Annotated in this window: 59 protein-coding genes, 1 tRNA gene and 1 riboswitch (1 of these 61 only partly in view); of the genes, 14 read left to right on the forward strand and 46 right to left on the reverse strand. The window is 58.6% G+C overall.

The annotated features are described in order from the left end of the window. Positions 1-325: 325 nt before the first annotated feature. The 9 genes from F3G95_RS12390 to F3G95_RS12430 form a co-directional block, all read right to left on the reverse strand. On the reverse strand, positions 326-1,513 hold the full coding sequence (locus tag F3G95_RS12390) for a DEAD/DEAH box helicase (RefSeq protein ID WP_015564688.1): 1,188 nt from the start codon (positions 1,511-1,513) through the stop codon (positions 326-328). 161 nt (positions 1,514-1,674) lie between these two features. Then, positions 1,675-1,983 carry an HU family DNA-binding protein gene (locus tag F3G95_RS12395; RefSeq protein WP_015564687.1) on the reverse strand — a complete coding sequence of 103 codons (309 nt, stop codon included), beginning with the start codon at positions 1,981-1,983 and terminating at the stop codon, positions 1,675-1,677. 139 nt (positions 1,984-2,122) lie between these two features. Then, on the reverse strand, positions 2,123-5,374 hold the full coding sequence (gene carB / locus F3G95_RS12400) for a carbamoyl-phosphate synthase large subunit (protein ID WP_149795201.1): 3,252 nt from the start codon (positions 5,372-5,374) through the stop codon (positions 2,123-2,125). Position 5,375: 1 nt separating this feature from the next. Beyond that, a complete protein-coding gene (locus F3G95_RS12405) occupies positions 5,376-6,485 on the reverse strand; it encodes a carbamoyl phosphate synthase small subunit (protein WP_149795202.1) in 1,110 nt (369 codons plus the stop codon). A gap of 32 nt (positions 6,486-6,517) precedes the next feature. Further along, positions 6,518-7,111 (reverse strand): orotate phosphoribosyltransferase, encoded by a 594-nt coding sequence (pyrE, locus tag F3G95_RS12410; protein ID WP_149795203.1) that lies wholly within the window; start codon positions 7,109-7,111, stop codon positions 6,518-6,520. 143 nt (positions 7,112-7,254) lie between these two features. Further along, positions 7,255-8,172, reverse strand: coding sequence for a dihydroorotate dehydrogenase (locus tag F3G95_RS12415; RefSeq protein ID WP_149795204.1), 918 nt, complete (start codon positions 8,170-8,172; stop codon positions 7,255-7,257). Next, a complete protein-coding gene (locus F3G95_RS12420; RefSeq protein ID WP_149795205.1) occupies positions 8,172-8,942 on the reverse strand; it encodes a dihydroorotate dehydrogenase electron transfer subunit in 771 nt (256 codons plus the stop codon). The genes F3G95_RS12415 and F3G95_RS12420 overlap by 1 nt, the downstream gene beginning before the upstream one ends. Beyond that, the gene (pyrF, locus tag F3G95_RS12425; protein WP_015564681.1) at positions 8,923-9,789 is read right to left on the reverse strand and encodes an orotidine-5'-phosphate decarboxylase; all 867 of its coding nucleotides are present in this window, start codon (positions 9,787-9,789) and stop codon (positions 8,923-8,925) included. The genes F3G95_RS12420 and pyrF overlap by 20 nt, the downstream gene beginning before the upstream one ends. A 48-nt stretch (positions 9,790-9,837) precedes the next feature. After that, positions 9,838-11,028: a dihydroorotase gene (locus F3G95_RS12430; protein WP_015564680.1), complete on the reverse strand. Its 1,191-nt coding sequence runs from the start codon at positions 11,026-11,028 to the stop codon at positions 9,838-9,840. A gap of 486 nt (positions 11,029-11,514) precedes the next feature. On the opposite strand from F3G95_RS12430, the gene epsC reads away from it, so the two are divergent. Next, on the forward strand, positions 11,515-12,189 hold the full coding sequence (epsC, locus tag F3G95_RS12435; RefSeq protein WP_149795206.1) for a serine O-acetyltransferase EpsC: 675 nt from the start codon (positions 11,515-11,517) through the stop codon (positions 12,187-12,189). Positions 12,190-12,229: 40 nt separating this feature from the next. Here the strand turns inward: epsC and F3G95_RS12440 are convergent, their stop codons facing one another. The 7 genes from F3G95_RS12440 to F3G95_RS12470 form a co-directional block, all read right to left on the reverse strand. Further along, the gene (locus F3G95_RS12440) at positions 12,230-12,637 is read right to left on the reverse strand and encodes a DUF3842 family protein (RefSeq protein WP_149795237.1); all 408 of its coding nucleotides are present in this window, start codon (positions 12,635-12,637) and stop codon (positions 12,230-12,232) included. Positions 12,638-12,642: 5 nt separating this feature from the next. Beyond that, complete coding sequence (locus tag F3G95_RS12445) at positions 12,643-14,031, reverse strand: Sapep family Mn(2+)-dependent dipeptidase (protein WP_149795207.1); 1,389 nt, start codon at positions 14,029-14,031, stop codon at positions 12,643-12,645. Between the two features lie 200 nt (positions 14,032-14,231). Further along, positions 14,232-14,714 (reverse strand): small multi-drug export protein, encoded by a 483-nt coding sequence (locus tag F3G95_RS12450; protein WP_149795208.1) that lies wholly within the window; start codon positions 14,712-14,714, stop codon positions 14,232-14,234. 10 nt (positions 14,715-14,724) lie between these two features. After that, positions 14,725-15,477, reverse strand: coding sequence for an exodeoxyribonuclease III (locus F3G95_RS12455; protein ID WP_149795209.1), 753 nt, complete (start codon positions 15,475-15,477; stop codon positions 14,725-14,727). A gap of 19 nt (positions 15,478-15,496) precedes the next feature. Next, positions 15,497-16,873, reverse strand: coding sequence for an MATE family efflux transporter (locus F3G95_RS12460; RefSeq protein ID WP_149795210.1), 1,377 nt, complete (start codon positions 16,871-16,873; stop codon positions 15,497-15,499). A 473-nt stretch (positions 16,874-17,346) separates the two neighbouring features. Continuing rightward, positions 17,347-18,621, reverse strand: coding sequence for a folylpolyglutamate synthase/dihydrofolate synthase family protein (locus F3G95_RS12465; protein WP_149795211.1), 1,275 nt, complete (start codon positions 18,619-18,621; stop codon positions 17,347-17,349). A 622-nt stretch (positions 18,622-19,243) separates the two neighbouring features. After that, positions 19,244-19,759, reverse strand: coding sequence for a folate family ECF transporter S component (locus tag F3G95_RS12470; RefSeq protein WP_149795212.1), 516 nt, complete (start codon positions 19,757-19,759; stop codon positions 19,244-19,246). 151 nt (positions 19,760-19,910) lie between these two features. Next, a riboswitch (THF riboswitch) is annotated at positions 19,911-20,006 on the reverse strand. Between the two features lie 178 nt (positions 20,007-20,184). On the opposite strand from F3G95_RS12470, the gene F3G95_RS12475 reads away from it, so the two are divergent. The 11 genes from F3G95_RS12475 (at position 20,185) to F3G95_RS12525 (ending at position 29,428) form a co-directional block, all read left to right on the forward strand. Then, complete coding sequence (locus F3G95_RS12475) at positions 20,185-21,876, forward strand: M3 family oligoendopeptidase (protein ID WP_149795213.1); 1,692 nt, start codon at positions 20,185-20,187, stop codon at positions 21,874-21,876. Positions 21,877-22,141: 265 nt separating this feature from the next. After that, a tRNA-Val gene (locus F3G95_RS12480) sits at positions 22,142-22,217 on the forward strand. A gap of 259 nt (positions 22,218-22,476) precedes the next feature. Beyond that, entirely contained in the window at positions 22,477-23,004 is a 528-nt protein-coding gene (locus tag F3G95_RS12485; RefSeq protein WP_128118605.1) for a GNAT family N-acetyltransferase, read from the forward strand. A gap of 161 nt (positions 23,005-23,165) precedes the next feature. After that, the gene (locus F3G95_RS12490; protein ID WP_149795214.1) at positions 23,166-23,411 is read left to right on the forward strand and encodes a hypothetical protein; all 246 of its coding nucleotides are present in this window, start codon (positions 23,166-23,168) and stop codon (positions 23,409-23,411) included. A 560-nt stretch (positions 23,412-23,971) separates the two neighbouring features. Beyond that, positions 23,972-24,589: a Type 1 glutamine amidotransferase-like domain-containing protein gene (locus F3G95_RS12495; RefSeq protein WP_149795215.1), complete on the forward strand. Its 618-nt coding sequence runs from the start codon at positions 23,972-23,974 to the stop codon at positions 24,587-24,589. Positions 24,590-24,852: 263 nt separating this feature from the next. Next, a complete protein-coding gene (locus tag F3G95_RS12500) occupies positions 24,853-26,340 on the forward strand; it encodes a recombinase family protein (RefSeq protein ID WP_149795216.1) in 1,488 nt (495 codons plus the stop codon). Between the two features lie 389 nt (positions 26,341-26,729). Next, on the forward strand, positions 26,730-27,266 hold the full coding sequence (locus F3G95_RS12505) for a histidine phosphatase family protein (RefSeq protein WP_149795217.1): 537 nt from the start codon (positions 26,730-26,732) through the stop codon (positions 27,264-27,266). 225 nt (positions 27,267-27,491) lie between these two features. Continuing rightward, positions 27,492-27,773 (forward strand): type II toxin-antitoxin system prevent-host-death family antitoxin, encoded by a 282-nt coding sequence (locus F3G95_RS12510; protein ID WP_005935267.1) that lies wholly within the window; start codon positions 27,492-27,494, stop codon positions 27,771-27,773. Beyond that, the gene (locus F3G95_RS12515) at positions 27,763-28,059 is read left to right on the forward strand and encodes a type II toxin-antitoxin system RelE/ParE family toxin (protein WP_149795218.1); all 297 of its coding nucleotides are present in this window, start codon (positions 27,763-27,765) and stop codon (positions 28,057-28,059) included. Before F3G95_RS12510 ends, F3G95_RS12515 begins: the two co-directional genes overlap by 11 nt. A 342-nt stretch (positions 28,060-28,401) precedes the next feature. Beyond that, on the forward strand, positions 28,402-28,728 hold the full coding sequence (locus F3G95_RS12520; protein WP_242981466.1) for a CidA/LrgA family protein: 327 nt from the start codon (positions 28,402-28,404) through the stop codon (positions 28,726-28,728). After that, complete coding sequence (locus F3G95_RS12525; protein WP_149795219.1) at positions 28,721-29,428, forward strand: LrgB family protein; 708 nt, start codon at positions 28,721-28,723, stop codon at positions 29,426-29,428. The genes F3G95_RS12520 and F3G95_RS12525 overlap by 8 nt, the downstream gene beginning before the upstream one ends. Here F3G95_RS12525 and F3G95_RS12530 read toward each other — a convergent pair. Then, a complete protein-coding gene (locus F3G95_RS12530; RefSeq protein WP_149795239.1) occupies positions 29,418-29,726 on the reverse strand; it encodes a diguanylate cyclase in 309 nt (102 codons plus the stop codon). The genes F3G95_RS12525 and F3G95_RS12530 overlap by 11 nt on opposite strands. Positions 29,727-29,988: 262 nt before the next feature. Next, a complete protein-coding gene (cysS, locus tag F3G95_RS12535) occupies positions 29,989-31,386 on the reverse strand; it encodes a cysteine--tRNA ligase (protein WP_149795220.1) in 1,398 nt (465 codons plus the stop codon). A 487-nt stretch (positions 31,387-31,873) separates the two neighbouring features. Here cysS and F3G95_RS12540 point away from each other — a divergent pair, with 487 nt between their 5' ends. Further along, positions 31,874-32,338 carry a GNAT family N-acetyltransferase gene (locus tag F3G95_RS12540; RefSeq protein WP_149795221.1) on the forward strand — a complete coding sequence of 155 codons (465 nt, stop codon included), beginning with the start codon at positions 31,874-31,876 and terminating at the stop codon, positions 32,336-32,338. A gap of 226 nt (positions 32,339-32,564) precedes the next feature. Then, on the forward strand, positions 32,565-33,578 hold the full coding sequence (asnA, locus tag F3G95_RS12545) for an aspartate--ammonia ligase (protein ID WP_149795222.1): 1,014 nt from the start codon (positions 32,565-32,567) through the stop codon (positions 33,576-33,578). A gap of 45 nt (positions 33,579-33,623) precedes the next feature. Here asnA and F3G95_RS12550 read toward each other — a convergent pair whose 3' ends face one another. The 28 genes from F3G95_RS12550 to rplE form a co-directional block, all read right to left on the reverse strand. After that, the gene (locus F3G95_RS12550; protein ID WP_149795223.1) at positions 33,624-34,298 is read right to left on the reverse strand and encodes a hypothetical protein; all 675 of its coding nucleotides are present in this window, start codon (positions 34,296-34,298) and stop codon (positions 33,624-33,626) included. 89 nt (positions 34,299-34,387) lie between these two features. After that, positions 34,388-34,969 carry a CDP-diacylglycerol--glycerol-3-phosphate 3-phosphatidyltransferase gene (gene pgsA, locus F3G95_RS12555; protein WP_015564657.1) on the reverse strand — a complete coding sequence of 194 codons (582 nt, stop codon included), beginning with the start codon at positions 34,967-34,969 and terminating at the stop codon, positions 34,388-34,390. Between the two features lie 21 nt (positions 34,970-34,990). Next, on the reverse strand, positions 34,991-36,316 hold the full coding sequence (rimO, locus tag F3G95_RS12560) for a 30S ribosomal protein S12 methylthiotransferase RimO (RefSeq protein WP_149795224.1): 1,326 nt from the start codon (positions 36,314-36,316) through the stop codon (positions 34,991-34,993). Positions 36,317-36,623: 307 nt separating this feature from the next. Beyond that, entirely contained in the window at positions 36,624-37,136 is a 513-nt protein-coding gene (locus tag F3G95_RS12565; RefSeq protein WP_149795225.1) for a RecX family transcriptional regulator, read from the reverse strand. Beyond that, positions 37,137-38,324, reverse strand: coding sequence for a recombinase RecA (recA, locus tag F3G95_RS12570; RefSeq protein ID WP_149795226.1), 1,188 nt, complete (start codon positions 38,322-38,324; stop codon positions 37,137-37,139). It abuts the gene before it with no gap. 130 nt (positions 38,325-38,454) lie between these two features. Continuing rightward, positions 38,455-39,390, reverse strand: a complete 936-nt coding sequence (locus F3G95_RS12575) for a HemK/PrmC family methyltransferase (protein WP_149795227.1) — start codon at positions 39,388-39,390, stop codon at positions 38,455-38,457. Then, positions 39,384-40,334, reverse strand: a complete 951-nt coding sequence (locus tag F3G95_RS12580) for a DUF1385 domain-containing protein (RefSeq protein ID WP_149795228.1) — start codon at positions 40,332-40,334, stop codon at positions 39,384-39,386. The genes F3G95_RS12575 and F3G95_RS12580 overlap by 7 nt, the downstream gene beginning before the upstream one ends. 61 nt (positions 40,335-40,395) lie before the next feature. After that, positions 40,396-41,817: a HAMP domain-containing sensor histidine kinase gene (locus F3G95_RS12585; protein WP_149795229.1), complete on the reverse strand. Its 1,422-nt coding sequence runs from the start codon at positions 41,815-41,817 to the stop codon at positions 40,396-40,398. Position 41,818: 1 nt separating this feature from the next. Further along, positions 41,819-42,520, reverse strand: coding sequence for a response regulator transcription factor (locus F3G95_RS12590; RefSeq protein ID WP_149795230.1), 702 nt, complete (start codon positions 42,518-42,520; stop codon positions 41,819-41,821). A 265-nt stretch (positions 42,521-42,785) separates the two neighbouring features. Next, on the reverse strand, positions 42,786-44,102 hold the full coding sequence (locus F3G95_RS12595; protein ID WP_243130388.1) for a hypothetical protein: 1,317 nt from the start codon (positions 44,100-44,102) through the stop codon (positions 42,786-42,788). A gap of 145 nt (positions 44,103-44,247) precedes the next feature. Beyond that, positions 44,248-44,589 carry a 50S ribosomal protein L17 gene (gene rplQ / locus F3G95_RS12600; protein WP_005934891.1) on the reverse strand — a complete coding sequence of 114 codons (342 nt, stop codon included), beginning with the start codon at positions 44,587-44,589 and terminating at the stop codon, positions 44,248-44,250. Between the two features lie 25 nt (positions 44,590-44,614). Beyond that, on the reverse strand, positions 44,615-45,571 hold the full coding sequence (locus F3G95_RS12605; RefSeq protein WP_015564649.1) for a DNA-directed RNA polymerase subunit alpha: 957 nt from the start codon (positions 45,569-45,571) through the stop codon (positions 44,615-44,617). 113 nt (positions 45,572-45,684) lie between these two features. After that, positions 45,685-46,287 (reverse strand): 30S ribosomal protein S4, encoded by a 603-nt coding sequence (rpsD, locus tag F3G95_RS12610; RefSeq protein WP_015564648.1) that lies wholly within the window; start codon positions 46,285-46,287, stop codon positions 45,685-45,687. A gap of 20 nt (positions 46,288-46,307) precedes the next feature. Then, entirely contained in the window at positions 46,308-46,718 is a 411-nt protein-coding gene (rpsK, locus tag F3G95_RS12615; protein ID WP_005934894.1) for a 30S ribosomal protein S11, read from the reverse strand. Between the two features lie 14 nt (positions 46,719-46,732). Beyond that, positions 46,733-47,104 (reverse strand): 30S ribosomal protein S13, encoded by a 372-nt coding sequence (rpsM, locus tag F3G95_RS12620; RefSeq protein ID WP_015564647.1) that lies wholly within the window; start codon positions 47,102-47,104, stop codon positions 46,733-46,735. An 83-nt stretch (positions 47,105-47,187) separates the two neighbouring features. Next, positions 47,188-47,301: a 50S ribosomal protein L36 gene (gene rpmJ, locus F3G95_RS12625; protein ID WP_005921832.1), complete on the reverse strand. Its 114-nt coding sequence runs from the start codon at positions 47,299-47,301 to the stop codon at positions 47,188-47,190. Positions 47,302-47,336: 35 nt separating this feature from the next. Beyond that, complete coding sequence (infA, locus tag F3G95_RS12630; protein WP_005937979.1) at positions 47,337-47,588, reverse strand: translation initiation factor IF-1; 252 nt, start codon at positions 47,586-47,588, stop codon at positions 47,337-47,339. 372 nt (positions 47,589-47,960) lie between these two features. Continuing rightward, entirely contained in the window at positions 47,961-48,752 is a 792-nt protein-coding gene (map, locus tag F3G95_RS12635) for a type I methionyl aminopeptidase (protein WP_149795231.1), read from the reverse strand. 2 nt (positions 48,753-48,754) lie between these two features. Further along, positions 48,755-49,387: an adenylate kinase gene (locus tag F3G95_RS12640; RefSeq protein WP_149795232.1), complete on the reverse strand. Its 633-nt coding sequence runs from the start codon at positions 49,385-49,387 to the stop codon at positions 48,755-48,757. A gap of 154 nt (positions 49,388-49,541) precedes the next feature. Continuing rightward, a complete protein-coding gene (secY, locus tag F3G95_RS12645; protein WP_149795233.1) occupies positions 49,542-50,837 on the reverse strand; it encodes a preprotein translocase subunit SecY in 1,296 nt (431 codons plus the stop codon). Position 50,838: 1 nt separating this feature from the next. After that, a complete protein-coding gene (gene rplO, locus F3G95_RS12650; protein ID WP_149795234.1) occupies positions 50,839-51,279 on the reverse strand; it encodes a 50S ribosomal protein L15 in 441 nt (146 codons plus the stop codon). Between the two features lie 18 nt (positions 51,280-51,297). Further along, the gene (gene rpmD / locus F3G95_RS12655; RefSeq protein WP_005921851.1) at positions 51,298-51,483 is read right to left on the reverse strand and encodes a 50S ribosomal protein L30; all 186 of its coding nucleotides are present in this window, start codon (positions 51,481-51,483) and stop codon (positions 51,298-51,300) included. 14 nt (positions 51,484-51,497) lie between these two features. Beyond that, a complete protein-coding gene (gene rpsE, locus F3G95_RS12660; protein WP_149795235.1) occupies positions 51,498-51,998 on the reverse strand; it encodes a 30S ribosomal protein S5 in 501 nt (166 codons plus the stop codon). Between the two features lie 19 nt (positions 51,999-52,017). Beyond that, complete coding sequence (gene rplR / locus F3G95_RS12665) at positions 52,018-52,377, reverse strand: 50S ribosomal protein L18 (protein WP_015564643.1); 360 nt, start codon at positions 52,375-52,377, stop codon at positions 52,018-52,020. An 18-nt stretch (positions 52,378-52,395) separates the two neighbouring features. Then, the gene (gene rplF / locus F3G95_RS12670) at positions 52,396-52,947 is read right to left on the reverse strand and encodes a 50S ribosomal protein L6 (protein WP_015564642.1); all 552 of its coding nucleotides are present in this window, start codon (positions 52,945-52,947) and stop codon (positions 52,396-52,398) included. A gap of 17 nt (positions 52,948-52,964) precedes the next feature. Further along, positions 52,965-53,363 (reverse strand): 30S ribosomal protein S8, encoded by a 399-nt coding sequence (gene rpsH, locus F3G95_RS12675; protein WP_005934908.1) that lies wholly within the window; start codon positions 53,361-53,363, stop codon positions 52,965-52,967. Positions 53,364-53,471: 108 nt separating this feature from the next. Beyond that, positions 53,472-53,657, reverse strand: coding sequence for a type Z 30S ribosomal protein S14 (locus F3G95_RS12680; RefSeq protein ID WP_005921866.1), 186 nt, complete (start codon positions 53,655-53,657; stop codon positions 53,472-53,474). Between the two features lie 13 nt (positions 53,658-53,670). Beyond that, positions 53,671-54,135, reverse strand: the 3' portion of a protein-coding gene (gene rplE / locus F3G95_RS12685) for a 50S ribosomal protein L5 (protein WP_015564641.1). The gene runs 81 nt beyond the window's last position; 465 of the gene's 546 nt are visible here — the last part of the coding sequence; its start codon lies off the right edge, out of view; the stop codon is at positions 53,671-53,673.

Below are 54,135 nucleotides of genomic sequence, written 5' to 3' on the forward strand. Positions count from 1 at the left end.
GCATTCTCAGTTTCTCGGCGCTGACCGGAACTTTCGGACGTCTATTGGTTCTTTTCGCTTTACTTCCAGCTGGGACTCAGAAGTCATTCTTTTGTCTCAGCGCTTGGCGCTCAAGTATAATACCATATGCCGGGCTACTTTGCAAGCCTTTTTTGCAAGTTTTTTACTCTTTTTTCGCTTTTGGACTTTTTCTCCAGTTTTTCTCCCCGTTTTATCCTGTTTTTTGCTCTCTATCTTTCTTATTATAATATAGAAGCAGAGCGGGTGCTTTTAAGGCATTTCTACCCTCAAAAGCACCCGCTCTTATTCTTATCTTATCATCTCATCAGAAGTAGCACTTGATTTGAAACCGGTCGGCACTGTCCTGCTTTTTCTCCACCACGATATGCTCATGGTTGAAATCGAAATGCACCGGCGTACACAGATCGGTGTTACGGGTCAGGCGCAGCAGCTCCTGTACCCGCTTCTTCTCCTCCGGCACATAGAACAGATAGCTCACACCCTCCTTCTTTGCGCGGCCTGTGCGGCCGATGCGGTGAGTGTAGTGCTCATTATCGCCGGGGACGTCGTAGTTGATGACAGCATCCACATCCGAGACGTCGATGCCGCGGGCCGCCACATCGGTGGCTACCAGCACATTCAGCTTTCCGTCACGGAAGTTCTGCATGATGCGGTTGCGCTCGTTCTGGGAGAGGTCGCCGTGGAGGCAGTCCACAGAGAAGCCCAGACGGGCCAGCTGGTTCGCCAGAGCCGCCGTATTGAATTTGGTATCGCAGAAGACCATGACCCGCTTGTAGCCCTCCCCAATGATGATCTGGGCCAGATCGGACAGTTTGTTGCGTCCGGAGGTCTCCAGCATATACTGGGTGATCTTGGGCTGGCTCTCCTCCTTGGGCTGGACAGTGATCTCCTCGGCGTCCTTCTGATACATCCAGCCGATGTCCATCACCTCGCGGCTGATGGTGGCCGAGAACATCGAGAGGGACTTGCGGGCCTTCATCAGGCCGATGATATGCTTCACGTCCTTATAGAAGCCCATGTTCAGCATCTCGTCAGCCTCGTCGAGGACCACCTGCGTCACATGGTCGAGGTCAATGTTGTGGTGCTTGTAGTGGTCCATGAGGCGGCCCGGGGTCGCCACCACGATCTGACAGCCCTCGGCGAGGCGCTTGGCCTGCTTTTCCATATTCGCACCGCCGTAAACGCAGACCACCTGCACTTCCGGCATAAAATAGGTCAGCCCGGTGAGTTCTTCGGCGATCTGCTGAGCCAGCTCACGGGTGGGGGCCAGAATGACGGCCTGCGGGGCCTTGAGGGCCGGGTCGATGTGCTCGGCCACCGGGATGCCGAAAGCGCAGGTCTTGCCAGTGCCGGTAGGGGCCTTGGCGATGACGTCACGCCCGGCCAGCATGACGGGGATGGTCTTTTCCTGCACCTCGGTCATTTCCGCAAAGCCCATCCGCTCTACGGCCTTATGGATGGCCTCGCTGCACTGTAATTCGCTGTAAAGCATGGATTCCTCTACTCCGTTCTTTTTCTTTTCTCTTCCGCGCAATGCCCTCTGAGGGCCGCTTTTCGTTATGATATGCCCAGTATACCATGAAAATCGCATTCTGTCAGCAAAAAAGCGCCGCATCCCGGGTCAAGGATGCGGCGCTTTGGGTTCAGGTCCTATCAGGCAGTCTCTTCGACGCTCTTGGCAGCACGGCCAGACTCAAGCTTCTGCTTGAAGCGACCACTGGCCTTGAAGCCGGGGATAGAGGTAGACTCCAGACGGCTGGAGACCTTGGTCTTGGGATTGGTGTAAGCCTTCGGCTTGCGGGGACGCATCTCAAAGCGGCCAAAGCCAGCGATGGTGACCTTTTCGTCGGCACGCAGGCAATCGGCGATCTGGTCAAACAGTGCATCCATCGTGGTCTCGACCTGAGCTTCGGTAAAGCCGGTCTTGCGTGCCACGGTTTCGATCATCTGGGAACGAGTCATGTATCTATATCCTCCTGGAACGTCCAAAAGTAACGTCTTTTGGCAAATTTTGCGTTGTTGAGTATAACAAATGCAGCCCCTCATTACGAGGGGCTGCGCACAAACGGTATATTTTTGCGCACGAAGTAATAGAGCGGGATTATTTTTTATGATACAGCGTTGCAATATCCACCAGCGGGATGTCCTTCATGCTGTGGTCGCTGCGCAGACAGTCGACCAGAGCGTTGGCGGTATCCACGGCGGTGATGCAGGGGATGCTGAGCTCCACGGCCTTGCGGCGCAGGCGGACGGAATCGCGTTTGGGGTCGCGGCCCTTGGCGCTGGTGGAGAAGACATAGTCCACCAGACCGCTCTGCAGCAGGTCCACGATATTCGGCGCTTCACCGGACATATTCCGCACCTCGTTGCAGGGGACCATGTGCTTATTGAGCCATGCACAGGTGCCGGAGGTTCCGTAGAGCTTATAGCCCATGCTCTTGAGCTTCCAGGCGATGTCCACGAACTCAGGCTTGTCGCTGTCCTTCACGGTGAAGATGCAGCAGGAAGCCGGGCCGGGGGTCTTGAAGGTGTAGCCCGCGCCGATAAGACCCTTGAGCAGGGCGTCGTGGAAGTTGGGAGCAATGCCCAGCACCTCGCCGGTAGACTTCATCTCAGGGCCGAACTGGGTATCGACGCCGTGGAGCTTCTCGAAGCTGAAGACAGGCACCTTGACGGCCACATAGGGGGCGTTGGGGTGCAGACCGGTGCCGTAGCCCATATCGGTGAGCTTCTCGCCGAGGCAGCAGCGGACGGCCAGATCGACCATCGGGACGCCGGTGACCTTGGAGATATACGGCACGGTACGGGAGGAACGGGGGTTGACCTCGATGACGTACACTTTGCCGTTGGAGACCGCATACTGGACGTTGACCAGACCGGTGACGTGGAGCTCACGGGCAAAGCGGCCGGTGTAGTCCACCATCGTGTCGATCTCGGCCTGAGTCAAGTGCTGGGCCGGGTAGACGCAGATGGAGTCGCCGGAGTGGACGCCGGTGCGCTCCACCTGCTCCATGATGCCGGGGATGAGGTAGTTCTCGCCGTCGCAGATGGCGTCCACCTCGCACTCGGTACCCATGATGTACTTATCCAGCAGGACGGGGTGGTCCATATCGACGTGCTCGGTGATGACGCCCATATACTCGATGACGTCGGCCTTCGTGTAGGCCACGATCATGTTCTGACCGCCGAGGACGTAGGAAGGACGCATCAGAACAGGCAGGCCGATCTCGTCGGCTGCGGCCAGAGCCTCTTCCAGATTGAAGACAGTGCGGCCGGGTGCGCGGGGGATGCTGCAGCGCTCCAGCAGCTCGTCGAAGCGCTCACGGTCTTCGGCCTCGTCGATGGCATCCGCCGGGGTGCCGAGGATGGGCAGACCGATCTCGTCCATATGCTTTGCCAGCTTGATGGCAGTCTGACCGCCAAACTGAACAACGCAGGCGTCGGGCTTCTCGGTCGCAATGATGTTGTCCACGCTCTCGGGGTTCAGCGGGTCGAAATACAGGCGGTCGCCGGGGTCGAAGTCAGTGGAGACCGTCTCGGGGTTGTTGTTGACGAGGATAGCCTCACAGCCGTGCTTCTTGAGGGTCCAGACGCAGTGGACAGAGCAGTAGTCGAACTCGATGCCCTGACCGATGCGGATGGGGCCGGAACCGAAGACGAGGACTTTCTTTTTCTTGGGCTCGCCCTTCTCGGCAGCCTTGGCCTCCTTCTCCGCGATGAACTCGGCGGCTTCGTTGTCGCCGTCGTAGGTGGAGTAGAAGTAAGGGGTGTTGGCCGAGAACTCAGCGGCACAGGTATCGACCATCTTGAAGCCGGCGCGGTAGTTCTCCACGGGGAGCTTGTCCACCTTGGCCAGACGCTTGATGGTCTTATCCTGGAAGCCGTACTTCTTGGCTTCCTTATACTGGGCCTCGCTCAGGACGCCCTCGCACTTGGCCAGACCCTTTTCGAGGTCTGCCAGATGCTGCATCTTGTCGAGGAACCACCAGTCGATCTTGGTGATGCGGTAAATGGTCTCGTGGTCGATGCCGCGCTTGAGGGCCTCATAGACGCAGAAGACGCGCTCGGCATCCTGCACATGCATGTGGTCCACGATCTCGTCGTCGCTCAGCTCCTCGAAGGGCTTGTGGGTCAGAGTGTCCATGCCCAGCTCGATGGAAGAGACGGCCTTCATCATGGCAGCCTCAAAGCTGTTGCCGATGCTCATGACCTCGCCGGTGGCCATCATCTGGGTACCCAGAGACTTGTCGGCGTAGACGAACTTATCAAAGGGCCACTTCGGGTACTTGACCACGATGTAGTCCAGCGCAGGCTCGAAGCAGGCGCAGGTCTTGCCGGTGACGTCGTTGGTGATCTCATCCAGCGTGTAGCCGATGGCGATTTTGGTCGCCACCTTGGCGATGGGGTAGCCGGTGGCCTTGGAAGCCAGAGCGGAAGAGCGGGACACACGGGGGTTGACCTCGATGACCGCGTAGTCAAAGCTGTCGGGCTTCAGGGCAAACTGGCAGTTGCAGCCGCCCTCAATACCCAGCTCAGTAATAATGTCCAGCGCAGCGGTGCGCAGCATCTGGTACTCGTGGTCGCTCAGGGTCTGGGAGGGTGCCACGACCACGGAGTCACCGGTGTGGATGCCGACAGGGTCAAGGTTCTCCATGTTGCAGACGGTGATGACGTTGCCCTTGTGGTCGCGCATGACCTCGTACTCGATCTCTTTCCAGCCCGCGATGCACTTTTCCACCAGGATCTGATGGATGGGGGAAAGACGGAGGCCGTTGGTGCCGATCTCAATGAGCTTTGCCTTGTTCTCGCAGATGCCGCCGCCGGTGCCGCCCATGGTGAAGGCGGGGCGGACGATGACCGGGTAGCCGATGCGGTCGGCGCAGGCCAGAGCGTCTTCCAGTGTCTCCACGACCTCGGAGGGGATGATGGGCTGATGCAGCTTCTCCATCGTCTCCTTGAACAGCTCGCGGTCCTCGGCGCGGTCGATGGTCTCGGGCTTGCAGGCCAGCAGACGGATGCCGGTGCGGTCGAGGTAGCCGGAACGGGCCAGCTCCATGGAGAGGTTCAGGCCCATCTGGCCGCCGAGGTTGGGCAGCACGGAGTCGGGCTTCTCGATGTCGAGGATGCGCTCCACGACCTCGAGGGTCATGGGCTCGATATAAACATGGTCGGCCACGTCGGGGTCGGTCATGATGGTAGCGGGGTTGGAGTTGAGCAGAACGGTCTCGATGCCCTCTGCTTTCAGGGCGCGGCACGCCTGGGTGCCGGAGTAGTCGAATTCAGCAGCCTGACCGATGATGATGGGGCCGGAGCCGATGACCAGCACTTTTTTGATTCTGGGGTCCTTAGGCATTTCAGCGTGCCTCCTTCTTTGCTGCTTTGACGTTGTTCAGGAAGCGGTCGAACAGGAACTCGGTGTCCTTGGGGCCGCCGTTGGCTTCGGGGTGGAACTGGACGGTGAAGCAGTTCCACTTTTTGTACTTGATGCCCTCGCAGGTGCCGTCGTTGGCGTTCACCTGAGCCACCTCGCCCATCTCGGCGGGCAGCTCATCGCCCACGACTGCATAGCCGTGGTTCTGGCTGGTGATGAAGGTGCGGCCCGACTCGAAGTCGGTGACGGGCTGGTTGGCGCCGCGGTGGCCGTACTTGAGCTTCATGGTCTTGGCGCCAGCGGCCAGAGCGGAGAGCTGGTGGCCGAGGCAGATGCCGAAGGTGGGGATATTCAGCTCAAAGATATGCTTGAGGTTCTCGATGACCTCCACCGGCTCGGCGGGGTCGCCGGGGCCGTTGGAGAGCATGATGCCGTCCGGGTCCAGGGCAGCGACTTCCTCAGCGGTGGCAAAGGCGGGCATGACCGTCACCTTGCAGCCGCGCTTGACGAGGCAGCGGATGATATTCCGCTTGCAGCCGTAGTGCATCAGTACGATATGGGTCTCGCCCTTCTCATTGTAGACCTCGGGCTCTGCACAGGTGACGCTCTTCACGGCGTCGGTGACGGCGTAAGCGCGGATCTCTTCCAGCAGCTTATCCGTCTCGGCTTTGTTGGCCGGGTCAGCGGGGTCGAAGGTGGTCAGGATGGCACCGTTCATAACGCCGCTCTCCCGGATGATGCGGGTGAGGTGGCGGGTGTCGATGCCCTCGATGCCGATGGTATTGTTTTTCTTCAGAAAGCTGTCCAGCGTCTCCTCACAGCGCCAGTTGGACGGGGTCTGGCAGGCCTCGCGGACGATATAACCCTTGGCCCAGATCTTATCCGACTCCATGTCGTCCTTATTCATGCCGTAGTTGCCGATGAGGGGGTAGGTCTGGGTGATGATCTGGCCGTAGTAGCTGGGGTCGGTCAGCGTCTCCTGAAAGCCCACCATGCCGGTGGCAAAGACGACCTCGCCCACGGTGACGCCCTCAGCGCCCACCGACTGGCCGGCAAAGACCATGCCATTTGCCAAAAGAAGATATGCGTTCATTAGATACTCCTCGCTTCAACACGCCTGCGCATTTACAGGGTCTGCTTGGCTTCCTGCTTCATCTTGCGGCTGCCCAGATGCACCAGAGGCAGCTTGCCCTCCTTGCAGATGGGGCACTCCTCGGGGGCGTAGTTGGGCAGGTCCAGCTTGAGAGCGCTGGCCACGATGGGGATGGGAGACGGAGCCTCGGGCTTGGTGCGGTCCACCACGCAGGTGATGCCCAGGCAGACGCCGCCGGCCTCTTCGATGACACGCTTGGTCTCCAGAGAGGAGATGCCGGTGGTCACAACGTCCTCAGCGATGAGGCACTTCTCACCCGGATGGATGGCGAAGCGCTTCAGGGTCATCACGTTGTCCACGCGCTCGGTGAAGATGGCGCGCTTGCCGGTCTGGCGGGCCAGCTCGTAGGCGTAGACGATGCCGCCCATGGCAGGTCCGACGATGACATCCACGTCCATCTCCTTGATCTTATCGGCCACAGCTTTCATGACCTCGGCGCAGCGGTCGGGGTACTGCTGCAGATATGCCATCTGGCAGTATGCGCTGGAATGGCGGCCAGAAGACAGCAGGAAGTGGCCTTCCAGAAATGCGTCACAGCTCTTCAGAATTTCAAGTGCTTCACTCATGATATTTTTCCCTCTCTATACTCTGTTGTTTTCGTTCATGCGGTATTGTACCACGCATTTTGTCAAAACGCAAATTTATTCATAAATTTTAAGAATTGATGAATAAATGCAAATTACATACGTTTAATCTCTGTTTTATTCGCTCAGCGTGCGCAGCCGCGGATCTCGTCCAGCGTCTTGACGCCGTGGGCGTCCATCCAGGCCGCCATTTCTTCGGCGATGGTCTCCATGGCGCGGGGGTTGGCGAAGTTTGCTGCACCCACCTGCACCGCCGTGGCACCGGCCATGATGAATTCCAGTGCATCCTTACCGGTGGCGATGCCTCCGAGGCCCACGACCGGGATGTTCACCGCGCCGACGGCCTGCCAGACCATCCGCAGGGCGATGGGGCGCACCGCCGGGCCGGACAGGCCGGCAAAGATGTTGTCGAACACCGGGCGGCGCTTCTCCAAATCGATGGCGCAGGCTTGGAAGGTGTTGGTCAGGCTGATGGCGTCCGCACCGGCGGCTTCCACGGCCTTGCACATCTCGGGGATGTTCTCGGCCTGCGGGCTGAGCTTGACCATCAGGGGCTTTTTGCAGGCGTCGCGGACCATCCGCACCACCTCACCGGCAGCTTCCGCCTTGACGCCGTAGGCCATGCCGCCCACCTTGACGTTGGGGCAGGAGATGTTCAGCTCCACGATGTCCACGCCGCTCTCGCTCAGCATGGCTGCGCCCTCGACGTACTCTTCCTCGCTGTGGCCGCCGAGGTTGGCAATGGCCACCGTGCCGTACTTCTGCTTGAGCTCCAGCATCTCGCCCAGCTCCACATCAATGAAGTGCTGGACGCCGGGGTTCTGCAGGCCGATGCTGTTGATGAGGCCCGAGGGCGTCTCCCACAGGCGCTCGCCCTTGTTGCCGTACTGGCCGTGCAGGGTCAGGCCCTTGCCCGAGATGCCGCCGATCTTGCTGAAATCAGCCAGCTCTTCGTATTCCACGCCGTAGCCCACCGTGCCGGAGGCCCCGATGATGGGGCTGTTCATGGTAAAGCCCAGCAGGTTCGTTTTCAAGTCTGCCATCAGAACACCTCCGCTGCATCAAACACAGGGCCATTCTTGCACACGCTCTTGCCCTCGCCGCTCCTGGTCTCGCAGGTGCAGCCGAGGCAGGCACCGATGCCGCAGGCCATCTTCTTTTCCAGACTGACGAAGCAGGGAGTCCCCTTCTCCGCGCAGAGGCGGGCGGCATTCCGCATCATGACCGTGGGGCCGCACACCAGCACCACATCGTAATCCGCCGGGTCATACAGCTGGGTGACGAAACCGTGGAAACCCACCGCGCCGGTGTCGGTGGACACCTTGACGATGCCCGCGATGGAGCGGTACTCTTCCATGCAGTAGGGCTTATCGCGGAAGCCGAAGAAGACGTCCGGCTTGACGCCGCCAGCCGCCAGCTCCCGGGTGAGCTGGTACATGGGGGCGGTGCCGATGCCGCCGCCCACGACGGCGATCTTCTGATACTTGCTCAGGATGTCGGCCACATCGAAGCCGTTGCCCATGGGGCCGGTGAGCTGGAAGCTGTCACCCTTTTTCAGGGCCGTCAGCTTGCGGGTCCCCTCGCCCACGACGGCGTACAGGAACTCGACGGTCCGGGTCTCGGCATCCCACTTGTGGACGCTGATGGGCCGGGACAGGAAGGGCGCTTCATCTGCGCCCCAGGCACGCAGGGTGAAGAACTGCCCCGCGTGGGGGGCATGCTCGCGGTCCGGCCAGAGGGCGGTCAGCAGGCGGATGTCGTCCGCGATGACCTCGTGGCGCAGGACAGTGGCCTCACAGCAGGCTGCACGCATGGGCAATGGCCTCCTTCATGTTCACACACTCGTTGTAAGCGGCCTCGTCGAAGGCTGCGCCCGGCTGCTTCTTGTAGGCCAGCAGGATGCCGCGGCTGGAGTTGACCACGCCGCCGTTGCCCTTCGACAGATACTGGGCGATGTCCTCGGCCTTGCCGCCTTGTGCGCCGTAGCCGGGGATGAGGAAGAAGCTGTCCTGATACTTTGCACGGATCTCGGTAGCCTCTTCGATGTGAGTGCCGCCGATGACCAGACCGATGGAAGAATAGCCGTGCTCACCCATGTAGTCCTTGCCGAGGGCGTTCAGCTTGTCGCCCACGAGGTCGTAGACATGGCGGCCATCGGCCAGCTTCTCATACTCGAAATCCTTTGCGCCGCCGTTGGAGGTGCGGCAGAGGACGAACATACCCTTGCCCTGCTTTTCTGCGTAGGGCAGATAGGGGCTGATGGAGTCCAGACCCATGTAGGGAGCCAGCGTGACAAAGTCGGCCTCAAAGTCGCCGGTAAAGTGGCCCATAGCGTACATCTCAGCGGTCTTGGCGATGTCGCCGCGCTTGATGTCGGCGATGACCGGCACACCGGCCTCGCGGACAGCCTTCAGGGTGTCGGCATAGGCCTTCAGACCCTCAAGGCCAAGAGACTCGTAGTAAGCGATCTGCACCTTGTAGCAGCCCGCGACGGCCTTGGTGGCGTCGATGAGCTTCTTGTTGAAGCGGACGATGTTCTCGCCTTTGGAGAGGGTGCTGTCCACGAAATCTGCGGGCAGGTAGCTGAAATCGGTGTCCAGACCCACGCAGACCGGGCCGCGTGCTTCGACTGCTTCGTAAAGCTTATCCATGTTCGTCATTTGGGGTTCCTCCTGTTTGTCTCTCTTTTATATAAATGTATTTGCAGCTTATTCTTCTGCCTGATAGGTCAGCTCGCCGCCCTTGACCGTGGCGCAGACCCTGCCGTAGAGCTGCGCACCGTCGAAGGGGCAGTTGTGGGACTTGGAGTGGAGCTTGTTCTTGTCCACGGTATAGGGGGTGTCGAGGTCTACCAGCACAAAGTCGGCGTCATAGCCCGGCTCGAGCTGACCCTTGGCAAGGCCCAGAATTTCCGCCGGGCGGGTGCTCATCAGGTGGCTCAGCAGCTCGAGAGGAAGTCCCTCTTCCTTGCAGAGCTTGGTGTAGCAGACGCCGAAAGCCGTCTCACTGCCCACCATACCGGCCATGCCCTTGAGCTTGTCTTCCTCGGAGTGGGGCGCGTGGTCGGTGGCGATGGCGTCCACCACACCGCTGCGGATGGCGTCGATGAGGGCCTGCACATCGTCGGCGGTGCGGATGGGCGGGTTGACGCGGTAGTCGCAGGTGTCATTGGTAAACCAGAGATGGTGGGGCGTCACCTCGCAGGTGACGGGTGCGCCCCGCAGCTTTGCCATCTGGATGGCCTCGATGGCGCCCCGGGTGGAGACGTGGCACATGTGCAGGCGGGTCTGGTAATACTCGCTCAGCCAGCAGTTCCGCACCGTCTCGATGTCTTCGGCCAACCGATAGTCCCAGGGGCTGATCTCCATATCCTCGGCGTGGCTCATCACGGTGATGTCCCGCTGGGTGCAGATGGCGAATGCCCGGGCCATGGTGGCGTTATCCTGCACACCGTGGCCGTCCTCGGTGATGAATTTGACCGAAGCGGGCAGGGTCTTGAGGTGGTCGATGGTCTTGCCGTCGAAATCCTCGGTGATGGAGACGGTCTGGTTCACGTCGCACAGGCCCACCTCAGCGGCCTTCTGTTCCACCATCGCGGCCTGTGCTGCCGAAGAGCAGACAGGCTTTGTGTTGGGCATCAGGTTCACGAAGGTGTAGCCGCCTGCGGCTGCAGCGCGGCTTCCCGTTTCAATGTCCTCTTTGTACTCGAAGCCCGGCGTGCGCCAGTGGCAGTGCAGGTCCACGAAAGCGGGCAGCACGGTCAGTCCTCCGGCGTCCAGCACCGTTTCGTTTTCTCCGGCCAGTGCGGCCAGGTCCTGACCGACGGCGGCGATCTTTCCGTCCTTTACATACAGCTCCACAGGCCGGCCCTCGGCGTTGACAGCGTTGATGAGCAGCATAAGATTACCTCCCTGTCTGTGTTCGTCTGGTTTCATCGTCCGGGTGTGTCTGCCCTCAGAAGGGCAAAAAAAAACTTTTCCCAGCAAAGGGAAAAGTCAGCACATCAAAAAAGGAAACACTGGAGCCACAGCAAAAACGGCTGCAAACTGATTTTTCAGTTTTGCGCGCATCATCTTGGCCTTCATGCTCCCGTCTCCTTTTCTATCCGTTCTTTTTCGATATATTTTATCATAGAAGCGCAAAATGTGTCAATGCTTTTACCCTCATTTCCATGTGAGAAGGTTTGCATCCGTAAGCCTCGAATTTTAGCTACTCTACCGAAAAGTCCCTCTTCTCCCCCGCCGCAAGCGCCCCTGTGCAAAAAAATCCTCATTTTTGTTCTTATATCCTACCATTTCACTGTACATTAAAGTTCAGATGTGCTATTATAATGTCTATCAGAGAGGGGGCCGCCATTGCGGGCGGCAAAATGGAGGTTTTCTATTATGGGTCTTTTAGAGGACGCACGGAACATCCAGCGCAAGGACCCTGCGGCACGCACGGTGCTGGAGGTCATCCTGCTTTACCCGGGCTTTCACATTCTGGTCTATCACCGCATTGCCCACTGGCTGTTCGAGCACAAGCACTTCTTCCTCGCCCGTTGGGTCAGCCAGCGGGGCCGGCACAAGACCGGCATCGAGATACACCCCGGCGCGAAGATCGGCAAGTGCCTGTTCATCGACCACGGCATGGGCATCGTCTTCGGCGAGACGGCGGAGATCGGCGACAACTGCACCATCTACCACGGCGTGACCCTCGGCGGCACCGGCAAGGACACCGGCAAGCGCCACCCCACCCTAGGCGACAATGTCCTGATCGGCGCAGGCACCAAGGTGCTGGGTCCGGTGTATATCGGCGACAACGCCCGCATCGGCGCGGGCAGCGTGGTGCTCAAGAACCTGCCCGCCAACTGCACCGCCGTCGGCGTCCCTGCCGAAGTGGTGCGCATCAATAACAAGGCCATCAATCCCGCCGACGACCTCGACCAGCAGGACCTGCCGGACCTCATGGCCCAGCGTCTCATCGACCTCGACCGCCGCATCGGCCAGCTGGAAAAGGCCGCGCAGGGCGATATTCCCCCCACGGCCCAGCAGGTGGCCGCACGGCAGCGCAGGCATTAAAAAACGGAAGCTTTCCCTCGGGAGAGCTTCCGTTTTTCTTTTATCGTATCAAATCTTTGACCTTCTCCACCGCTGCTGCTACCAGCTGGCCGATGGGCTGGTCCGGCACACCCACCACGATGTTATCGCAGTGATTGATGGGGATGAGCACCCGCGCTGCACTGCTCTGGCAGACCGCCGCCGCCATGGCCGGGGTGATCTCACCCAGCAGCGAATCGGCGATGACGATGCCGATGGGGCCGACGATGATGTCCGCCCGGCGGCAGTTGACCACCACGGCATTTTCGCCGGTGGCGGCGCGGTGTGCGCCCGCCTTGAGCATGGCCGAAGCCGCGATGCTGTTGGTTCCTACGGCGGTCAGCTCGATGTCCGGGCATCCGGCGGCAAGCGCCGCCGTCAGCTGACGGCCAAGACCGCCGCCCTGCCCGTCAATGACTAAGACGCGCACCCGGCTCAAAAGTCGATCTCCTCCAGCCGCAGCAGAGCGATGATATAAATTTTCAGGGCTTCCAGCAGCTTGTCGATGGGAGCGGCCTCGTTCGCGCCGTGCATCGGGCCGCCGAACTCGGGCAGCACCATATCACTGTGCTCCGGGCCAAAGCTGACAGCATAGGGGAAGTGGCGGGCGTAAGTGCCGCCGCCCATGGTGAAGGGCGTTGCGTTCTCGCCGGTGACTTCGTTGTAGGTGTCGATGCAGGCCTTGATGGCGGGGGTGTCAGCCTCGATGTAGAAAGGCTTTGCGCTGCCCACATCCGTCAGCTCTGCGCCGGTGCCGATGGCGGCACGGATCTGCTTTGCGATGGTGTCGCCGTCGGTGCAGGTGGGGTAACGGCTGTCCATGGTCTGGACCATCCGGCCATCCACCATGGACATCTTGCCGCCGATGATGGTCAGCGGGCCGAAGGGGCCGTCGGCGCAGTCGATGCCGAGGCCCACGCCTGCGGTGGAGTCGTGCAGCTTCTTGACGGCTTCCAGATAGGCGCGCTCGGCGTCGTTGCAGAGGCCATTGTCCAGCAGGTAGTTCACCACCAGACCGATGGCGTTGACAGTGCCTTCCGGCATGGCAGCGTGGCCGGACTTGCCCCAGCCGCGGATGCGGACACCGTCGCCTTCCGGCTCGAGGGTGATGTTGGGGGCGTTGCGCAGCTTGGTGATGTCGGTAGCCACGAGAGCGCTGGCGCGGTCAGGCACAGCGTTGGTGGCGACGCCGCCCACGAAGTCCTTGATGATGCCGTTGCAGACGGGGCTGACCAGCTTGCCGTCGAAGTGGCCCTTCTCGCCGTTGCAAACCGGGAACTCTGCGTCCGGGGTGAAGCAGAACACAGGGGCCGGGTAGTTGGCGAGGTAGTAGTCCACATCGTGCATGTGAGTCTCCTCGTTGTCGCCGACGAGGGCGCGGATGGGATAGCGCAGGGAGACGCCCTCCTCTTTGAGGAACTTCAGGGCGTACAGGGTGGCGACCATGGGGCCTTTGTCGTCAGCGACACCGCGGCCGATCATCCAGCCGTCGCGGATCTCCATCTTGAAGGGGTCTTCCGTCCAGCCGTTGCCCTCCGGCACCACGTCCACATGGCAGATGGTAGCCAGATACTTCTCGGCATCGGCACCGGCCAGCTCGGCGTAGCCGATATGGTTCTCGCAGTTGCGGGTCGCAAGGCCCATGCCTGCGGCCAGCTCCAGCGTCTTGTCCAGCGCGGCACGGGGGCCTGCGCCGTAGGGTGCGCCCTCTTCCGGGGCACCCTCCACGCTGTTGATGGACACCAGCGTGGCAATGTCTTTCAGGATCTGCTCTTTGTTCTCCGCAACAAATGCGTCGATCTTCTGGTTCAAAGCCTCTTGCATCTTTGATTCGTCCTTTCTTCGTCTTTACTCAAGACACACTGTTGTTATTCTAGCACACTTTGCGATGGAAAACCAGCCCTCTCAGGCGCTCACGCGCCAGCTCTCCCAAAGGGAGAGCCACTGGCGAGCCGGTCAGGCCCATGCAAAACAAAAAAGTCTCTCACTGCGGGAAACTGTAGTGCCTCGCGGCCTCGGGCAGGTCATACCGCAAACAGACCGCTCAGCGCTCCCAAAAGACCTGCGCTTGCCAGACCCATGATGATCCCGGCCAGCAGCACGCCGCCCATGCAGGCGATGAGCACATCTTTGAACTTCATGTCGAGGATGGACGCAGCCAGCGTACCGGTCCATGCGCCGGTACCCGGCAGCGGGATGCCTACAAAGAGCAGCAGCGCCGCCACGAGGCCGCGCCCGGCCTTGGCTTCCAGCGCACGACCTCCTTTTTCGCCCTTGACGATGCAGAAACGGCAAAAGGGGCCGATGATAGGCTTGTGGTAGCCCCAGATGAGGGCCTTCCGGGCAAACAGATAGATGAACGGTACCGGCAGCATATTGCCCACCACACAGACCAGATAGGTCGGCAGGATGGGCAGCCCCATCCCGATGCCCACCGGGATGGCACCGCGCAGCTCGATGAGGGGCAGCATCGAGATAAAGAATACGATGAGATAGCTTTTGAGCATAGAGCCCTCCTTATAAGTCGATGTCCAGCTCTACCGGGCAGTGGTCGGAGCCAAACACTTCGTTGTGTATCTCGGCGGCTTTTATCTTGTCCGCAATGCGGTTCGAGACGATGAAATAGTCGATGCGCCAGCCAGCGTTCTTCTCCCGGGCGTGGAAACGGTAGCTCCACCAGCTGTATTTCACCTCGTCCGGGTGGATGGCGCGGAAGCTGTCGGTAAAGCCCGCCGCCAGCAGCTCGGTCATCTTGGCCCGCTCCTGGTCAGTAAAACCGGCGCTCATCCGGTTGGTCCTGGCATTTTTAATATCAATTTCCTGATGGGCCACGTTCAGATCGCCGCAGAGGATGACCGGCTTTTTGGCATCCAGCTCCAGCAGGTAGGCGCGGAAGGCGTCCTCCCATGTCATCCGGTAGTCCAACCGCTTGAGGCCGTCCTGGCTGTTGGGAGTGTAGCAGTTGACGAGGTAAAACTCCGGGTATTCCAGCGTCAGCACACGGCCCTCGTGGTCGTGCTCTTCGATGCCGATGCCGGTGGTCACGCTCAGCGGCACGGTCTTGCACCAGCAGGCTGTGCCGGAGTAGCCCTTCTTTTCCGCCGAGTATGTATATTCCGTGTAGCCCTCGGGGGCGAAATCGGCCTGCCCGGGCTGCATCTTGGTCTCCTGCACCGAGAACACGTCCGCGTCCAGCGCGGCGAAGCTCGCGGCAAAATCGTGGGTCAGACAGGCGCGCAGCCCGTTCACGTTCCAGCTGATGAGTTTCATATAACGTCCCTTTCTGTTGTCAGGCCTTATATTTTTCTTTCCAGACGCCGCTGCGGAAGCGGGTCACGAAGCAGGTCACGCGGCAGACCCAGTCCACCACCATGGCGATCCAGACGCCGATGGCACCCATGCCCATCCGCACACCGATGATATAGCTGAAGCCCACACGCCAGCAGGCCATGCTGGCGATGGAGACGATCATCGTGAACCTGACGTCGTTGGCGGCGCGCAGGGCGTTGGGCAGCACGAAGGAGAGAGGCCAGAGCAGCATTGCAAAGCCCGCGTGGATGCAGGCCAGGATGATGGAGAGCTCCATCGTCTCGCCCGAAAGCTCGTAAATGCCCACCAGAGGCCGGACAAAAATCAGGATCAATCCATTCAGCACACCCATGACGAGATAGGCCCAGCCCAGCAGCTTCTTTGTATAATAGACGGCCTGCTCGTTGTCCCCTGCACCGATGCAGCGGCCCACGACGGTTATCATGGCAAGGCCGATGGCCTTGCCCGGGATGCAGCCCACACCATCGAGGTTGTTGGCGACGGCGTTGGCGGCGATCTGGACGGTACCGAAAGTGGAGATCATGCTCACCACGACGATGCGGCCCGCCTCGAACAGGCTGTTCTCAAAGGCCGACGGCACGCCGATGCCGAGGATGCGCTTGGCCATACCGGTATCGAGCTTAACGGTCCTCGGCACCGTGAGGGCATGGCCCTTCTGGTAGCAGCGGCCCAGAATGAGCACCGCCGCGATGACACGGGAGACGACACTGGGCCATGCAACGCCATCGACGCCCATTTTCAGGCCGAAGATGCAGACCGCGTTGCCCACGATGTTGATGATGTTCATGAGGACGCTGATCTGCATGGAGATCTTGGAGTTGCCCATGCTGCGGAAGAGGGCCGCGCCCGCGTTGTACAGCGCGAGGAAGGGGTAGCTCAGGGCGGTTATTTTAAGGTAGAGGACGCCGGCGTCCAGAACGTCCGCGTCGATGGAGCCGTAGCAGGCGCTGATCATGGGCCGGGCGAAGAGGATGCAGAGCGCAGCCACCACGGCACCCAGGATGGCGCTCAGCAGGATGAGCTGGCCCGCACTGGCATCTGCCTTTTCCTGCTCCTTCGCGCCCAGATACTGGCTCACCACCACCGCGCCGCCGGTGGCCAGCGCCGCAAACAGCACGATGATGAGGTTGTTGATCATATCCACGAGGCTGACGCCCGAGATGGCCGCCTCGCCGCAGCGAGAGACCATCATGGTGTCGGCCATGCCCACCGTCACGGCTAGGAACTGCTCGATGAGCAGCGGCCCCACCAGCCGCAGCAGGTCTTTCTGGGAAAACAGCGGCGTCCGCCCGTTGAACCAGCCGGCCTTTTCGCCAGCTGACGCATTTTTTACCATCTATATTCTCCTTTGTCGTTTGCAATATCACATCTGTTTTTCATTTCAGCGCAAACTTCTCATTTTACGCTATCATCTTAGCACAGCCTTCTCCGCCGTGCAAGAGCCGGAGAGCGGCTTACAAAAATTTATAGTGTTCTTGTTTGAAACACCCCGCTGTTTCGTGCTTCGTCAAATTGCCGGTGAATCTCTCCGAGATTTGTGCGTTGTGCCAAAAGTACAGCATTCCGCCCCTTTTTGGGAAGTTTTTTCAAAAAAGGGCTTGTAATTTTTCTGTAATCGTGCTATCGTTGTATCCAACAAAGGCGGGCTGTTGGATACATAGCATCCCGTGTCCTTGTTTTTCTTCTTGTTTTTACCTTCTTATTATTGCTATTTCCTTCATTTACCTTCTTATCATTTACCCTGCTTGCCTGAAAGGGCAAAAAAGCGATGACCCACCTGCACTGGGCCATCGCTTTTCTTTTTATTGTTTATTCTGCGGTCAGCCGGGCGAACGCCTGCCGGACATCGCCGGAGAAGTAGAGGGTCCCCAGCGCACACACCGGGCCGTCGCCGCCCAACTCCACCGCGCGGGCGACGCCCGCCGGGATGTCCGCCGCTGCCTCAGCCTTTCCGCCCCGGACGCGGATGTGTTCTGCCAGCGTCTCAGCGGGCATGGCGCGGGGCGTGTGGGCCGCGACCGTGACGAACCGCTTTGCCAGCGGCAGCAGCAGGGCCAGCATCTCGTCCACGTCCTTGTCGGCCATGATGCTGAGCAGGAAGACGAACTTCTGCCCCGGGAAGCGGTCCCGGAGGCTCTGGACGGTGGCCCGCATCCCGTGGGCGTTGTGACTGCCGTCCAACAGGAAAGCGGGCGAATGCCGCAGCAGCTCGAACCGGCCCGGCCAGCTCACCCGCTCGAGGCCGGTGCGGATGGCGCTGTCGGGGATGTTCCATCCCCTGCCCCGCAGCACACGGAGGGCCGTGATGGCGAGGGCGGCGTTTTTCGGCTGATAGCTGCCGATGAGGGGCAGACGAACGCCGTCCAGCCCGTCGAAATCGAAGGTGACAGCGTCGAGGTCGCCGCCCTCCACTTTGAGGCGGGTGAGATCCACCACCGTGAGAGGCGCGTTCTGCTCCTTGGCCACACGGGCGATGACAGCGTCCGCTTCCGGCACACCGCCGTAGCTCACCACCGGACTGCCCGGCTTGATGATGCCGGCCTTGGCGGCGGCGATGTCCGCGATGGTGGGGCCGAGTTCTTTTACATGGTCCATGCCCAGCGCCGTGATGACCGCGCACTCGGGCGGGTCGATGACGTTGGTTGAGTCCAGCGTACCGCCGAGGCCCACTTCCAGCACCACGATGTCGCACTTTTCCTCCGCGAACCAGAGCATCCCCAGGGCCGTGATGATCTCGAACTCGGTAGGGACATCAGCCATGGCGTCTGCCGCCGGGCGGACGCGCTCCACCAGACGCACCAGCGCGTCGTCGGGTATCTGTTCGCCGTTTACCTGAATGCGCTCGTTGAAGCGGTTGATGAAAGGCGAAGTGTACAGGCCCACCCTATACCCCGCCGCCTGCAGGCAGGACGCCAGCATGGCGGCAGTGCTGCCCTTGCCGTTGGTACCCGCCACATGGACGAAGCGGAGCCTCTTGTGGGGGTCGCCCAGCGCCGCCAGCAGAGTGCGGGTGCGGCTGAGGCCCGGCTTGTGGCCGGCCCACTGGACAGCGTGGATGTATTCCAAAGCGGATTCGTAGTTCATAGAAACGCCTCGTTTCATTTTTTTAGGGAAGCGGCTGCGCGCGCCGGTGGCGCGGATTTGGTTCTCTTTTTCGGTCAAATGGCTTTGCGCTCCGCGCGGGCCAGAGATAGGGAGGGGTGTTTCGAATCCCCCCTCCCTACCTCTGGACTCCACTCTCCCCGCAACGAGTTAAGGGCTGCTCGCCCTTAACAATTCCGAAGAAGTGGGCTCCAAGCAAAAATGCTGGAGATTCGTGCATTCGCACGAAGATCTCTTAACCGCATTTTCGCTCTCCGCCATTTTACGGCTTCGCCGAAGATTTCAGGCTTTAGCAGAACTTTACCGTCAGCAGAGAGGTAACACCAGCTGCGAAGCAGCAAATCGGAGAAACGAGAAAAAAGCGTTAAGCGCAGCGACTAGCTTTTTTCCGTTTCGACTACTCCTTCGGGGTCTGAAAGGGGCGAGCAGCCCCTTTCTCGTGGATCCAGCGCGTCGAAATCGCTGGTGCTTTTCTGGTTCTCTTTTGGCACGCAAAAGAGAACTTAGCCCAGCGAAAAAGCGCTCTAACCCCGCGCCACCGGCGCGCGAACCAGCTCAAAGAAAAAACCAGCCCTGCGCTCTGGCCCGCGCGGAGCGCAAGCCTTTATCGTTTCGCCACTGCCATCAGCGCCCGATTCTCGAGCAGGATACGCAGCAGCACCGTATTCACCGCCGTGCGCACCAGCGCATTCGGGATGCGGGCGATGAGCACTGCCCATGCATAGCCGTAAAAGATGTGGAGCGCCAGCGAGTTGATGACCATCGAGCCGACGAAGTGTGCCGCCAGCACACTGCACCACAGCCGGTTGCCGGTGCGCAGATGAGAAAGCTTCTGCCAGCACAAGCCGCCGACCAGGCCGATGGACGCCGCACCCAGCGTGATGAGCGGATTGATGGCATAGCCAGCCAGCACGCCGCCGATGATGTCGGCCACCATGCCCACGACGAAACCTGCCCACGGTCCAAAGAGGATGCCCGCCAGCAGCACCGGCAGACTGCCCAGATTGAACCGGACAAAGCCGGTGGAGATGCTCAGCACCCGGGAAAAGACGATGCTCATGGCGATGAGCAGGGCCATCGCCGTCAGGGTGCGCACGGAGATCCTGGATTCTTTTTTCATATCAACTGTCCTCCTGTTTTTCAGGAACTGCGGGGGAGCAGAAAGAAACGCCCTCCCCTGTGACAAACCGCACAAAGGAGGGCGTGAGTTCAACAAACTTCACTTCCGGACGACGCCGTGCAGACGGCCTCGCCCGCACCCAAGTCCATGCAGCAGCGGGATGCAGGCCATGCACCGCGGGTCTCCCTTCGTCCGCAGCACAACTCCCCGTTGATGCGGCACTTGACGCGCATGGCCTTACTCTGTTGATACTGTTATTATATGCTTTTTTTCGCCCTGTTTCAATCACGGGATGCAACAGGTTTGCTAAAACAAAGCCGCAGAATTTATCACATATGCTCAAAGTCTTTCTTTTTTGGCCCAAACGTGATAAGATGGGCATGATATTGAAAGGGGCTTTCCCGCCCCGGAAAGGATTTATCACGATGAAATTCAGTGAGATGACCTATACCCGCCCTGACATCGACGCGCTGCTGGCCCGCTGCAAAGAGCTGACCGCAAAGGCAGCTGCCGCTGACAGCGGCGAGGCCCTTGTGGAGGTTTACTACGAGCAGAGCCGCGCCTTCGCCGACTACAACACGGCGGCCAACCTCGCCAACATCCACTACACCTGCGACACCCGCGACGCCTACTGGAAAGCCGAGCAGGACTTCTTTGACGCCAACGGCCCGGCAGTGTCCAACGCCAGCGTCGAGATCAGCCGCGCCTTCCTCGCCAACCCCCATGTGGACGCCCTGACCGAGGCCTTCGGCTCCACCTGCGTGGCCGGCATGAAGAACGCCGTGCTGGGCATGGACGAGCGCACCGTGGCCCTTCAGCAGGAGTACAACGCCCTCGTCAGCACCTACCAGCAGATCTACGGCGGTGCGCTGGTGGAGTTGGACGGCAAGCAGCTCACCATCCCCCAGCTTGGCCCCTACAAGGAGAGCACCGATGCCGCCGTCCGCCGGGCCGCTTATGAGGCCGAGGCCGGTTACTTCGACGCCCACCGCGCCGAGCTGGACGAGCTGTACACCAAGATCGTCAAGAACCTGAACCAGCAGGCTCAGGTGATGGGCTATCACGACTACAGCGAACTTTCCTATGTTCGGATGAACCGCATCGGCTACGGCCCCGAGGACATCAAGCGCTTCCGCGATCAGGTGGCCCACGACGTCGTGCCGGAGCTGCAGAAGGTCATCGCTCTCAAGAACAAGCGCACCGGCATCCAGCACCCCACTTTTGCCGACCTGCCGGTGGCTTTCAAGGACGGCAACCCCAAGCCCATCGAGGGCTACGACGCCCGGATGTCCGCCGCCCGCACCATGTACCATGAGCTCAGCCCCGAGACGGCAGAGTTCATCGACTTCATGCAGGACAACGAGCTGTTCGACGTCGAGAGCCGCCCCGGCAAGATGTCCGGCGGCTACATGACCAGCCTGCCCTCCTATAAAGCCCCCTTCATCTTCGCCAACTGGAACAATACTTCCGCTGACGTGGATGTTCTGACCCACGAGTGCGGCCACGCCTTCGAGGGCTATATGGCTGAGCGCGATCCGAAGATCCCCGCCGACCTCGAATGCCCCGGCATGGAGAGCGCCGAGATCCACTCCATGGCCATGGAGTTCCTCACCGCACCGTGGCACCACCTGCTCTTCGGCAGGGACACCGACAAGTACGCCCTGCTCCACGCCGAGGACAGCTTCCTCTTCCTGGCCTACGGCTGCGCGGTGGATGAGTTCCAGCACATCATGTACCAGAACCCCGACCTGACCCCCGACCAGCGCAACCAGACCTGGCTGGAGCTGGAGCACAAGTACCGCCCCTGGATCGACTTTGACGCTCTGCCCTTCTATGGCCGCGGTGCAGGCTGGCAGCGTCAGCTCCACATCTACGAATGCCCCTTCTACTATATCGACTACTGCCTGTCCACCATGGCCGCTCTGCAGTTCTTCCTGCTGAGCCTCCATGACCAGAAGGATGCATGGGCGCGCTATCTGCGCCTCGTCCGCCGTGCCGGCACGGCCAGCTACACCGAGCTGTGCGAGACCGCCGGCCTGCAGGTGCCGTTCAACGACGGCTCCATCAAGGCCATCGCCCAGCAGATGAGCCAGTGGATCGCAGAGCATCAGGTCTGATAGCCCTCTCAGGCGCTTCGCTCCCGCTCGCATCCTGCTGTCCGCTGCCCCCACTGCACTTCGAAGCTCGAGGGCTTCCCCGAAGCAAAGCTGTAATTTTCCCTGTTTCCTCCCCGGCGCTGTCCGCTCTTTGGACGCCGCCGGGGCTTTTTGCGCCCTTTTTTCGGGGCGCAGAAAAGAAAACCGGAATTTTTTCGAAAAAAAGTATTGCTTTTTCGGGCGAGTCATGGTATTATATCAGAGTCGTCACGACGCAACAGAATATGGACGGTTAGCTCAGCTGGTAGAGCATCTGCTTGACGTGCAGGAGGTCACAGGTTCGAGTCCTGTACCGTCCACCACAAAAATCCCGAGTCAAATGACTCGGGATTTTTTGCATGGGTGGGACAGGACGAGAACAGCACGGCCACGCCGTAGGCGTGGCAAACAACAGCCCAGTGGGCTGTTGTTTAGTGCGTGGTTCCCAATCTTCAGGAATGTCTACCAAGGTTGTGCGAACCCGATTCTTTACGAGAAAGGGTTCGGGTACGTTTTTTGTTTACAGGAGGTTTTGAGAAAGGGCTGCTCGGCCCATAAGCCGGAATGTGAAAGGATGAGAAGATGACCTTTTTAGAAACAAATCGGCTCAGACTAAGAAATGTAAGTCCTAAAGATGCGATTCAGATGGTTGATTATCGAAACAACGAGCGATGCTCGAAATATCAACGAGGCCAGACGAAAGATTATAAGGATATTGTTGCTTTGATCGAGCGTAATAAAGACAATGCCCTGAATATCGCATCGCCGACTATGATCAGTGTTGCATTAAGAGAAACGGATGTCATGATTGGCGAAATCGTCGTTATGCCTAACGAGGGCACAATTTCTTTAGGGTACACATTTTCTTATAAAGTTCACCGAAGCGGTTACGCCTATGAAGCCTTGTCCTCTTTAATTGAGTATTTACACAAGCACTATCCTCAGTGGGATTTTATCTGTTTTACTGAAAGAGAGAACATTCCAAGTATGAGCCTTTTGAAGAAGCTGGGATATACGAATTTGGGTTATCTGCCGTCAAAGAATTCTCAAGTATTTGGAAAGTGGCTTCGCCAGGACACATTAGAAGAAATCACAAGTGCGGTTCGATAACTCCTGGTTTATCGCAACCTCAGAAGCAGGGTTTGGGACACCGCACGCCCCAGCAAGAAGCTGTTCCAAAGGGAGCAAGAATTTTCAGCAATTGAAAATTTGTGGCCACGGGACGGTTCTTGCCCTTTGCATTTTGGCATTTGGGGGAAAGGTGTTTTACTATGGATATTGAAGTCAAGCAAATGTCAACCGATACCATTGAGCTTCTCGACCATCTTAACGTTGTTTGTAAGCGTTTCCATGTGGACTATCCACACGCTTCGGAAAAAGATAAGTTCTTTGTGGAAGCAGTTGCCCTGCATGAGTATCAACTCAAAAAAGCTCATGAGCAGGGGTTGAAACGCGCAGATGTTCCGCCATTTCTTGGCTTGAAGCGCACCGAACGCAGCAACGAGATGCCTGCATAAAGGTTCGAGTCCTGTACTGTCCACCATACAGTTCGTACTCGAACCCGATTCTTTATGAAAAAGGGTTCGGGTACGTTTTTTGTTTATCGGAGGTTTGCGTTTGCGACAGCAACAAACACCCCAGTGGGGTGTTTGAGCAACAGAACGGTCTGCGTTAGCAGATGGAGGGGCTTTGCCCCGACAAGTTCTGCGGCGAGAGTATGCAGAGCGGTAAACGAGCAAAGGCAGGGTATCACTGTGACGGTGATATCCTGCCTTTTGCTTTGTGGAATCAAGTTCGCTTTGTGCGAACTTGGTCATCACCCTATATGACGCATTGGGGCAATCGCTGTGTACGTGCGTACCGGGAGAGCGTGTACACCTCTGGCAAGGTGTAACACACTAGACTTTGTGCCAAAGTCTGTGTGCCAAGGGGTCAAGCCCCTTAGAATCCCTGCGGAGCGTGTACGCACGTACGCAGAAAAATGGCAAAATTTCACTATATCGGGGTGTTCTTTCATGGTGGAGTGTGGTATACTCGGCTTAGCCCAGTAAATCGGAGTTTGACGAGGTAAAAGAATATGAATGGAAAACATCTATTTCTTACATCTGCAGGGTTGACCGATAAGATGAAAGAGAAATTCTTTGATATTATTGGAAAGTGTCCGAAGGATGTGAAAGTGCTTTATATTCCAACAGCTGGCATTGATACAGATGGTGCAAGAGAGTCGCTTGCAATATGTTTTCATGAACTCTTTCTAATGGGAATTCAGTACGAAAATATATTAGTGTACAATCTGGAATTAATTCTTTCAAAAGACTATCAAAGAACCTATTCTTCGTATGTTACAACCCCGTTTATGCTTACAAGGCTATTAACTTTTGAAGAATTAAACCAATTTGATGCTGTTTTTGTCAGTGGTGGTGATGTATCTGTGCTTTGTCGTGAAATGTCTAGAACTGGTTTTGATAGAATACTTAATAATGCAATTAAAAACGGACTTATATATGTCGGAATCAGTGCAGGAAGTATGTATGCGGCGGGAAATTTAACAGATGGATTACATATTATTGACAATCCTATTATCCCCCATTGGAATGGTTCTGAAACAACAGTATTACCGAACGGCAAAGATGAGATTAAGCTTGCTGATGGAAAAGCTGTTTATGTAGAGGATAATTACATGAGTGTAATATGATGCACATGTAGGATTAGTCAAATTCCAGTTTGCCGTACTCGTTCCAGCAGGGTTTGGGGCAGGCACGCCCCAACAAGAAGCTGTCCCAAAGGGGCAAGAATTTTCAAGAATTGAAAATTTGTGGCCACGGGACGATTCTTGCTCTCACCTTTTTCGCTGCGTTTCGCAATTTTCGCATTTCACTCTGCTCGCAGATTGTTGACAAGCTGCGCTTGACCCGATACTATAAAGGCAAGTCGAATACACGCCAAGGAGGTGCAACCATGACCGCCGTGATCTACGCCCGCTATTCATCCGACAGCCAGCGAGAAGCGTCCATTGAGGGACAGTTGCGCGACTGCAAGGCCTACGCCGAGAAGAACGGCATCACCGTGGTCGGCACCTACATTGACCGTGCCTACTCTGCCAAAACGGATGACCGCCCAGACTTTCAGCGGATGATCAAGGACAGCGGAAAGAAAATCTTCGATGTGGTTCTGGTCTGGAAGCTGGACCGCTTTGCCCGGAACCGCTACGATGCCGTGAACTACAAGTACCAGCTGGAAAAGAACGGTGTCCATCTGGTGTCTGCCATGGAACCCATCTCGCAAGGGCCTGAAGGCATTATGGTGGAGAGTATGCTGATCGGCATGGCGGAATACTATTCCGCCGAGCTTGCCCTGAAAGTGGCGCGCGGTGAGCGCGAAAATGCCCTCCAGTGCAAGTACAACGGCGGTGTGGTGCCGTTGGGCTTCACCATCGGCAAGGAGGACAGGCTGTACCATATCGACCCGGAAACGGCTCCCATCGTGCAGGAGATCTTCACCCGGTACGCCGACGGCGAACCGGCTGAGAAGATTGCCGCATCCCTGAATGAGCGCGGCCTGCGTACCCGCACCGGGAAGCCGTTCGTGAAGAACAGCTTCTTCCAGATTTTCCGCAACCGCCGCTACATCGGCGAATACCGCTACAAGGACATTGTGACGCCGGGCGGCATTCCGGCCATTGTTGACCAGGACCTGTTTGACCGGGTGCAGCAGCGTTTTGAGCAGAACAGGATCGCCCATGGTCGGCCTGCAAAAGAGGATGTGAGCTATCTGCTGACCACCAAGCTGTTCTGTGGCAAGTGCGGCACCCTGATGGGTGGCGAAAGCGGCACCAGCCACATGGGAAACACCTACTATTACTACAAGTGCGGCAACGCCAAACGCCACGGCAAGGCGCATTGCGACCTGAAAGCCATCCGCAAGGAGCCGCTGGAACGGTTCGTGGTGGACACTGCCATTAAGGTGATTTTCAGCGATGAAATCATCGAACGGCTGATAGATTTGGTCATGGAAGCCCAGCAGAAGGAGAACACCCGGCTGCCTGTCCTGAAAGACCAGCTCAGGGACACAGAGAAGCGGCTGGCAAACCTTCTGGAAGCCATTGAACAGGGCATCCTGACCCCGACCACCAAGCAGCGGTTGGACGAACTGGAAGCCCGGAAGGAAGCCCTGAACACCAGCATTCTGGAAGAAGAGCTGAAAAAGCCAGTCCTGACCCGCGAATGGATGCGGTTCTGGTTTGAAAAATTCCGCAAGGGTGACGTGGGCAGCACGGAACACCAGCGGCAGATCATTGATACCTTTGTCAACTCGGTCTACGTCTTTGATGACCGGGTCGTACTCAATTTCAACTTCACGGATGATGCCAAAACGGTCACCCGTGAGGAAGTGTTGGGTTCGAGTGCTGTGGACAATGCTCCACCACAAAAATCCCGAGTCAAATGACTCGGGATTTTTTGCGTGGGCGGGACAGGACGAGAACAGCACGGCCACGCCGCAGGCGTGGCAAACAACAGCCCAGTGGGCTGTTGTTTAGTGCGCGGTTCCCAACGCGTAGGAATGTCTACCAAGAAAGCACTACCTGCCAGAGTATCTTCTCCGCCAGCGCTAGTTCAAACAATCGTCCAATAGCAAAAGGCAGGGTATCATCGTGGCGATGCTATCCTGCCTTTTGTGCTTTATGGCTCATTGGGGAGCAATCGCTGCGTATGTCCGTACATGGCCGGTACGCACGTACGCAGGAAAAAGAGAAAGTTCCGGCATATAGGGGTGTTCTTTCGGCTGGTGGTATGATATACTCAACTTGACAAATCGAAATTTGTAGGGGAGCGATAATGATTTACTTAATGAGACATGGCGCAGACCCATCCGAACGCTATGGCGGATGGAGCGCATATGGACTAACAGAAAAAGGTAGGGAGCAAGTTCATAGCGCAAAGGGAAACTTATACAACAAAGGGATTACGCAAATCTATTCAAGTGATTTAGTTAGAGCCAAGGAAACTGCCGAAATTGTGGCAAATTCGCTTTCTTTGGAAATCACATACTTACCTCAATTTCGTGAATCCAATAACGGATTATTGGCTGGCATGCTTAAAACAGAAGCCGCAGAAAAATATCCAGGAATGTATTGGAATGCACTTGGCTGGACAGAAACATGGCCAAAGGGTGAGAGTCCTGAGCAATTCTTTCATCGTATTCAAAGCGCATGGTATGAATTCAAAAAACAAGTTGGAAAAAGCAATGTATTACTAGTATCTCATGGCGGAGTAATGAACATCATATTGTGCTTGGAAAACGGAATACCGTATACGAACAAAGAAACACGCTTTCAAATTAAGGAAGCAGAAATCGTACAGATGGATATATAAATTCCAGTTTGTCGCAACCTCAGAAGCAGGGTTTGGGGCACCGCACGCCCCAGCAAGAAGCTGTTCCAAAGGGAGCAAGAATTTTCAGGAATTGAAAATTTGTGGCCACGGGATGATTCTTGCTCTCACCGTCAGAATCATCCGCCTTGCTCTCACCGTCAGAATCATCCGCCTTGCACTCGTAGTCATTTTGTGATACAATTATCCCGATAGGAGGTGTCTCGTATGATGCAGACATTCGTTCGCCCTTCCCGGGATCTGCGCAACCATTACGCCGAAATTTCGGAGATGCTCAAAGATCATGACCATGTGATCATCACGAATCATGGCCGTGGAGAATCCGTTCTCATCAACATTGAGGACTACGCCAAGTACGAAGAGTTTTTGCACCAGCGATATGTTGCCGAGGCACTTGCCAAGGCAAAACAGCAGGCGGCTGACCCCGACACGCAGTGGGCAGACCACGAAAGCGTATGGGAGACGCTGGGCAAGCAGTATGACGTATAAGATCAAATATCTGCCCCTTGCCGTGCAGGATTTGAACGACATTGCCCGGTATCTTTCGAGCTTTTATCCCAAAACAGCCAGCCGGGTGTTGAAAGAGATGCGGGATAAAATCACAAAACTGAGCGATAACCCAAAGATGTGTGAAATCTATCCTCTTGACCCTGCTTATCGTAGGATGGTCGTTGACCAGTATCTTGTGTTCTATCAGGTCAACGACCCTGCCAGAATCGTGGAGATCCACCGTATCCTGCGCGGTTCATGGAATCTGCCGCAGTATCTGGAATGAATCCTTCGGGTTCGCCTGCTGTGGAGAATGCTCCACCAAAAGCCTCTAACGAAAGTTAGAGGCTCTTTTTTTGTTTCTACTGCCAACGTGAGTCGGCATATCAGTACAGAACTCGAACAGCACGGCCACGTCGCAGGGTTTGTGGCAGGCACACTATCCAAACCTCCAATTTTCCGCACCAAAGGGGCAAAATCTTGGCCAGTATTGCCGTTGCGCCGCAGGGATTTTTGGATTATACTGTTGACTTGTATCCTGTTTTGTATTTTCCTGTTCAGCCGAGCCAAAGGAGGCATCCTTACGAACTATCTGTTTCAATTTTCGCGTATTCTGGCGTTCTGTTTTTTGGGCGAGATCTGCCACGCAGTGCTCCCGCTCCCCCTCCCGGCCAGCATCTACGGCCTGCTGCTGCTTCTGGCCGCGCTCCGCTTCGGCATCGTGAAGCTCGAGCAGGTCAAGGAAGTGGGCCTGTTCCTCACCGGCATCTTCCCGCTGCTGTTTGTGCCTGCCGCCGCGGGCGTCATGGAGCTGTGGGCTGAGATGGGCGAGATGCTGCTGCCCATCGTCATCGCCATCATCCCGGTGACGGTGCTGGTCCTCGTGAGTGCAGGCCGCACCACCCAGGCCCTCACCAGCCGCCGCGCTGCAAAGAAGGAGGCCGAACATGACTGATCTCTTACAGGGCTTCCTCTCCGGGTCCGCCGCGTGGGGCGTGCTGCTGACGCTGGCCGCTTTCGCGCTGGGTGCTCTCATCAACAAAACCACCGGCAAGGCCATCTTCAACCCGCTGCTGCTGGGCAGCATCTTCGTCATCATCCTGCTGAGTGTGCTGAACATCCCCTACGCCGACTACAAGGTCAGTGCCGCCCCGGTGAACTATCTGCTGCTGCCGGCCACCATCAGCCTCGCCATCCCGCTCTATGAAAAATGGGACCTGCTGAAAGAGAACGCCGCCGCCATCATCGCGGGCATCTCAGTGGGTACGCTGGTGAGCCTGGGCAGCGCTTTGGCTCTGGCCCTCGCGCTGGACCTCACCCGGGAGCAGTACGCCACCCTCCTGCCGAAGTCCGTCACCACGGCCATCAGCATGGACGTCGCCGCTGAGCTGGGCGGCATCGCGGCCCTGACGGGTGCCATCGTCATCCTCACCGGCATCGCGGGCAACCTGCTGGCCGAGGTGGTCTGCAAGATCTTCCACATCACCGACCCCATCGCAAAGGGCGTCGGCATCGGCACCTCGGCCCATGCCGTAGGCACCAGCAAAGCTCTGCAGATGGGTGAGGTCGAAGGTGCCATGAGCGGCCTGTCCATCGCCGTGGCCGGCGTCCTCACCGCCGTGCTCTGCCCCTTCTTCGTCGGCTTCATTCAGTAAAGATAGACAAAAAATCGCCCTCTGTACCGGCACAATGCCAATACAGAGGGCGATATTTTTTGCTTTTTAAGACCTGGCTTCTTTCCGCTCGGCTTTCTGGCGTTCCACCTCGGCGATGACCTCGGCGGCCTTTTCGTCGATGGCCCCCGGCTCTGCCGCCGGAGGGGCGGGCCACCACAGTGCCGCTGGGCGAACCCTGCCGTAAGCTGTGGGCCGTCTGCCGCAGATAAATGTCACCCCAGTCGTGGCCATAAGTGTCGTTGCTGGTCTTCTTGAGGTTGTCGAGGTCGGTCATCATCAGGGCCGCGTGACGGAGAGTATCGGGCTTCTCGAACAGCTCCCCGCAGACCACGAGGCACAACACCAGAGCTGCAGCCGCCGCAAACGCGGCCAGAGATGTAAACACGTTCTGGAAAAATCAGCAATATCACAACAGCTTTTTTCAGATTTTGTCGATTTTTGCGTTTCCCCTTTTCCACAAAAAAGCAGGGCAGGTCCGCGCCGTCCAAAGCTTCCAGCTTTTGGCAAAGCGCAGGTCTGCCCTGCATCGGATATTCAGCTTACAGCTTGCTCAGCTGGGGACCCTGAGCGGTATCCTTCACGGCCCAGCCCATCTCGGTGAGCTGTGCGCGGATGGCGTCGGCAGCAGCCCAGTCCTTGGCCTTCTTGGCGGCGGCACGCTTCTCCACCAGTTCAGTCACCTCAGCGGGAACTTCGTCCTTCTTGCGGTTGTACATCAGGCCCAGCACGCCGGTGATCTCGTCGAAGGCGGCAGCGCCGGCTTCGAGAGTAGCCTTACTGGAAGCGGCGGACAGGGTGTTGATGTCCTTGACGAGGTCGAAGACAGCAGCCAGGGCGTCGGGGGTGTTCAGGTCGTCGTCCATGGCGGTGCAGAATTTCTTCTTTGCTTCCTCGGCCTTCTCCTTCAGCGTCTCGTCGGTGCCGAACTCAGTCTTGCTCAGGGCAAAGTCGAGGTTCTCACGGCAGGTGTAGAGGCGCTCGAGGCTGTTCTTGCAGCTTTCGATGAGGTCTACGGTGTAGTTCAGCGGCATCCGGTAGCCGGCGGTCAGCATAAAGTAGCGGATGGGCTCGTAGCCGTAGAGGTTGGCCACGTCGCGGACGGTGAAGAAGTTGTGCAGGCTCTTGGACATCTTCTGATTGTCCACGTTGATGAAGCCGTTGTGCATCCAGTAGCGGGCGAACTCGCAACCGTTGGCGCACTCGCTCTGGGCGATCTCGTTCTCGTGGTGGGGGAAGATGAGGTCCTGACCGCCGCAGTGGAGGTCGATGGTCTTGCCCAGATGGGTGCGGCTCATGGCGCTGCACTCGATGTGCCAGCCCGGACGGCCCATGCCGTAGGGGCTCTCCCATGCGGGCTCGCCGGGCTTTGCGGCCTTCCAGACGGCGAAGTCGGCGGGGTCTTCCTTCAGGTCGTCCTCCATCTGGCTGCGCAGCTCGCGGTTGCCGCTCTCGAGGTCGTCCAGCTTGAGGTGGCTCAGCTTGCCGTACTCGGGGTCGCTCTTGACGCGGAAGTAGACGTCGCCGTTCTTTGCGACATAGGCGTGGCCGCTCTCGATGAGGTCTTTCACGATGTCGAGGATCTGCTGGATGTGCTCGGTAGCGCGGGGCTGGACGGTGGGCTTTTTGCAGTTCAGACCGGCGGCATCCTTGAGGTACTCGGCCTCGAAGCGCTGGGCGACTTCCTTCATGGAAGTCCCCTCTTCCTGGCCCTTCTTGATGAGCTTGTCATCGATGTCGGTGATGTTGGAGACATAGATGACCTTGTTGCCGCGGTACTCGAGGTAACGGCGCAGGGTGTCGAAGACGATGAGCGGGCGGGCATTGCCGATGTGGATATAGTTGTAGACGGTGGGACCGCAGACGTAGATGCGGTACTCGCCCGGCACCTGCGGCACGAACTCTTCCTTCTGGCGGGTCAGGGTGTTGAAGATCTGCATAGTTGAATACTCCTTTTTGTGAGACAGACCGAAGCCGTGATCATAAACCTCTCAGTCTCGCTTTCGCTCGACAGCTCCCCTATCGAGGGGAGCCCTTGGCAAAGAGGGCCAGCTCCTGCGAGCCTGCCTGAAAAAGCAAACGCCTCCAACGCCATGCCAAAAGCACAGCATCGAAGGCGGTCTTTTCTCAAAATCGCGGTTCCACTCCGGTTTGTCGCTCAAAGCCGATAACGGCGGCCATCCGCGCTGCGATACTCAGCTTCCCGCAGCGTGCTGTCCGGGCGCACTTCACGCGGCGGTCTGCAAACAGGCTTCCAGCCAACGGCCCGTTCTCTCTGCCCAGACGATGCAGCGCTACTCTGCCCGGATAAACGCATTTATCCTTTTACAAACTTATTATAATAGCCGCCGGGGCGTAAGTCAAGCGTTTGACTCCCCTGCCCGGCTTGTGCTACACTGGGCAAAACTGCAGCCCGGAGGTTTTATCATGCAGCTTATCACCGAACGTCTTTTTCTCATCCCCCTGCAGCCCGACGGGATGCGCGCCCTTCTGGCCCGCACCACCGACCCGGAGCTCATCCAGCCCTACACCGATATGCTGAATCTTTCCCTCGCCCACCCCGAGCAGTGGGTCTGGTACACCGCATGGGGGCTTTACCAGAACGATTCCGGCGACTGGGTAGGCGACCTCTGCTTCAAGGGTCTGCCCGAAAACGGCCAGCCGGAAATTGGCTACGGCCTTCTGCCGGAATATGAACATCAGGGCTACGCCACCGAGGCTGTCCGCGCCGCCTGCCGCTGGGCCTTCAAACAGCCCGGCGTCACCGCCGTCGAGGCCGAGACCGCCCCCGATCATGCTGCCTCGCAGGCGGTGCTGCACCGGGTGGGGTTCGTGCCGACCGGGACGATGGGCGCGGAAGGGCCGAGGTTTATTCTGCGCCAAAAGCCTTGACTCCATCGCCAAATCAGCGCTTTCCCCCTTTACATCGCCCTCAACTTGTGCCATAATTTATTTTAATATAGCAGTTTGCGTTTTCAATGGTCTGGCAGCATCCGCAAACTGCATATCGCAAATATGCTGTTACCTATAGGCATATCTGTGAAACTTGCGATTAAGGGAAGCTGCCCTCGGCGCGGCGATTCGGCAGTGCGGGGCAGCAAGAGAGGGGTAATCTGCTATGAGCAAGATCATCATTCCGGCAAACTACACGCCCGCGCTGAACCTGTACGACACCCAGCGCGCCATCGGCACCGTGAAGCGGCTGTTCGCTGACACCCTGTGCGCCACACTGAACCTCTACCGCGTGTCGGCACCGCTCTTCGTCGAGGCTTCTACCGGCCTGAACGACGATTTGAACGGCGTCGAACGGAAGGTCACCTTCGACACCAAGGACAGCGGCATCGAGGTGCAGGTCGTTCAGTCGCTGGCCAAGTGGAAGCGCAAGGCCCTGAAGGACTACGGCTTCCGCGTGGGCAAGGGCCTCTACTGCGACATGAACGCGATCCGCCGCGACGAGGATATGGACAACCTCCACTCCATCTATGTGGACCAGTGGGACTGGGAGAAGGTCATCCGTGAGGAAGACCGGAACGAGACGTATCTGAAGAACGTCGTTCGCTCCATCGTGTCGGCGGTCTGCGCCACCGAGATGAACCTCCACGCCATGTTCCCCCAGCTGCAGGATCTGCCGCTCCACACCCCCAACGTCACCTTCATCACCACCCAGGAGCTGGAGGATAAGTACCCCGACCTGACCCCGAAGGAGCGGGAGAATGCCATCGTCAAGGAGAATGGCACCACCTTCCTGATGAAGATCGGCGCTCCCCTCAAGAGCGGCAAGCCCCACGATGGCCGCGCCCCCGACTACGACGACTGGGATCTGAACGGCGACCTGCTGTTCTGGAACGAGCCGCTGCAGTGCAGCTACGAGCTGAGCAGCATGGGCATCCGCGTCAGCCCCGAGAGCATGGACCGTCAGCTCACCGCCGCAGGCTGCGACGACCGCCGCAAGCTGCCCTTCCACAAAGCTGTGCTGAACGGCGAACTGCCCTACACCATCGGCGGCGGCATCGGCCAGAGCCGTCTGTGCATGCTGCTGCTGGGCAGCGCCCACATCGGTGAGGTGCAGGCAAGCGTCTGGGACAACGCCACCCGCGAAGCCTGCGAGAAGGCAGGCATCCCGCTGCTGTAAGACTGTATACAAAAAGGACTGATGCATCCGCAGCAGTCCTTTTTCTTATGTCCTGAATTCCAGACCCACCTTGCTTTTTCTCCCGTTGCCGCCCAGCCACCAGAGGAGGAAGGCGTACAGCAGGTTCGTGACGAGGATGATGGCAAACCACATCAGCGTCTCCTGAATGGTCTGGTCGTATACCCGCATAAAAGGGTATGGGCCGTCGATGGTTCCTGTAATATTGCCGTGCAAATCATACAGACCGTATAGGATCGTCGGCACCAGCGCCCACCAGACCTGCCCCAGCGGCAGGCGGGGCAGACGCTCGAAGAGCACCAGCGACAGAATCGCCAGCACCGGGTTGAGGAAATGGTGGTAGAGCATCGAGCCCGTGAAAAGCATGATGTACCAGCCGTTGCCGTCCTCGTACATGGGGGCGAGGATGATGACCACCGTTAAAAAGGTCATGGCGAGGCAGCTGGTGGAGATGAACTTGAGCCGCTTGAGCCAGAGGGGCAGCTCCCGCCCGGTGAAGATGCAGCCCAGCTGCCACAGACCCACCAGCAGGCAGACCGCGCCGTTGAAGATGTTGGACAGCTCGGTGTACATCGTAAACATGATGGTCCCGCCCATGGCCCAGCTCATGGGGACGGCGATGGTCTCGAAGTACACGATTAGGAAGTTCATTGCCGCCGAGGCCAGCTTCCGCAGGACAGTCAGGATGTTTTTCAGCACCATTTCACTCTCCTATCTGTAATTTTTTGTTGGAATATCAAAGAAACGAGCGGTTTTTTCCGCTCGTTTCTTTTTTACACCCGGACGGGCGCTTATTTTGCCGTATTGATGAAGCTGCGGTTATCCCACAGGTACTTGATGCCGGAGATGGCGGTGACAGCGGCCACGACCCAGCACAGCACGGAGGCGATGTCTGCACACTGCTGGCCCAGCACATTGCCGGTCAGGGAGACCGTGAAGTAGTAGAAGATAATGGTCAGCATCTGGAGCACGGTCTTCACCTTGCCCCACATGTTGGCGGCGATGACCTTGCCGTCCTTTGCACCGGCGGCCACCATGCGGAGGCCGGAGACGGCGAACTCGCGGGCCAGAATGATGCAGAGCACCACAGGGCTGCACACGCCGTCCCGCATCATGTAGATGAAGGCTACCGTCGTCAGCAGCTTGTCGGCCAGCGGGTCGGCGAACTTGCCGAAGTCGGTGACCATGTTCCACTTGCGGGCCAGATGGCCGTCGAGGAAGTCGGTGAAGCTGGCCACGGCGAAGATGAGGCCGGCGATGAGGTAGTACCGCGGGTTGTAGCTCGGCGTGATATACTGGCCGAGCGAGACGAAGATCATGAACACCGGCACCAGCAGAATGCGGGTCAGAGTGAGTTTATTGGGCAGATTCATACAAAATTATCCTCCAATCTGTTATTTTGCAACAGTACCATACAAATCGTAAAGGTCGCTGTCGTCCACCAGCACATCATAGAACTCGCCGGGGTAGAGCGGCTCTTCGCTGGACACGCAGACGTTGCCGTCCACCTCGGGGGCGTCGGCAGCGGTGCGGCAGAGGTAGAGGCCGCTCTCGTCGTCCACACCGTCGCAGAGGACGCGGACAGTCTGGCCCACTTTTGCGGCCTGCTTCTGGGCCATGATGCCGGTCTGGATCTGCATCACCAGCTCAGCGCGCTTGTCCTTGACTTCCTGATCGATCTGGCCGTCCATCTTGGCGGCAACGGTGTTCTCCTCGGCGGAGTAGGCAAAGCAGCCCAGACGGTCGAACTGCACTTCCTTCACGAAGTTGCACAGGTCCTCGAACTGCTCTTCCGTCTCACCCGGGAAGCCCGCGATGAGGGTCGTGCGGAGGGTGATGTTCGGGATCTCACGGCGCAGCTTGCCGATGACGTCCAGCAACTCGGCGCGGTTGGAGCGGCGGTTCATGTTCTTGAGGATCGTGTCGTTGCAGTGCTGGATGGGCAGGTCGAGATAAGGCAGGACCTTCTCGTTCCGCTTCATGGCGGCGATGAAGTCGTCGGTGATGCGCTCCGGGTAAGCGTACATGATGCGGATCCACTCGAGGCCCGGGATCTTGTTCAGCTTGTCCAGCAGCTCGCAGATGCTGCCCGGCTTGCCCCAGTCCTCACCGTAGGCGGTAGGGTCCTGGGCCACGATGATGAGCTCCTTGACGCCCTCACCGGCCAGCCAGCGGGCCTCGGCCACACAGTCGGCCATCTCGCGGCTGCGCAGCGGGCCGCGGATGCCGGGGATCGCGCAGTAGTGGCAGCGGTTGTTGCAGCCCTCGGCGATTTTTAAGTACGCATAGTGGGCAGGCGTACCGATGACGCGCTTGCCGCCCAGAGGAAAGTCCTTCTTGAGGCCGTAGCTTTCCAGATGTTCTTCACCGTTGAACAGACGGGCCACGATGGAGTCGATGGCCTTGTTGGAGGCACAGCCGACCACGGCGTCCACCTCGGGGATCTCTTCCTCAATCTGGCTGCGGTAGCGCTCGGCCAGACAGCCGGTGACGACCACCTTCAGGTTGGGATTCGCCTGCTTGTAGGAGCAGGCCTCAAGGATGTTCTCGATGGCCTCGGTCTTGGCGCTCTCGATGAAGCCGCAGGTGTTGACGAGGATGACGTCCGCTTCTGCGAGGTCAGCCACCGTCTCGTGGCCCGCCGACAGCAGGATGTGGACCATCACGTCCAAATCGACCTGATTCTTCGGGCAGCCAAGGGAAATACACGCAATTTTCATTCGGATGATACTCTCTTTCTCTCTTGAGGGTCTGTTATAACGATTTGATGTGGTGTTGCGGCAGGGTTGGTTTTTTCTTTAAGATGGCTTGCGCGCCGGTAGCGCGGGGGATGTTTTTTCCTACGGTCAAGTGGCTTGCGCTCCGCGCGGGCACGCCTGCGGCGTGGGGCAGTTTTTTCTTTTGGTCAAGCGGCTTGCGCTCCGCGCGGGGCAGCGCGCTCTTGCATTAAGGCTAATTGTTCTCTTTTGATGTCAAAAGAGAACTAAGCCCCGCGTAACCGCGCTCTCCCCCCGCGCCAAAAGAGAACTAACCGTCCTCTTCCATTCGCCGAATCGCTTCTTTAATAATCGGATATGCAAACCCCCGCCGGGCCAGCGCAGCAACCACAAGGTCTTTCCGCCCTGCGGCCAGCTTGCCGCGGTACCGCCCTTCCACGAGGGCGGCGGCGGCTTCCAGCTCCGGGTCTCCGCCCGCTTCGTCCGGGGCGTAGGCCTCTTCCAGCGCAGCAGAGATCTGCTGGGCGTCCAGCCCCTTCTGCCGCAGACTTTGCGCGGCCGCGCGGCGGCTCTTGCGGGCGGCCAGCAGGCCATGCGCCCGGGTCCGGGCGTAGCGCTCGTCGTCCACATACTGCCGCTCCACCATCTCCGCCACCACAGCGGCGGCGGTGGGCTGGGTAAACTTCCGCCCCAAGCGCTCATAGAGCTGCCCGGAGGAAAGCTCCTGCCCGGCCAGAAGCTCCATGGCCCGGGCGCGGGCCTTGGCGGCGTCGGTGGACTTTTCTTCTTCAGCCAGCGGACGGCCTCTTCTCGAAAAGGACATTTAGTCCTCCACCATGATGTCCAGCTCGCTCTCGCTGCTGCGGGCCGGGGCCTTGACGACAGGCTCCCTGGAGGCAGAAGCGGTCTCGCCGCCCTCTTCCTTCTCTGCCGCAGCGGCAGCAGCTTTGCCCGCCGGGCGGCGGGTGGCGTAGAGCTTGTCCGCGTTGGCGCGGATCTGGCCCTCGATGTCGTTGGCGATCTCGGGGTTGTCCTTGAGGAACTGCTTGGCGTTGTCACGGCCCTGACCCAGACGAATGTCGCCGTAGTTGAACCATGCGCCGCTCTTCTGGACGATGCCCAGCTTGACACCCACGTCGATGAGCTCGCTCATCTTGGAGATGCCCTCACCGAACATGATGTCAAATTCAGCCTCACGGAACGGAGGAGCCACCTTGTTCTTAACGATCTTGGCGCGGGTGTGGTTGCCGATGAACTGGCCGGAAGAGTCCTTCAGGCCCTCGACGCGGCGGATGTCGATGCGGACAGAAGAATAATACTTCAGGGCGCGGCCGCCGGTGGTAACTTCGGGGTTGCCGTAGACGATGCCCACCTTCTCGCGCAACTGGTTGATGAAGACACAGACCGTGTTGGTCTTGCCGATGACGCTGGTCAGCTTGCGCATAGCCTGACTCATCAGACGGGCCTGCAGGCCGACGTGGCTGTCACCCATCTCGCCCTCGATCTCGGCACGAGGCACCATAGCAGCGACGGAGTCCACGACGATGGCGTCGATGGCACCGGAGCGCACCAGCGCCTCGCAGATCTCCATGGCCTGCTCGCCGGTATCCGGCTGGCTGACCAGCAGCTCGTCGATGTTCACGCCCAGTGCGGAGGCATAGGCCGGGTCGAGGGCGTGCTCGACATCGATGAAGGCCACCTCGCCGCCCTTTTTCTGGGCCTCGGCGAGGATGTGGAGGGCCAGCGTGGTCTTACCGCTGGATTCCGGTCCGAACACCTCGATGATACGGCCGCGCGGCACACCGCCCACGCCCAGCGCCAGGTCGAGACCGAGGCTGCCGGTAGAGATGGCGTCCACCTGCATGGCGGTGTTATCGCCCAGCTTCATGATGGCGCCCTTGCCGAACTGCTTTTCGATTTGGGCCAGCGCAGTTGCCAGCGCATCCTTCTTTGCGCCCGGCTCCGTCTTCTGGGTGGCGGGGGCGACGTTGTTGTTCTGATTCTTTGCCATAGCGTGCTGCTCCTTTATCACATGGCCTGCGGGGTGCAGGCGGTACGATACAGATTCTTTCCTCTATAGTATATCACAGATTTCAAATATTACAACAGATAGTTGTAGATATTTTCACTTTTTCTCACGCTTATTGGGGTCTCCGGGCCGTCACACAGCGGTCATTGCCGCCGAAGTCCTTCCGGCAGGCAATGTCTGCCCAGCCGTTTGCTTCCAGCAGGGCGGTCACGGCCTCCCGCTGCTGCCAGCCGATCTCCAGCGCCAGCGCACCGCCGGGGCGCAGAGCTTTCTGGTAGTGTTCCGCGATGGCCTTATAAAATACGAGACCGTCTTCCCCGGCTTCCAGCGCCATGGCCGGCTCTTTGGCCACTTCGGGCTGCAATTCACTCATCTCCTGCGCTGTCAGGTAGGGCGGATTCGAGACGATGAGGTCGAGCTGACCCTCGGGCAAGCTCTCCCAGTAGGTGAAGAGGTCACCCTCCACCGGCTCTGCGGCGCGGGTAGGCTTCATGCCCCAGTCGAAGGCCGGCTCTTCAAAAGGCGAGGCATCCAGCACGTTTTCGGTGCTGCCGCCCCGGCCTTTCAGGGCCAGACGGGTATTTTTCTCGAGATAGACATAGGCTTCCGGGCTCTTTTCCACGCAGACGACCTGCGCCGCCGGGCAGAGCCGCTTGACGCCAAGGCCCAGACAGCCGGTACCGGCGCAGAGGTCCAGCACCCGGGGCGCTTCCACGCCCGCCAGCATCTCGGCAGCCGTCTCAGCCACCACCTCGGTATCAGCACGGGGACAGAGCACGCCCGGCCCCACGGCCAGTTCAAAGTCGAGGAAAGGCCAGCTGCCGCAGAGGTATTGCAGCGGCTCCCGGGCCGCACGGCGAAGGGTCAGTTCTTCGAGCTTTGCCGCTTCGGCGGCGTCCAATGGACGGTCAGAAAGGCGGACGTCCCGGCCTGTCGCCAGCCGGAACAGCTCCCGGGCGTCGAAATCTGCGTCCGGACAGCCCGCCGCCGTCAGCCGCGCTTCCACCTCTTTGACCGCTGCCCGGGGCAGCATCCCTTCGCTCACCATCTGCCGTCCTCCGGGTCTTCGGGCAGCACCGGCGTCACGGCGGCGATGGCCACCTCGATCATGCTGTCGTCGGGCTCAAAGACCGTCAGCCGCTGCACCCAGAGGCCGGGCTGGCGGATGATGCGGGTGGCGATGTTGTCCGAGCGGCCGCACCACTTGAGCAGCTCGTAGCTGATGCCCATGACCACCGGCAGGAGCAGCAGCTTGAACAGGACGCGGAGGCTGGTGCTGCTCCAGGGCAGCACGCTGTAAAGGAAAACGCTGACGATGACCACCAGAATGAGGAAGCTGGTACCGCAGCGGGGGTGGAAACGGGTGTACTTGCGGACATTCTCCACGGTCAGCTCGTCGCCGGCCTCGTAGCAGGCGATGGTCTTGTGCTCTGCGCCGTGATACTCGAAAACGCGGTGGATCTCCTTCATTTTGGAGATGGCCACCATGTAACTGAGGAAGATGGCCACTTTCAGCACCGCCTCGAGGATGACTCTCGGCCAGCGGGTCAGGGTGACCACCTTGCCGAGGCCGCCCACCAGCACCGTCGGCAGAACGGTGAACAGCAGGATGGCGAACAGGCCGCCCACGAGGGCCGCACCGGCCATCAGGATGTCCTCGGCCTTCTTGCCCAGATGGTCGCCCACCCATTTTTCAAAGGCAGACTCTTCCTCTTCGGCGTCGTACTCGTCGCCCATGCTCACCTGGGCAGAGTACATCATGTAGTGGTAGCCGGTGATGAGGCTCTCTATCATCGAGATGGCTCCCCGCACGAGAGGGATCTTGGCCCAGATGCCGTGTTTCGGGGTGTCGTCTATCTTCGTTTCGATGGTGCCGTCGGGCTTGCGCACAGCGCAGCAGATGTGCTCCGGGCCGCGCATCATAATGCCTTCCATCAGGGCCTGACCGCCCACACTGGTCTTGAAGCATTCCTTCTTGGGTTCGTGATTCATAAAATGGATTTCTCCTGTCCGTTTTTTGGCTTCTATCTTACCACATAAATGTGACAAAATCTTATTTTTTGTAGAGCGGCAGCCCCAGTGTCACCACCGTACCCCGGCCCAGAGTGCTCTTGATGTCCATCGTGCCGTCGAGGGCGGTCATGATGGAGTCCACCAGCGCCAGACCGATGCCGCTGCCGCGCACCGAGTTGCTGCCCTTGTAGAACTTGGTCTTGACGTTCTCGAGGTCTTCGGGCGGGATGCCGCGGCCCTGGTCGATCAATTCGATAAAGGCTTTGTACTCGCCTGCCCAGAGCTTGACTGTGATGCGCCCGCCGGGGGCGGAATACTTGATGGCGTTGTCCAGGATGTTGATGAACACCTGCCGCAGACGGTCGGGGTCGGCGTAGACCGGGATCATCTCCTCCGGCTCATTGTACACCAGCACAAGCCCCTCCCGCTGGATGCGGGCCTCGCAGAAAAGCACCGCATCGGTCAGCTCGGCCACAAGGTCGAGGGGGCGGCAGGTCATCTTGAGACGGCCATTCTGCAGGCGGCTGAAATCCAGCAGCTCCTCCACCATGTTGTAGAGGCGGGCCGTCTCGTTGTTGATGATCTCGAGGCCCTTGCGGTAGTTCTCGTCGGAGGGGTCGTCCAGTGTGCGCAGCGTCTCCACCCAGCCCCGGATGGAGGTGAGCGGGGTGCGCAGCTCGTGGGAGACGGAGCTGATGAACTCATTTTTCATCTTTTCCGTCTCTTCGAGGCCCTCGGCCATCCGGTTGATGGTGCCGCGCAGGCGGTCCACCTCATCCCGCTCGTCGCCGGTGACGGGCAGACGGACGTCCAGCTCACCCCGGGCGATGCCGGCGGCGGTGCGCTCCACCTGTCCCAGCGGCACCACGATGCTCCGCACGAAGTACAGGCCCGACATGATGGTAAAGGCCAGCACCGCCGCACCCATGACGAGGGCCACCACCACGGTGCGTTTGAGCTGTTCTTCCACCAGCGTCAGACTGGTGACGAGACGCATGGCGGCCACATCTTCGGCTGCATAGGGTACGAGACAGCAGGCCGCCATGACCATCTCTCCGCTTTGGGTGCGGTAGATGGCGATGCCCTGCCCGTCCACGGCGTCCTGCGCCTGCTCAAAGTCGGTGTGGGTGACGATGCCCTCGGCGTCGGTGCCGCTGGACGAGGCGATAACGCCGCCGTAGCTGTCCAGCAGCATGAACTCATATTTGTCCTTATCGGAGAACTGCTCCACCATCCGGCGCAGGGCCACGCTGCGGCTGGCGGCGGTCTTCTGGCTCGTTTCGCCGGTGTACATTTTGAGCTGGCCGGTGATGGACGAAAAGCGGCGGTACATGGTCTGCTGGACGCCGTTGTAGTAGCTGCGGGTGGCGCTGTAGAGGAACATGACCTCCACCAGCAGCACCAGCAGTACCGTAATGAGCAGACTGCCCCGCAGCCATCGCCGGGTGATACCGCTTCGCATGTTACTCCTCCCACCGATAACCATATCCCCACACGGTGAGGATATGTGCCGGATGGCTGGGCTCATCCTCCACCTTCATCCGCAGACGGCGGATGTTCACATCCACGATCTTGACGTCGCCGAAGTAGTTTTCACCCCAGACACCTTTGAGGATGCGCTCGCGCACCAGCGCCACACCGGGGTTGCGGAAGAACAGCTCCATGATCTGGAACTCCACCTGAGTCAGCTCGATGGGCTTGCCCGCCTTGAGCAGGACGCGGCGGTTCTCGTCCAGCACGAAGCTGCCGCTCACCAGTGAGGCCGGTGCCTGCTCCCCTGCCTCGGCGCCGGCCGAACGGCCCACGCGGCGGCAGAGCGCCTCCACACGGGCCAGCAGCTCACTGACGCTGAAGGGCTTGGTCATATAGTCGTCGGCACCGATAGACAGGCCGCGGATCTTATCCTGCTCCTGCCCCTTGGCACTCAGGATGATGATGCCGATCTTCTGGTCGGTGCGGCGGATGGTCTCGCAGAGCGAGAAGCCATTCATGCCCGGCAGCATCACGTCCAGGATGGCCGCGTCACAGCCCGGCCGCTGCTCCAGAAGAGGCAGGGCCGCTTCGGCGCTGTCCGCCTCCACAGCCTCCATCCCGGCCAGACGCAGGTTCAGCGCTATCATCTCACGAATGCTGGCCTCATCTTCCACTACCAGAACCTTGACCATTTATCGTTCCTCCGTTTCTATCCGGTTTGCCTTATGCGCAAGGCCCGGCATGTTACGAAAAATCATTTTTATTCAGTCCGCTCAGACTTCCCCGGCCTGCCAATGGGGTGCTTTGCACCCCGGGTTGCGGCTCCCAGCGTCTGCTTCGCTCTCGCTTGCATCCTGCTGGCCGCGGCCCCAACAATTTCTTCCTGCTTCCGCCACTGGCGGCGGTCGAAATTGTTGCCCCCCTTGGGAGAGCTGGCCGTGAAACGGCCTGAGAGGGCTAATTCAGCCGGTACAGCGACCGGGAGAGTCGGTAATCCGGGTCCTCTATGGTTACATCCGGGCCGAGCTTTGCCTGCATCTGGCGGGACGCCACCACACCAAGGCGGGTCCATCCCACAGCGTTCTCGCTAGACGAAGCCAGCCGCAGGGTAAGTACCAGCTTGTTCTCGTCTACGGTCCGCAGCTCCACGGCGTCTTCCTCGTCCGTGCTGTCCGTCAGCATCAGGTTGCCCTCCCACTCGATGGGCAGGGCGATATAGCAGCCGGTCTCCTCATCCAGCAGGCCGAAACTCTTTTCCGGCGCTGACGCCGTGTAGTCCATCCAGACGATAAAATCCATCCGTCGGCTCTGGCTCATGTTCAGCAGACCCGCTTCGTCGGGCTGGGTCGGTATCTCCACGGTGCCGTCGCCGTCCAAATCGCGGCTCACGAGGCTTGGGACATTGCGCAGCGAGGCATTGTACAGCTCCTCGCTGCTGATTTGAGAGGCCGGCACCATCTGCTGGCTCTCATCGTCGAACCGCAGCAGCACCGAGGCCAGATTATTGCCCGAGATGCCCGTCCAGCCGTCCAGCACCAGATAGTGCTTTCCGTCCGCGCCGAGGCCCGCCGCCACCGAGGCGCAGCCCGAGAACTTATCGCCCGACAGTGCCATGACGGCCACCTGCTGGAACCTTCCGTCCTTATCGACGGTCAGCAGCTCGATCTGGACGCCGCTGTCTTCCAGCGTGGACATCAGGATAAGGTCTTCGCTGCCGCCGCCGGTGATGTCCTCCACGAGGTACTGCTCATAAGCCTGCTCGAGGATGGCCGACACCTCGCCGTTCTCATAGGAGTAAACGGCCAGATAGTGGTCATCCTGCGAAGCCGCATAGCCCACGACGAGCTGGGCCGTGCCGCCCGCCTGAAGCTGAGCCAGCCGGACATTGTCCACCGAATCGGCCAGGCCCTCTACGGTCTGGCTCACCTGCCAGGCACCCCCGCTGTTCTTGCGTAAGAAAGCAACGCATACATTGGAGGTGAGGGCCGTGGTGTAGAACACCGCTGCATCCTGTTCGCCGTCGCCGTCGAAATCCTGCAACACAAAGGGCGACAGCAGGTCGCCCTGCAGCGGATATTTCAGCTGGGCGCTCTCCCCCAGCCAGTCGTTCAGGGCGGTCTGCAATGCGCCGTAATCGCCCGCAAGGCGGGGCGCACGCAGCAGTTCCTCCACCTGCGCCGTCTCTTCCGGCATGGGGATGCTGCACCCGGTCAGCAGCAGGCAGAACGCCACGCACAGCGCAGCCGCCCGCAGCCATCCTTTGATTTTCAACATATTCCCTCCTGCTCGTGGAAATCTGCATACCATAACAGTATCAGTATATCACGCAAGGAGGGCTCTGCCAAGCGGCGAAAACAGAAAAAGCCCTCTCCCGGACGGGAAAGGGCTTTTTGATACTGATTTATTCAGTCAGAGTCGATCAGACGAGCTCCAGAACTGCCATCTCAGCAGCGTCGCCGCGGCGAGCGCCGATCTTGATGATGCGGGTGTAGCCGCCGTTGCGGTCAGCGTACTTGGGGCTGATCTCATCAAACAGCTTCTTTGCAACATCTTCCTTGGTGATGTAGGCGTAGACCTGACGCTTGGTGTGCAGGTCGCTGGCCTTACCCAGGGTGATCATCTTCTCGGCCATGGAACGAACGTCCTTGGCGCGAGTGACAGTGGTCTCAATCTTGCCATTCTCTAACAGGTAGGTAACCATAGCGCGCATCATAGCGTTGCGGCTGTCGCTGGTTCTACCGAGCTTTCTGGTACCGGGCATCCCGTTTCACTCCTTAACTTTAATATTACTCATCGTCTGTGTTCAGCTTGAAGCCGAGAGAGTCCAGCTTCGCCATGACTTCCTCGAGGCTCTTGCGGCCGAGGTTACGAACCTTCATCATTTCGTCCTCGCTCTTGCTGACCAGATCCTCCACCGTGTTGATGCCGGCGCGCTTGAGGCAGTTGAAGGAACGGACGCTCAGATCCAGCTCTTCGATGGTCATCTCCAGAGCCTTCTCCTTATCGTCGTTGGTCTTCTCCACCATGATCTCAGCGCCAGCGGCCTCGTCGGACAGGTTGACGAACAGGTTCAGGTGCTCGGTCAGCACACGGGCAGCCAGAGAAACGGCCTCCTGTGCATTGATCGTGCCATCCGTCCAAACCTCGATGGTCAGCTTGTCGTAGTCGATGGCCTGGCCAACACGGGTGCTCTCGACATTATAATTCACCTTGAGCACGGGGGTGTAAATGCTATCAACGGGAAGAGTGTTGATGTCATTCTTCTCGATGATGGCCTGCTTGTTGCGCTCAGCGGGCACATAGCCGCGACCCTTATCGAAGGTCAGCTCCATGACGAGCTTGCCGCCCTCGCCCAGGGTTGCGATGTGCCACTCAGGGTTCAGGATCTCAATATCATCGCCCTGCTTGATGTTGTCGGCGGTGACCTCACAGGGGCCAACTGCCTCAACACGCACTGTCTTCGGACCGTCGGTGTACAGCTTTGCAGCGATACCCTTCAGGTTCAGGACAATCTCGGTAACGTCTTCCTTGACGCCCTCAATGGTGGAGAACTCGTGAACCACGCCGTCGATCTTGACGCTGGTCACGGCGACACCGGGCAGAGAGGAAAGAAGCACACGACGCAGGCTGTTGCCCAGTGTGATGCCAAAGCCACGCTCCAGAGGCTCTGCCACGAACTTGCCGTAGCGGCCGTCGGGAGACAGGCTTGCCGTTTCGATTTTGGGACGTTCAATCTCCATCATATCTATGCCCTCCTTGTCAAACCGATGTTGCCATCGGCCCATTATTAAATTCTTTCAAAGAAAAGAATGCGAAAACCGGCCATCCACACGGAAGGCCAGGCCTTCTTAATGGATTACTTGGAGTACAGCTCGACGATGAGGTGCTCTGCAACTTCGTAGTCGATGTCGCTGCGCTCGGGGAGCTTGTTGACGACGCCCTTCAGGGTGCCAGCCTCGCGGTCCAGCCAGGAGGGCAGAGCCACGACAGGGGCCTCGGGGCCAGTCAGCTTAGCGAACTTCGCAGAGCTGCGGCTGGACTCACGGACCTCGATGACGTCACCGGCCTTGATGAGGTAAGAGGGGATGTTGACCTTCTTGCCGTTGACGGTGAAGTGAGCGTGAGAGACCAGCTGACGAGCGTCGCGGCGGGTCTGAGCAAAGCCCAGACGGAACACGACGTTGTCCAGACGGCGCTCCATGAGCTGAAGCAGGTTCTCACCGGTCTTGCCGGGCATAGCCTCAGCCTTCAGGTAAGCGTTGTGGAACTGCTTCTCCAGAACGCCGTAGATGAACTTGACCTTCTGCTTCTCCTTCAGCTGAGTAGCGTACTCAGACTGCTTCTTGCGCATGTTGCCATTGGAGTTGCGGGTAGTATTCTTCTTTGCATAGCCCATGACCGCAGGAGAAATGCCCAGGGCCTTGCAACGCTTTGCGATAGGCTGCGTATTCTTTGCCATAATTCAGTTTCCTCCTTCGATCAGACACGACGGCGCTTCGGGGGACGGCAGCCGTTGTGGGGGATGGGAGTCACGTCCTTGATGAGGGTGACTTCCAGACCGGTGGCCTGAAGCGCACGAATAGCGGACTCACGGCCAGCGCCGGGGCCCTTGACGTAGACCTCAACGGTCTTCATGCCATGCTCGATAGCGACCTTGGCAGCGGTCTCTGCTGCAGACTGAGCTGCAAACGGAGTGCTCTTGCGGCTGCCGCGGAAGTTCAGGGAGCCAGAGGAGCACCAAGACACTGCATTACCCTGCAGGTCGGTGATGGTGACGACAGTATTGTTGAACGTAGACTGGATGTGAGCCTGACCGGCTGCAATGTTCTTACGCTCTTTCCGCTTCATGCGGACATTTGCGCCCTTCTTGGCGTTATTTGCACTTGCCATTTCTCAGAACCTCCTTACTTCTTCTTGTTAGCGACCGTGCGCTTGGGACCCTTGCAGGTACGTGCATTGGTCTTGGTGCGCTGGCCACGGCAGGGCAGGTTCTTACGATGGCGGGTGCCACGGAAGGACTGGATCTCAACCAGGCGCTTGATGTCCAGAGCGACATTACGACGCAGGTCGCCCTCGACGATGATGTTAGCCTGATCGATGTAGTCACGGATCTTAGCCTCTTCTTCCAGAGTCAGGTCCTTGACGCGGGTATCGGGGTTGATACCAGTGGCTGCCAGGATCTTGTTGGCAGTGGTCTGACCGATACCGTAAACGTAGGTGAGACCCACCTGAACGCGCTTCTCGCGGGGCAGGTCAACGCCGGCAATACGTGCCATAGTAGTTTTCCTCCAAAAATCATCCCATGTCAGTGTCGGGGTCTGCGCCGGGACTCTACGCACTTGACCCCCAGGCGCCCGAATTAGCCCTGGCGCTGCTTATGCTTGGGGTTCTGGCAGATGACCATCACGCGGCCTTTGCGGCGGATGACCTTGCACTTTTCGCAGATGGGTTTCACGGAAGGCTTGACCTTCATGATGTTGAACCTCCTTTTGGTTGATACCCTGGTGCTTATTTGGAGCGCCAGGTGATGCGGCCCTTCGACAAGTCGTAGGGCGACATTTCCACGGTTACCTTGTCCCCGGGCAGGATACGGATGAAATTGGTCCGCAGCTTGCCGGAGATGTGCGCTAAGAGGATGTGACCACTGGGAGTGAGCTTCCCGGTGTTCTTGTCCTCGCTCAACATTTCCACCTTAAAGATGGCGTTGGGCATGGCTTCACGCACGATGCCTTCAATTTCGATGACGTCTTCTTTAGACAAGCTAATTGCCTCCTCATTGGATCTGCTCAGTTTGTCGTGTTGGGACGGACAGGCGGCGATGAAAGCCACATACTTCTTCTCCTGCGGCACAAAATCCGCAAAGTGGGCAGAAGATCCCTGTCCACCGAGAAAGCATCTGGCTGTCACGGCCATTTATAGATTATACACCTTTTGTGTCCATTTTGCAAGTGGTTTTTTCCGTATTTCCGATAAAAAATTCTTGCTTTTTCAAAACGGTCTTTTTCCGCTCTCTGCATTGCCATTTCCACCGTGAAGATGAATCTTTTTCACCAAAACTTGTCAGAATTGCATAAATAACGTCTTTCAAAACCAAAAAGACCTCCCCGGAAAGGGAGGTCTCGGTCTCAAGCCTTACTTGAAGCTGAAGGTATCGGGGTCGAAGCTGGGATCATCCCAGCTCCGGGTCATGATCTCGGTGCGGTCCTTGAGGATGGCTATGGAATGCTCGAAGTGAGCAGCCAGACCGCCGTCCTTGGTCTTGACCGTCCAGCCGTCCTTGGCCTGGGTGATCTTGCAGTCGTACTGGCAGATCATGGGCTCGATGGCGATGGTCATACCGGGGACGAGACGGGGGCCACGGCCCTGATGGCCGTAGTTCGGCACTTCGGGGTCTTCGTGCAGCTCCCTGCCGGTGCCGTGGCCCACGAACTCGCGGACGACGGAGAAGCCGGCGTCCTCGCAGTAGCTCTGGACGGCATAGCCGATGTCGCCGATGCGGTTGCCGGCCACAGCCTGCTCGATGCCCTTATAGAGAGAGGCCTTGGTGACGTCCAGCAGGCGCTGAGCCTCCAGATCGATCTTGCCCACTGCATAGGTGCAGGCGTTGTCGCCGTTGAAGCCGTCGACCTTTGCGCCGGTATCAATGCTCACGATGTCACCCGGGCGGATGACGATGTCATGCGAAGGGATACCATGGATGATGGTATCGTTCAAACTGATGCAGGCCGTTCCGGGGAAACCGTACAGACCCTTGAAGTTGGGGATGCCGCCGTGCTTCACGATGAAGTCGTAGATCAGCTTATCCAGCTCCCAGGTGGTCATACCTGCCTCGATATGTTCACCGCCGTATTTCAGGGCAGCTGCGCTCAGGGCATTTGCCTTGCGCATACCGTCCAGCTCTTTCGCATTCTTGATCTGAATCACTTTTATGCCTCCAAAGCCTTCATGATTTCTGCCGTGGTCGCCTCAATGGAATCGTTGAAGGGGATGACAGCCAGCTTGCCGCGCTGACGGTAGAAGTCCACCAGCGGCTCCGTCTGCTCATGATATGCCTTCAGACGGTCGAGCACGGTAGCGGGCTGGTCGTCCTTACGGATGACGAGCTTGCCGCCGCAGCAGTCGCACACGCCCTCGACCTTGCTCTTCTTGTTGACGATGTGGTAGCTTGCGCCGCACTTTTCGCAGACGCGGCGGCCACCCATGCGGTTGACGATGACATCGTCAGCGACAGACAGCTCCAGCACCTTGTCGATGCGGATGCCCATCTTCTCGATAGCCTCTGCCTGTGCGATGGTGCGGGGCACACCGTCCAGGATGAAGCCGTTTGCACAGTCAGCCTCGGACAGGCGGTCCTTCAGGATGCCAATGATGACCTCATCGGGGACCAGTGCGCCGGCGTCCATGAAGCTCTTTGCCTTCAGGCCCATCTCGGTGCCGTCCTTGACAGCCGCGCGGAGGATGTTGCCGGTGCTGATGGCGGGGATGTTCAGCTTTGCGCAGATGATCTCAGCCTGCGTGCCTTTGCCTGCGCCGGGGGCGCCCAACAGAATCAGATTCATAGGAATTCTCCTCTCCTTATATAAAGGATGGTTTTTCATTGAGTCCGCTGCGGTTTGAAACCGCTAACGGCTCACCAAAGCAAAAAAGCACTGAAAAGTCCGAGCATGCTCTCCTTTCCAGTGCTTTCTTACATCAGTGCTTATTCTTTACAGATCAGCCGAGGAAGCCTTTGTGGCTGCGCATCGTCATGAAGCTGTCGAGGCTGCGGGTGGTATCGAGTGCCACACCGACCACGATCAGCAGACTGGTACCGCCCAGCTGGATGCTCATACCGGTCAGGTTGCCCAGAACGATAGGCAGCACAGCCACCACAGCGAGGAAGATCGCGCCGATGAGGGTGATCTTGTTCAGCGTGCGGGTGATGAAATCGCTGGTCGGCTTGCCGGGACGGAAGCCGGGGATCGAGCCGTTGTTGCGGCGCAGATTGTTGGCGATCTCAACAGGGTTGTACTGGATGGCCACATAGAAGTAGTTGAAGGCCAGGATCAGCAGCAGGTAGATGACGACGTAAAGCGGCGACGTATAGTTGAAGGTACGGAAGAATGCGTACCAGAACGGATGCGCAGCCTGGTCGACCTGCATGAAGCTGCCGATCGTGCCCGGGATCGAGACCAGAGCGGAAGCGAAGATGATGGGCATGACGCCGGTCATGTTCAGCTTCAGCGGCAGGTAGCTGTTCTGCCCGCCCATCTGCTTGCGGCCCACCACGCGCTTGGCATACTGGATGGTGATGCGGCGCTCAGCGTTCGTCATAATGACGATGAACACGATCACGACCAGTGCCAGAACGAGCAGCAGGGGCAGGAAGATGTAGAACTGGCTCTCGCCAGCGGCGGCGCGGGTCAGCAGACCAGCCACCGTGGTGTAGAGAGAAGACCAGTTGGAAACGATCGAAGAGAAGATCAGAAGGGACAGGCCGTTGCCGATGCCCTTGTCATCGATCTGCTCGCCGCACCAGGTGATCAGCTGAGCACCTGCGGTGAAGGTCGCAATGATGACCACGGCGGTAAAGATACCAGCCGCGCCGGAAGTGTACTTCAGTGCGCCCATGTTACGGACCACAAAGTAGTAGCCGAGGCTCATGATCAGAGCAATGATGCCGCCGGCATACCGGGTGATCTGCTGCAGCTTCTGCTGGCCGTCCGGTTCCTTCGCAATGTTTTCCAGCGAGGGGATGGCCACAGTGAGCAGCTGCACGATGATGGATGCGTTGATATAGGGTGTCACACCTAACGCGAAGAGCGTGCACCGGGACAGTGCGCCGCCGCTCATCATATCAAGATATGTGAGCATGTTGCCGTTCGAGAACATCTGCGTCAGCGCAGAGCTGGTCACGAAAGGCACCGGGATAGCACAGCCCAAACGATACACCACGAGGATCGCCAGCGTGAACAGGAGACGATTTTTAAGCTCGGGGATCTTCCATGCGTTACGGAATGTCTGGAACACCTTACATCACCTCAGCCTTTCCGCCTGCCTTCTCGATTTTCTCTTTGGCAGAAGCGGAATAGGCTGCGGCCTTAACGGTCAGAGCCTTAGTCAGCTCGCCGTTGCCCAGGACCTTAACGCCGTCCAGGGTCTTCTTGACCAGACCCTTTGCCTTCAGAGCCTCGGTGTCGACGACTTCGCCGGCCTCGAAAGCTGCCTCCAGATCGGCCACGTTGACGATGGCGTACTGGGTAGCAAAGATGTTGTTAAAGCCGAACTTCGGCAGGCGGCGTGCCAGAGGCATCTGGCCGCCCTCGAAACCAGCGTGCTTCACGCCGGAACGGGCCTTCTGGCCCTTGCTGCCGAAACCGGCAGTCTTGCCATTGCCGGAGCCAATGCCGCGGCCCTTGCGGGTCACAGCCTTGTTTGCGCCGGGAATCGCGTGCAGTTCATGAAGTTTCATTATGCGTATCCCCCCTGATTAGGCTTCGGTGACGCTGAGCAGGAAGCCGATCTTAGCGATCTTGCCCTGCGTAGCGGCATTGTCAGGCTGAACGGTAACGTCGCCCGGCTTCTTCAGGCCCAGAGCCTCAGCGGTAGCGATCTGCTTAGCGCCGCGGCCGATCAGGCTCTTCTTCAGCTCGATCTTGAGCATCTTATCTGCCATGGTTTGTTACCTCCTTAACCCAGAATTTCTTTCACGGTCTTGCCGCGCTTCTCAGCAACAGACTCTGCGCTGACCAGGCCGCACAGACCTGCGAAGGTAGCAGACACAACATTGATGGGGTTGTTGGAACGCATAGACTTCGCACGAATGTCCTTGATGCCGGCAGCCTCGATGACGGCACGCACGGGGCCGCCAGCGATCATGCCGGTACCGGCGGCAGCCGGCTTCAGCAGGACTGCGCCTGCGCCGTACTTACCGACGATCTCGTGGGGGATAGTGGTGCCCTTCATGGCAACCTTGTGCATATTCTTCTTAGCAGCAGCCTCGCCCTTGCGAATTGCCTCAGGCACTTCGCCGGACTTGCCGATGCCGTAACCGATGGTGCCCTTGCCGTCGCCCACGACAACCAGAGCGGCAAACTTCATGATGCGGCCGCCCTTGACAGTCTTGGAAACGCGGTTGATGGAGACAACCTTGGTGATCATGCCGTCGTCTTCACGGTTTCTCATAGCCATAATGTGTTTCCTCCTCTCATTACAGCTTCAGGCCGCCCTCACGGGCGCCATCAGCCAGGGCCTTAACACGGCCATGATAAACGTAACCGCCACGGTCGAAAACGACCTCGGTGATGCCCTTTTCCAGAGCCTTTGCTGCGATCTTCTTGCCGATCTCAGCTGCGGCCTCGACGTTGCCGCCGAAACCATTGAAGTCCTTGTCCATAGTGGACGCCGACACCAGAGTAACGCCCTGCTCATCGTCGATGATCTGAGCGTAGATGTGCTTGGCGGAGCGGAAAACATCCAGGCGAGGACGTGCTGCGGTGCCGCTGATCTTGTTACGAACGCGGCGATGACGACGAAGACGAGCTTCGTTCTTGTCGATCTGCTTAACCATTGTCTTTCACTCCTTACCTTATTTCTTGCCCTTGCCGGCCTTGCCTTCTTTGTGCTTGACGACCTCGCCCTCGTAGCGGATGCCCTTGCCCTTGTAAGGCTCAGGCGGCTTCTTGGCGCGGATCTCAGCAGCATACTGGCCGACCTTCTGCTTATCGATACCGGTAACAGTGAAGTGGTTGGGATCCTGCCACACGATGGTGCAATCCTCAGTATCAGGGATGTTCACCTGATGAGAGAAGCCCAGGTTCATGACCAGGTTGGATCCCTGCTTCTGGCAGCGCAGGCCGACGCCCACGATCTCCAGCTTCTTCTCGTAGCCGTGGACAACACCGTTCACCATGTTGGCGATGTTGCTGCGGGTCAGGCCGTGCAGGCTGCGGGCCTCGGGTTCGTCATTGGGGCGGGTAACCAAAACCTCATTGCCCTCGACCTTGACGGTCATGAGGGGATGATAGTTGGAATTCAGGCTGCCCTTGGGGCCCTTGACGGTGACGCTGTGTGCTGCCTCATCGACAGTGACAGTAACGCCGGCAGGAATGACGATGGGTTTTCTTCCAATTCTCGACATTGTCTTTTACCCCTTTCTTACCACACAAAGGCCAGGACCTCGCCGCCAACGTGCGCAGCACGAGCAGCCTTATCGGTCATGATGCCCTTAGAGGTGGAAATGATTGCGGTGCCCAGGCCCTTCATGACCTTCGGCATATCCTCGCAGTTGGTGTAGATGCGCAGGCCCGGCTTGGACACACGGCGCAGACCAGCGATAACGGGCTCGCCGTTAGCCTGGTACTTCAGGGTGACAACGATGGTGCCCTGAACGGTGTCGTTCTTCACCTGCATGCCCTTGATGTAGCCCTCGTCAACCAGGATCTGGCAGATAGCCTTCTTCATGTTGGAAGCGGGGATCTCCACAGAAGGGTGTTTGGCAGTGCTAGCGTTGCGGATGCGAGTCAGCAGGTCCGCGATAGGATCAGTAATCTGCATTTGCCACTAACCTCCTTAGATTAGCTCTCATTTGTTTTATAATGATACCGCCCCGAAACATCGTTGCCCCGGGGCGGAATCCGACTTGTTATCCAGCCCTCTGGTTAATTACCAGGAAGCCTTCTTGACGCCCGGGATCTCGCCCTTGTAGGCCAGCTCACGGAAGCACACACGGCACACGCCGTACTTGCGTAGCACGGAGTGGGGGCGGCCGCAGATGCGGCAGCGGGTGTATGCACGGGTAGAGAACTTAGCAGGACGAGACTGCTTGAGCTTCATAGACAGTTTAGCCATTGTAATCTCCTCCTTAGTTATTCTCAGCGAACGGAGCGCCCAGAGCCTTCAGCAGCTCCTTGCCCTCTTCGTCGGTCTTAGCGGTGGTAACGAAGCAGACATCCATGCCGCGGACTGCATCGACCTTCTCGAAGTCGATCTCGGGGAAGATGATCTGCTCCTTGATGCCGCATGCAAAGTTGCCGCGACCGTCAAAACCGTTGCCGTTGATGCCGCGGAAGTCGCGGACACGGGGCAGTGCGATGTTGAAGAAACGATCGACGAACTCGTACATACGCTCACCGCGCAGGGTGACCTTGCAGCCGATGGGAGTGCCCTGGCGCAGCTTGAAGTTAGCGACGCTCTTCTTGGCACGGCAGACGACCGCCTTCTGGCCAGTGATCTGGCCCAGATCCTTCATGACAGCTTCCAGGATCTTCTCGTTGTCCTTAGCTTCGCCGCAGGCAACATTGATGACGACCTTGTCCAGCTTGGGGAT

This window comes from Faecalibacterium sp. Marseille-P9312 (genome assembly GCF_902497445.1).
In the GTDB taxonomy this organism is placed as follows: domain Bacteria; phylum Bacillota; class Clostridia; order Oscillospirales; family Ruminococcaceae; genus Faecalibacterium; species Faecalibacterium longum.

What these genes read in the sequence shown, in the direction of transcription:
- rimO (WP_149795224.1), bottom strand. Translation starts at nt 36,316, where the DNA reads ATGAAAATTGCGTGTATTTCCCTTGGCTGCCCGAAGAATCAGGTCGAT.
- rpmJ (WP_005921832.1), bottom strand. Translation starts at nt 47,301, where the DNA reads ATGAAGGTCAAGCCTTCCGTGAAACCCATCTGCGAAAAGTGCAAGGTC.
- F3G95_RS12590 (WP_149795230.1), bottom strand. Translation starts at nt 42,520, where the DNA reads ATGGTCAAGGTTCTGGTAGTGGAAGATGAGGCCAGCATTCGTGAGATG.
- F3G95_RS12510 (WP_005935267.1), top strand. Translation starts at nt 27,492, where the DNA reads ATGATGCAGACATTCGTTCGCCCTTCCCGGGATCTGCGCAACCATTAC.
- F3G95_RS12430 (WP_015564680.1), bottom strand. Translation starts at nt 11,028, where the DNA reads ATGCTGCTCATCAACGCTGTCAACGCCGAGGGCCGGCCTGTGGAGCTG.
- F3G95_RS12540 (WP_149795221.1), top strand. Translation starts at nt 31,874, where the DNA reads ATGCAGCTTATCACCGAACGTCTTTTTCTCATCCCCCTGCAGCCCGAC.
- rpsH (WP_005934908.1), bottom strand. Translation starts at nt 53,363, where the DNA reads ATGCAGATTACTGATCCTATCGCGGACCTGCTGACTCGCATCCGCAAC.
- F3G95_RS12525 (WP_149795219.1), top strand. Translation starts at nt 28,721, where the DNA reads ATGACTGATCTCTTACAGGGCTTCCTCTCCGGGTCCGCCGCGTGGGGC.
- F3G95_RS12470 (WP_149795212.1), bottom strand. Translation starts at nt 19,759, where the DNA reads ATGAAAAAAGAATCCAGGATCTCCGTGCGCACCCTGACGGCGATGGCC.
- pyrF (WP_015564681.1), bottom strand. Translation starts at nt 9,789, where the DNA reads ATGACGAACATGGATAAGCTTTACGAAGCAGTCGAAGCACGCGGCCCG.
- F3G95_RS12390 (WP_015564688.1), bottom strand. Translation starts at nt 1,513, where the DNA reads ATGCTTTACAGCGAATTACAGTGCAGCGAGGCCATCCATAAGGCCGTA.
- rpsK (WP_005934894.1), bottom strand. Translation starts at nt 46,718, where the DNA reads ATGGCAAGTGCAAATAACGCCAAGAAGGGCGCAAATGTCCGCATGAAG.
- F3G95_RS12515 (WP_149795218.1), top strand. Translation starts at nt 27,763, where the DNA reads ATGACGTATAAGATCAAATATCTGCCCCTTGCCGTGCAGGATTTGAAC.
- pgsA (WP_015564657.1), bottom strand. Translation starts at nt 34,969, where the DNA reads ATGAATCTGCCCAATAAACTCACTCTGACCCGCATTCTGCTGGTGCCG.
- F3G95_RS12445 (WP_149795207.1), bottom strand. Translation starts at nt 14,031, where the DNA reads ATGCAAGAGGCTTTGAACCAGAAGATCGACGCATTTGTTGCGGAGAAC.
- F3G95_RS12460 (WP_149795210.1), bottom strand. Translation starts at nt 16,873, where the DNA reads ATGGTAAAAAATGCGTCAGCTGGCGAAAAGGCCGGCTGGTTCAACGGG.
- rpmD (WP_005921851.1), bottom strand. Translation starts at nt 51,483, where the DNA reads ATGGCAGATAAGATGCTCAAGATCGAGCTGAAGAAGAGCCTGATCGGC.
- F3G95_RS12585 (WP_149795229.1), bottom strand. Translation starts at nt 41,817, where the DNA reads ATGCGAAGCGGTATCACCCGGCGATGGCTGCGGGGCAGTCTGCTCATT.
- F3G95_RS12565 (WP_149795225.1), bottom strand. Translation starts at nt 37,136, where the DNA reads ATGTCCTTTTCGAGAAGAGGCCGTCCGCTGGCTGAAGAAGAAAAGTCC.
- F3G95_RS12420 (WP_149795205.1), bottom strand. Translation starts at nt 8,942, where the DNA reads ATGCGTGCAGCCTGCTGTGAGGCCACTGTCCTGCGCCACGAGGTCATC.
- rplR (WP_015564643.1), bottom strand. Translation starts at nt 52,377, where the DNA reads ATGGTTAAGCAGATCGACAAGAACGAAGCTCGTCTTCGTCGTCATCGC.
- F3G95_RS12395 (WP_015564687.1), bottom strand. Translation starts at nt 1,983, where the DNA reads ATGACTCGTTCCCAGATGATCGAAACCGTGGCACGCAAGACCGGCTTT.
- rpsD (WP_015564648.1), bottom strand. Translation starts at nt 46,287, where the DNA reads ATGGCAAAGAATACGCAGCCTATCGCAAAGCGTTGCAAGGCCCTGGGC.
- carB (WP_149795201.1), bottom strand. Translation starts at nt 5,374, where the DNA reads ATGCCTAAGGACCCCAGAATCAAAAAAGTGCTGGTCATCGGCTCCGGC.
- F3G95_RS12500 (WP_149795216.1), top strand. Translation starts at nt 24,853, where the DNA reads ATGACCGCCGTGATCTACGCCCGCTATTCATCCGACAGCCAGCGAGAA.
- F3G95_RS12605 (WP_015564649.1), bottom strand. Translation starts at nt 45,571, where the DNA reads ATGATGGAGATTGAACGTCCCAAAATCGAAACGGCAAGCCTGTCTCCC.
- rplF (WP_015564642.1), bottom strand. Translation starts at nt 52,947, where the DNA reads ATGTCGAGAATTGGAAGAAAACCCATCGTCATTCCTGCCGGCGTTACT.
- F3G95_RS12495 (WP_149795215.1), top strand. Translation starts at nt 23,972, where the DNA reads ATGAATGGAAAACATCTATTTCTTACATCTGCAGGGTTGACCGATAAG.
- epsC (WP_149795206.1), top strand. Translation starts at nt 11,515, where the DNA reads ATGGGTCTTTTAGAGGACGCACGGAACATCCAGCGCAAGGACCCTGCG.
- F3G95_RS12405 (WP_149795202.1), bottom strand. Translation starts at nt 6,485, where the DNA reads ATGAACGCATATCTTCTTTTGGCAAATGGCATGGTCTTTGCCGGCCAG.
- rpsM (WP_015564647.1), bottom strand. Translation starts at nt 47,104, where the DNA reads ATGGCACGTATTGCCGGCGTTGACCTGCCCCGCGAGAAGCGCGTTCAG.
- F3G95_RS12530 (WP_149795239.1), bottom strand. Translation starts at nt 29,726, where the DNA reads ATGATGACCGACCTCGACAACCTCAAGAAGACCAGCAACGACACTTAT.
- cysS (WP_149795220.1), bottom strand. Translation starts at nt 31,386, where the DNA reads ATGCAGATCTTCAACACCCTGACCCGCCAGAAGGAAGAGTTCGTGCCG.
- F3G95_RS12490 (WP_149795214.1), top strand. Translation starts at nt 23,166, where the DNA reads ATGGATATTGAAGTCAAGCAAATGTCAACCGATACCATTGAGCTTCTC.
- F3G95_RS12640 (WP_149795232.1), bottom strand. Translation starts at nt 49,387, where the DNA reads ATGAATCTGATTCTGTTGGGCGCCCCCGGCGCAGGCAAAGGCACGCAG.
- F3G95_RS12465 (WP_149795211.1), bottom strand. Translation starts at nt 18,621, where the DNA reads ATGAACTACGAATCCGCTTTGGAATACATCCACGCTGTCCAGTGGGCC.
- F3G95_RS12475 (WP_149795213.1), top strand. Translation starts at nt 20,185, where the DNA reads ATGAAATTCAGTGAGATGACCTATACCCGCCCTGACATCGACGCGCTG.
- F3G95_RS12550 (WP_149795223.1), bottom strand. Translation starts at nt 34,298, where the DNA reads ATGGTGCTGAAAAACATCCTGACTGTCCTGCGGAAGCTGGCCTCGGCG.
- F3G95_RS12485 (WP_128118605.1), top strand. Translation starts at nt 22,477, where the DNA reads ATGACCTTTTTAGAAACAAATCGGCTCAGACTAAGAAATGTAAGTCCT.
- F3G95_RS12505 (WP_149795217.1), top strand. Translation starts at nt 26,730, where the DNA reads ATGATTTACTTAATGAGACATGGCGCAGACCCATCCGAACGCTATGGC.
- F3G95_RS12450 (WP_149795208.1), bottom strand. Translation starts at nt 14,714, where the DNA reads ATGCTCAAAAGCTATCTCATCGTATTCTTTATCTCGATGCTGCCCCTC.
- pyrE (WP_149795203.1), bottom strand. Translation starts at nt 7,111, where the DNA reads ATGAGTGAAGCACTTGAAATTCTGAAGAGCTGTGACGCATTTCTGGAA.
- F3G95_RS12415 (WP_149795204.1), bottom strand. Translation starts at nt 8,172, where the DNA reads ATGGCAGACTTGAAAACGAACCTGCTGGGCTTTACCATGAACAGCCCC.
- rplQ (WP_005934891.1), bottom strand. Translation starts at nt 44,589, where the DNA reads ATGCCCGGTACCAGAAAGCTCGGTAGAACCAGCGACAGCCGCAACGCT.
- asnA (WP_149795222.1), top strand. Translation starts at nt 32,565, where the DNA reads ATGAGCAAGATCATCATTCCGGCAAACTACACGCCCGCGCTGAACCTG.
- F3G95_RS12680 (WP_005921866.1), bottom strand. Translation starts at nt 53,657, where the DNA reads ATGGCTAAACTGTCTATGAAGCTCAAGCAGTCTCGTCCTGCTAAGTTC.
- F3G95_RS12455 (WP_149795209.1), bottom strand. Translation starts at nt 15,477, where the DNA reads ATGAAACTCATCAGCTGGAACGTGAACGGGCTGCGCGCCTGTCTGACC.
- F3G95_RS12595 (WP_243130388.1), bottom strand. Translation starts at nt 44,102, where the DNA reads ATGTTGAAAATCAAAGGATGGCTGCGGGCGGCTGCGCTGTGCGTGGCG.
- recA (WP_149795226.1), bottom strand. Translation starts at nt 38,324, where the DNA reads ATGGCAAAGAATCAGAACAACAACGTCGCCCCCGCCACCCAGAAGACG.
- F3G95_RS12580 (WP_149795228.1), bottom strand. Translation starts at nt 40,334, where the DNA reads ATGAATCACGAACCCAAGAAGGAATGCTTCAAGACCAGTGTGGGCGGT.
- rplO (WP_149795234.1), bottom strand. Translation starts at nt 51,279, where the DNA reads ATGAAACTTCATGAACTGCACGCGATTCCCGGCGCAAACAAGGCTGTG.
- F3G95_RS12575 (WP_149795227.1), bottom strand. Translation starts at nt 39,390, where the DNA reads ATGGTGAGCGAAGGGATGCTGCCCCGGGCAGCGGTCAAAGAGGTGGAA.
- rpsE (WP_149795235.1), bottom strand. Translation starts at nt 51,998, where the DNA reads ATGGCTATGAGAAACCGTGAAGACGACGGCATGATCACCAAGGTTGTC.